General features: G+C 73.6%; 44 protein-coding genes and 1 pseudogene (1 of these 45 running past the window's edge). 20 read left to right on the top strand and 25 right to left on the bottom strand.

Translation table 11 applies throughout. The features are described from left to right. Positions 1 to 445: 445 nt before the first annotated feature. Positions 446 to 1,663 (bottom strand): PucR family transcriptional regulator, encoded by a 1,218-nt coding sequence (locus SCAB_RS38755; RefSeq protein WP_013005503.1) that lies wholly within the window; start codon positions 1,661 to 1,663, stop codon positions 446 to 448. 444 nt (positions 1,664 to 2,107) lie between these two features. Here SCAB_RS38755 and SCAB_RS38750 point away from each other — a divergent pair, with 444 nt between their 5' ends. From SCAB_RS38750 to SCAB_RS38745, 3 genes are all read left to right on the top strand, one after another. Further along, positions 2,108 to 5,131, top strand: coding sequence for an aminotransferase class III-fold pyridoxal phosphate-dependent enzyme (locus SCAB_RS38750; protein WP_013005502.1), 3,024 nt, complete (start codon positions 2,108 to 2,110; stop codon positions 5,129 to 5,131). 119 nt (positions 5,132 to 5,250) lie between these two features. Then, positions 5,251 to 5,388 (top strand): hypothetical protein, encoded by a 138-nt coding sequence (locus SCAB_RS47475; protein ID WP_013005501.1) that lies wholly within the window; start codon positions 5,251 to 5,253, stop codon positions 5,386 to 5,388. A gap of 230 nt (positions 5,389 to 5,618) precedes the next feature. Further along, entirely contained in the window at positions 5,619 to 6,242 is a 624-nt protein-coding gene (locus SCAB_RS38745; RefSeq protein ID WP_037728406.1) for a hypothetical protein, read from the top strand. A gap of 133 nt (positions 6,243 to 6,375) precedes the next feature. Here the strand turns inward: SCAB_RS38745 and SCAB_RS38740 are convergent, their stop codons facing one another. Both SCAB_RS38740 and SCAB_RS38735 read right to left on the bottom strand, forming a co-directional pair. Then, positions 6,376 to 8,454 (bottom strand): SpoIIE family protein phosphatase, encoded by a 2,079-nt coding sequence (locus tag SCAB_RS38740; RefSeq protein WP_013005499.1) that lies wholly within the window; start codon positions 8,452 to 8,454, stop codon positions 6,376 to 6,378. A 128-nt stretch (positions 8,455 to 8,582) separates the two neighbouring features. Continuing rightward, positions 8,583 to 11,264, bottom strand: coding sequence for a LuxR C-terminal-related transcriptional regulator (locus SCAB_RS38735; protein ID WP_041671210.1), 2,682 nt, complete (start codon positions 11,262 to 11,264; stop codon positions 8,583 to 8,585). 337 nt (positions 11,265 to 11,601) lie between these two features. On the opposite strand from SCAB_RS38735, the gene SCAB_RS38730 reads away from it, so the two are divergent. Both SCAB_RS38730 and SCAB_RS38725 read left to right on the top strand, forming a co-directional pair. Next, complete coding sequence (locus tag SCAB_RS38730) at positions 11,602 to 12,735, top strand: PP2C family protein-serine/threonine phosphatase (RefSeq protein ID WP_013005497.1); 1,134 nt, start codon at positions 11,602 to 11,604, stop codon at positions 12,733 to 12,735. A 153-nt stretch (positions 12,736 to 12,888) separates the two neighbouring features. Further along, on the top strand, positions 12,889 to 14,046 hold the full coding sequence (locus tag SCAB_RS38725; protein WP_041670121.1) for a macro domain-containing protein: 1,158 nt from the start codon (positions 12,889 to 12,891) through the stop codon (positions 14,044 to 14,046). A 255-nt stretch (positions 14,047 to 14,301) separates the two neighbouring features. Here SCAB_RS38725 and SCAB_RS38720 read toward each other — a convergent pair whose 3' ends face one another. Together SCAB_RS38720 and SCAB_RS38715 are read right to left on the bottom strand one after the other, a co-directional pair. Then, the gene (locus tag SCAB_RS38720) at positions 14,302 to 14,985 is read right to left on the bottom strand and encodes an RES family NAD+ phosphorylase (RefSeq protein WP_013005495.1); all 684 of its coding nucleotides are present in this window, start codon (positions 14,983 to 14,985) and stop codon (positions 14,302 to 14,304) included. A gap of 1 nt (position 14,986) precedes the next feature. Next, entirely contained in the window at positions 14,987 to 15,718 is a 732-nt protein-coding gene (locus SCAB_RS38715) for a hypothetical protein (RefSeq protein WP_013005494.1), read from the bottom strand. A gap of 165 nt (positions 15,719 to 15,883) precedes the next feature. On the opposite strand from SCAB_RS38715, the gene SCAB_RS38710 reads away from it, so the two are divergent. Further along, positions 15,884 to 21,004 (top strand): CHAT domain-containing protein, encoded by a 5,121-nt coding sequence (locus tag SCAB_RS38710; RefSeq protein ID WP_013005493.1) that lies wholly within the window; start codon positions 15,884 to 15,886, stop codon positions 21,002 to 21,004. 46 nt (positions 21,005 to 21,050) lie between these two features. On the opposite strand, the gene SCAB_RS38705 is transcribed toward SCAB_RS38710, so the two are convergent. The 7 genes from SCAB_RS38705 to SCAB_RS38675 form a co-directional block, all read right to left on the bottom strand. Next, the gene (locus SCAB_RS38705) at positions 21,051 to 21,638 is read right to left on the bottom strand and encodes a hypothetical protein (RefSeq protein ID WP_013005492.1); all 588 of its coding nucleotides are present in this window, start codon (positions 21,636 to 21,638) and stop codon (positions 21,051 to 21,053) included. A gap of 28 nt (positions 21,639 to 21,666) precedes the next feature. After that, a complete protein-coding gene (locus SCAB_RS38700; protein WP_013005491.1) occupies positions 21,667 to 23,235 on the bottom strand; it encodes an AAA family ATPase in 1,569 nt (522 codons plus the stop codon). 20 nt (positions 23,236 to 23,255) lie between these two features. After that, complete coding sequence (locus SCAB_RS38695) at positions 23,256 to 23,810, bottom strand: hypothetical protein (RefSeq protein ID WP_013005490.1); 555 nt, start codon at positions 23,808 to 23,810, stop codon at positions 23,256 to 23,258. Next, positions 23,807 to 24,142: a hypothetical protein gene (locus SCAB_RS38690; protein ID WP_013005489.1), complete on the bottom strand. Its 336-nt coding sequence runs from the start codon at positions 24,140 to 24,142 to the stop codon at positions 23,807 to 23,809. The genes SCAB_RS38695 and SCAB_RS38690 overlap by 4 nt, the downstream gene beginning before the upstream one ends. 21 nt (positions 24,143 to 24,163) lie before the next feature. Next, complete coding sequence (locus SCAB_RS38685; protein ID WP_013005488.1) at positions 24,164 to 25,948, bottom strand: hypothetical protein; 1,785 nt, start codon at positions 25,946 to 25,948, stop codon at positions 24,164 to 24,166. Positions 25,949 to 25,999: 51 nt separating this feature from the next. Further along, positions 26,000 to 26,467, bottom strand: coding sequence for a hypothetical protein (locus SCAB_RS38680; protein ID WP_013005487.1), 468 nt, complete (start codon positions 26,465 to 26,467; stop codon positions 26,000 to 26,002). A gap of 151 nt (positions 26,468 to 26,618) precedes the next feature. Continuing rightward, positions 26,619 to 27,818, bottom strand: a complete 1,200-nt coding sequence (locus SCAB_RS38675; protein WP_013005486.1) for an FUSC family protein — start codon at positions 27,816 to 27,818, stop codon at positions 26,619 to 26,621. A gap of 271 nt (positions 27,819 to 28,089) precedes the next feature. Here SCAB_RS38675 and SCAB_RS38670 point away from each other — a divergent pair, with 271 nt between their 5' ends. Together SCAB_RS38670 and SCAB_RS38665 are read left to right on the top strand one after the other, a co-directional pair. Further along, positions 28,090 to 28,776 carry an ANTAR domain-containing protein gene (locus tag SCAB_RS38670; RefSeq protein WP_106437342.1) on the top strand — a complete coding sequence of 229 codons (687 nt, stop codon included), beginning with the start codon at positions 28,090 to 28,092 and terminating at the stop codon, positions 28,774 to 28,776. A gap of 326 nt (positions 28,777 to 29,102) precedes the next feature. Then, complete coding sequence (locus tag SCAB_RS38665; protein WP_041671207.1) at positions 29,103 to 29,867, top strand: GAF and ANTAR domain-containing protein; 765 nt, start codon at positions 29,103 to 29,105, stop codon at positions 29,865 to 29,867. Between the two features lie 120 nt (positions 29,868 to 29,987). On the opposite strand, the gene SCAB_RS38660 is transcribed toward SCAB_RS38665, so the two are convergent. Further along, on the bottom strand, positions 29,988 to 30,335 hold the full coding sequence (locus tag SCAB_RS38660; RefSeq protein ID WP_013005483.1) for a helix-turn-helix transcriptional regulator: 348 nt from the start codon (positions 30,333 to 30,335) through the stop codon (positions 29,988 to 29,990). A 133-nt stretch (positions 30,336 to 30,468) separates the two neighbouring features. Between SCAB_RS38660 and SCAB_RS38655 the strand changes: the two genes are divergently transcribed. From SCAB_RS38655 to SCAB_RS47905, 3 genes are all read left to right on the top strand, one after another. Further along, the gene (locus tag SCAB_RS38655) at positions 30,469 to 31,275 is read left to right on the top strand and encodes an ANTAR domain-containing protein (protein ID WP_013005482.1); all 807 of its coding nucleotides are present in this window, start codon (positions 30,469 to 30,471) and stop codon (positions 31,273 to 31,275) included. Positions 31,276 to 31,379: 104 nt separating this feature from the next. Further along, positions 31,380 to 32,264 carry an SDR family oxidoreductase gene (locus SCAB_RS38650; protein WP_013005481.1) on the top strand — a complete coding sequence of 295 codons (885 nt, stop codon included), beginning with the start codon at positions 31,380 to 31,382 and terminating at the stop codon, positions 32,262 to 32,264. 155 nt (positions 32,265 to 32,419) lie between these two features. Further along, complete coding sequence (locus SCAB_RS47905; RefSeq protein ID WP_013005480.1) at positions 32,420 to 32,593, top strand: hypothetical protein; 174 nt, start codon at positions 32,420 to 32,422, stop codon at positions 32,591 to 32,593. A 164-nt stretch (positions 32,594 to 32,757) separates the two neighbouring features. On the opposite strand, the gene SCAB_RS38645 is transcribed toward SCAB_RS47905, so the two are convergent. Next, positions 32,758 to 33,321, bottom strand: a complete 564-nt coding sequence (locus SCAB_RS38645; RefSeq protein WP_013005479.1) for a hemerythrin domain-containing protein — start codon at positions 33,319 to 33,321, stop codon at positions 32,758 to 32,760. A 285-nt stretch (positions 33,322 to 33,606) separates the two neighbouring features. Here SCAB_RS38645 and SCAB_RS38640 point away from each other — a divergent pair, with 285 nt between their 5' ends. Further along, positions 33,607 to 35,301, top strand: coding sequence for a dolichyl-phosphate-mannose--protein mannosyltransferase (locus tag SCAB_RS38640; protein WP_013005478.1), 1,695 nt, complete (start codon positions 33,607 to 33,609; stop codon positions 35,299 to 35,301). 79 nt (positions 35,302 to 35,380) lie between these two features. Here SCAB_RS38640 and SCAB_RS38635 read toward each other — a convergent pair whose 3' ends face one another. The 6 genes from SCAB_RS38635 to SCAB_RS38610 form a co-directional block, all read right to left on the bottom strand. Then, on the bottom strand, positions 35,381 to 35,959 hold the full coding sequence (locus SCAB_RS38635) for a hypothetical protein (RefSeq protein ID WP_013005477.1): 579 nt from the start codon (positions 35,957 to 35,959) through the stop codon (positions 35,381 to 35,383). Further along, complete coding sequence (locus tag SCAB_RS38630; protein ID WP_013005476.1) at positions 35,956 to 37,335, bottom strand: hypothetical protein; 1,380 nt, start codon at positions 37,333 to 37,335, stop codon at positions 35,956 to 35,958. The genes SCAB_RS38635 and SCAB_RS38630 overlap by 4 nt, the downstream gene beginning before the upstream one ends. Continuing rightward, positions 37,332 to 38,165: an ABC transporter ATP-binding protein gene (locus tag SCAB_RS38625; RefSeq protein WP_013005475.1), complete on the bottom strand. Its 834-nt coding sequence runs from the start codon at positions 38,163 to 38,165 to the stop codon at positions 37,332 to 37,334. Before SCAB_RS38625 ends, SCAB_RS38630 begins: the two co-directional genes overlap by 4 nt. Continuing rightward, complete coding sequence (locus SCAB_RS38620; RefSeq protein ID WP_013005474.1) at positions 38,162 to 38,986, bottom strand: zf-HC2 domain-containing protein; 825 nt, start codon at positions 38,984 to 38,986, stop codon at positions 38,162 to 38,164. Before SCAB_RS38620 ends, SCAB_RS38625 begins: the two co-directional genes overlap by 4 nt. After that, positions 38,983 to 39,543 carry an RNA polymerase sigma factor gene (locus tag SCAB_RS38615; RefSeq protein WP_013005473.1) on the bottom strand — a complete coding sequence of 187 codons (561 nt, stop codon included), beginning with the start codon at positions 39,541 to 39,543 and terminating at the stop codon, positions 38,983 to 38,985. Before SCAB_RS38615 ends, SCAB_RS38620 begins: the two co-directional genes overlap by 4 nt. A 261-nt stretch (positions 39,544 to 39,804) precedes the next feature. Further along, positions 39,805 to 40,272: a DUF5709 domain-containing protein gene (locus tag SCAB_RS38610; RefSeq protein ID WP_013005472.1), complete on the bottom strand. Its 468-nt coding sequence runs from the start codon at positions 40,270 to 40,272 to the stop codon at positions 39,805 to 39,807. 134 nt (positions 40,273 to 40,406) lie between these two features. Here SCAB_RS38610 and SCAB_RS38605 point away from each other — a divergent pair, with 134 nt between their 5' ends. The 3 genes from SCAB_RS38605 to SCAB_RS38595 all read left to right on the top strand — a co-directional run bounded on the left by SCAB_RS38605 (position 40,407) and on the right by SCAB_RS38595 (position 43,810). Further along, a complete protein-coding gene (locus SCAB_RS38605) occupies positions 40,407 to 41,693 on the top strand; it encodes a cytochrome P450 (protein WP_078580260.1) in 1,287 nt (428 codons plus the stop codon). An 83-nt stretch (positions 41,694 to 41,776) separates the two neighbouring features. Beyond that, positions 41,777 to 42,541, top strand: a complete 765-nt coding sequence (locus SCAB_RS38600; RefSeq protein WP_013005470.1) for an IclR family transcriptional regulator — start codon at positions 41,777 to 41,779, stop codon at positions 42,539 to 42,541. A gap of 141 nt (positions 42,542 to 42,682) precedes the next feature. Beyond that, on the top strand, positions 42,683 to 43,810 hold the full coding sequence (locus SCAB_RS38595) for a PP2C family protein-serine/threonine phosphatase (RefSeq protein WP_013005469.1): 1,128 nt from the start codon (positions 42,683 to 42,685) through the stop codon (positions 43,808 to 43,810). A gap of 31 nt (positions 43,811 to 43,841) precedes the next feature. Here SCAB_RS38595 and SCAB_RS38590 read toward each other — a convergent pair whose 3' ends face one another. Both SCAB_RS38590 and SCAB_RS38585 read right to left on the bottom strand, forming a co-directional pair. After that, positions 43,842 to 47,237, bottom strand: coding sequence for a hypothetical protein (locus tag SCAB_RS38590; RefSeq protein WP_013005468.1), 3,396 nt, complete (start codon positions 47,235 to 47,237; stop codon positions 43,842 to 43,844). 189 nt (positions 47,238 to 47,426) lie between these two features. After that, positions 47,427 to 47,726, bottom strand: a pseudogene (locus tag SCAB_RS38585) (iron chelate uptake ABC transporter family permease subunit); the annotation flags it as partial. Positions 47,727 to 48,080: 354 nt separating this feature from the next. Between SCAB_RS38585 and SCAB_RS38580 the strand changes: the two are divergent. From SCAB_RS38580 to SCAB_RS38570, 3 genes are all read left to right on the top strand, one after another. Beyond that, positions 48,081 to 49,289, top strand: a complete 1,209-nt coding sequence (locus tag SCAB_RS38580; RefSeq protein ID WP_013005466.1) for a serine hydrolase domain-containing protein — start codon at positions 48,081 to 48,083, stop codon at positions 49,287 to 49,289. Next, the gene (locus SCAB_RS38575) at positions 49,286 to 50,935 is read left to right on the top strand and encodes an alpha/beta fold hydrolase (protein WP_013005465.1); all 1,650 of its coding nucleotides are present in this window, start codon (positions 49,286 to 49,288) and stop codon (positions 50,933 to 50,935) included. Before SCAB_RS38580 ends, SCAB_RS38575 begins: the two co-directional genes overlap by 4 nt. A gap of 399 nt (positions 50,936 to 51,334) precedes the next feature. Then, on the top strand, positions 51,335 to 53,104 hold the full coding sequence (locus tag SCAB_RS38570; RefSeq protein ID WP_013005464.1) for a hydroxysqualene dehydroxylase: 1,770 nt from the start codon (positions 51,335 to 51,337) through the stop codon (positions 53,102 to 53,104). 22 nt (positions 53,105 to 53,126) lie between these two features. Here SCAB_RS38570 and SCAB_RS38565 read toward each other — a convergent pair whose 3' ends face one another. Continuing rightward, positions 53,127 to 53,831: a response regulator gene (locus SCAB_RS38565; RefSeq protein ID WP_013005463.1), complete on the bottom strand. Its 705-nt coding sequence runs from the start codon at positions 53,829 to 53,831 to the stop codon at positions 53,127 to 53,129. Then, a complete protein-coding gene (locus tag SCAB_RS38560; RefSeq protein ID WP_037722947.1) occupies positions 53,828 to 55,111 on the bottom strand; it encodes a sensor histidine kinase in 1,284 nt (427 codons plus the stop codon). Before SCAB_RS38560 ends, SCAB_RS38565 begins: the two co-directional genes overlap by 4 nt. 228 nt (positions 55,112 to 55,339) lie before the next feature. Here SCAB_RS38560 and SCAB_RS38555 point away from each other — a divergent pair, with 228 nt between their 5' ends. Both SCAB_RS38555 and SCAB_RS38550 read left to right on the top strand, forming a co-directional pair. Beyond that, positions 55,340 to 56,644: an alpha/beta hydrolase family protein gene (locus SCAB_RS38555; RefSeq protein ID WP_013005461.1), complete on the top strand. Its 1,305-nt coding sequence runs from the start codon at positions 55,340 to 55,342 to the stop codon at positions 56,642 to 56,644. Positions 56,645 to 56,719: 75 nt separating this feature from the next. Beyond that, the gene (locus tag SCAB_RS38550; protein WP_013005460.1) at positions 56,720 to 57,172 is read left to right on the top strand and encodes a DUF1569 domain-containing protein; all 453 of its coding nucleotides are present in this window, start codon (positions 56,720 to 56,722) and stop codon (positions 57,170 to 57,172) included. Positions 57,173 to 57,438: 266 nt separating this feature from the next. Here SCAB_RS38550 and SCAB_RS38545 read toward each other — a convergent pair whose 3' ends face one another. After that, a protein-coding gene (locus SCAB_RS38545) for a S41 family peptidase (RefSeq protein ID WP_013005459.1) crosses the window boundary here: on the bottom strand, positions 57,439 to 57,551 show its end. Its footprint extends 1,834 nt past the window's final position; 113 of the gene's 1,947 nt are visible here — the last part of the coding sequence; the start codon falls outside the window, past its right edge — the gene reads right to left on this strand; its stop codon occupies positions 57,439 to 57,441.

Below are 57,551 nucleotides of genomic sequence, written 5' to 3'. Positions count from 1 at the left end.
CCAGGTCTGCCGCGTCGGGGTTCAGAAGGCTGCTGCGGCGTTGGCGGCGACCTTTTGGGGGCAGGGGGCTCAAGGGGGCGCCGAGCGCGATGAGCCTTTCTCCGACCCGAGGTGATGCGTCAGTGAAACACCGCGGAGAATCCGGCGACAAGGGACGCGAGGCCGCGACATCGGCCCTCTATTTTGTGCCTGTGCACAACTTCCGTCAGGAACCAGGTGAGGCTCCCGCCCGAACCGGCTGCGTCTCGGGAAGGCACCGTCGAGCGGATCCGGCACGGACTGCCGCCGCCGCGCGCCGCCGCCCGGCGGCGTGACCGGGCCGTCGGCCGCCGGAACCGCCGCCCTCTGCAGGGCTGTTGGGCGCTGACCGCCGCGCTCCGGCTCCGGTGCTCCCGGTCGCGGTCGCGGCCGGCCGGTTGCCGCAACCCGTCCGGCGATCGGCGGATCAGGACATCGTCGCGAGGAAGCGGGCTCCGGCATCCGTATCCAGCCAGGCCAGGGCCAGGACCAGCCGGGCGGCGTCGTTCGGCCTGGACAGCTTCAGCCCGGTCGCCTCTTCCGCGGCCTGCAGGCGATTGCCCACCGTGTTCCGGTGACGGTAGGTGCGTGCGGCCACCTCGGCGACCGAGCCCAGGTCGAGGTAACAGCGCAGGGTCTCGACGATGTTGTCGCTGTCGCGCAACGCGAGGAGCGGGCGCAGCACGCGGGTGGCCACCGCACCGGTGAGCTCCTCCTGCGCCGACATGATCGCCCCGACCCAGTGGCCCTCCACATGCCGCACTCCGGGCTGCGCGGAGCTGCGGATCGCGGCACGCGCGAACCGGATACCCCGTGCCGTCAGCGCCAGCCCGGGGACTTCCGCGACGCCGCAGCGCCACGGGGCGAACGGCCGCAGCATGGCAAGCACGGCCTCTTGATCGCTCCGTCCGTGACGGACGATGCCGAGGAGCTCGTCACCCATCCATCCGAAGTGACGCAGCAGACCGCCCCGACGCAGCGCATCGTCGACCTGGGACAGGGCCGGGTCCCCGGTGGGAACGGATTCCACCACGACCACGGTCAACGCGACGTGCTCGGCGAAGCCCAGCAACGTCGAGGCCTCGGCCACCGTCGCGGGATCCTGCTCCCCTTCCAGGACGAGGCGACCGAAGGCACGGTTGCGCACCTCCGTACGACGGCTCGCCAGGTCGCGCTCGGTGCGGCGGTAGGCGTCGACGACCTCGACGCTGTTGCGGTCCGTCGCCTCCCAGACGCGGATCAACCCGTCGAGGAAGTCGGGATCGGCGCTGATGCCCCGTGCCCGCCCCTCCGCGAGCACGGCCTCCCACAGGGTCCTGAGGTCCAGCTGGAAAGAGTGCATCAGCGCGGTCAGGGGGAACGCCTGTTCCGCTCGCTCGCGTCCCACGTCCTCGGTGGCGCGCGAGACCGACCGGGGCACGGGGCCGCCGGCCAGCCGGGTCAGGGCGAGTTCGAGGGTTCGTCGCATGCCCTCCCGTTTCCGGACCGGGTCCCAGTCCGCCGACGCGTAGGCGGACTCCTCGGCTTCCAGCTGTTCGAGAGCACGAGAGGTCAGTTCGTCGAGGCGTTCCTCGAGGAGCCGGCGCGCGATCGCCTGCACGGCGTCGTGGCGGGCCCCGCCCCGGCGGCCTCCCGGGCCGCTCACGAGAGCCGCCCCTCGCGACGACAGCCGTCACAGGACGGACACGGGGCCGTCTGCGGGAGCTGCCGCTGACAGGCCGGTGGGGCTTCCTGCCGAAAATTGTGCACAAGCACAAAATACAGGTCCGATGTCGCGGCCCCGCGTCCCTTGTCGCCGGATTCTCCACGGTGTTTCACTGACGCATCACCTCGGGCTGGAGAGGGGTCACCCGGAGCAGCCGCGGCCGAGAGACACCACGTCCCGCCGACCGGCTCGCCGGGCCGAGCGGGGATCGGGATCGCCCAGGATGCCCCCGGAGACCACGCCGCCCTCAGGGCGAGCGTCGAGGGCGAGGACCAGAACGTCATCGAGACCGCAGCCCGCGGAGGACCGGCCACGACCCGAGCGTCGTGCCGCAGGCCCATGGTGAGCGACGAGCGACCTGACGACGAGAGAGAGAACGCACCGATGACCTCAGCGACCACCACCGGCCAGGACGGAACGGCCGCCCCCGGTCACACCGGCCGACTGCCGGGCTCGCTCCTCGATCTCGTGCTGCGGCAGTCCTTCGGACTGGAGGCCCATGTCCAGCACCCCCTGGGAGGGGAGGTCGACCAGAACGTCCGCATCACCGGCGACGACGGCATGCGCCACTTCGTACGGGTCACCCGCGCGGAGCCGGACTCGGCCGACGTCGTCTGGCAGAACTCGCTCCTCCAGCATCTGGCATCCACCGTTCCCGACCTTCCGGTGCCACGGCTGGTCCCGACACGCGAGGGGACGTTCGCTGCCGGCGTCGTCCACGAGGGCAGAACGTACGTGGTCCGCGTGATGACCTGGCTCGAGGGCCGGGTCCTGGCGGATCTCGACGACCATCCCGCCGCGCTTCTGCGTCAACTGGGAGAAGCCGCCGGGCGGTTGAGCCTCGGACTCTCCGGCGTGGAGCCACCGGTGGGCCTGGAACCGCACGACTGGGACATGCGCCGGGCCGCCGAGATCGTCGAGGCGTCGCTGCACGCCGTACCGGACGCGGAGCGGCTGGAGTCGGTGCGCACGATCATGGGCTGGTACGACGATCTCCTGCCCGCATGGGACCGACTGCCGCGGAGCGTCGTACACCAGGATCTCAACGACGCCAACGTCCTGGCCCACCCCGACGAGGACGGCGTACTGCGGATCTCGGGCATCGTCGACCTGGGCGACTCGCTCCACAGCGTGCGCGTGGCAGAGGTGGCGATCGCGGCGGGCTACGCCATGGTCCGCAAGGCCGACCCGCTGGCTGCCGCGGCCGAGGTCGTGGCCGGCTTCCACTCGGTGCTCCCCCTCACGGCCGAGGAACTGGCGGCCGTCCATCCGTTGGCGGCGGCCCGGCTGTGCATGAACGCCGTGACGTGGACGCGCCGGGTCGCCGAGTGCGACACGCCGTACGGGCGGAGCCGCATGCACCACACCTGGCCCGCGATCGCGCAGGTGGCCGAGATCTGTCCCGACGTCGCCGAGGCGACGTTCCGGGTCGCGTGCGGGCTCCCCCGGACGCGGGAGCAGCGGGGTCTGGAAGAGGTCCTGGCAGAGGCGGCCCCAGAGCGCTCCCCTCACACACCGGCCCCTCGACTGCTCGACCTGCTCCCGGCAAGTGATCTCTACGACGAAGTCGACTGGCACGACGCGAGGGCGGTGCGCGCGAGCATCGACGACGTTCTCGACGGACGACGGCGTCGGGGCTACGTCCCCCACCTCGGCGCATCGCTGCTCCTGGGCGGCCGCCGCCGTCCGGGAGCCGACGAGCCCGCGACGGTTCAGGTCGGCGGTTCGCTGGTCGTGGCCGATGCCGAGGAGGTCGCCGCCCCGCTGGCCGGTGTCGTCGAGGCCCGCGGTGGCGCAGGGATGCCGTTGGTGCTGCGACACGCGGTCGAGGGGCTGGAGTTCTGGACGTGCTGGTGGGGACTCGACGGCACGCCGCCCGTCGCTGCGACGGTTCCGGCCGGGGCACCGTTGGGGCGCGCCGGCGCGAGCGAGGAGACGGACCCGCTCGGGTCCCGCGTCCAGGTGCAGGTCCACCGCACCGCGCGGATGGCCACATGGCCGCCGCCTCGTGTCGTGCCGCCTTCCGCACGTCAGGTGTGGAGCCGTCTGTCACCCGACCCCGCCCGGCTCCTCGGGTTCACCGAGCGCTCCGCCGCGGCCCCCACCGTCGACGACGTCGTCTCGGTGCGCCGTCGCCACATCGCACGCTCCCAGCGCAGCTACTACCGCACCCCGATGAGCCTCGTGCGTGGGCGGGACGTGTGGTTCCACGACGAGGACGGCCTGGCCTATCTGGACTCGCTGAACAACGTCACCCATGTCGGCCATGCCGAGCCGCGCGTGACGGCCGCCGCCACCCGGCAACTGCGCAAGCTCAACACCAACAGCCGTTTCGTCTACCCGCAGATCGCCGGTTACGTGCAGAAGCTGGTGGCCACGCTGCCCGACCCGCTCGAGGTCGTCTTCCTCGTGTGCACCGGCAGCGAGGCGAACGACCTGGCGCTGCGGATCGCCCGTCAGGTGACAGGTCGTCAGCACATCGTCACCATCGACGGCGCGTACCACGGAAACACCGGCGTGGTGACCGGGATCAGCCCGAACCGATACAAGGGTCCCGGCGGCGCCGGTGCGCCGGCGACCACCCACGAGGTCGTCATCCCGGACCGCTACCGCAGCACCTACGGGTACGACGACACGGACGCCGGAGCCAAGTACGCGCGCGACGCCGCGGCTGTCATCGAGCGGATCACGGCCGACGGCCGGCCCCCGGCCGCCTTCATCGCCGAGTCCCTGATGGGATCGGGTGGGAACATCGTCTTCCCCGACGGCTACCTCGACGGCGTGTTCACCGCTGCCAGGCGGGCGGGCGCCCTGTGCATCTCCGACGAGGTCCAGGTCGGCGTCGGACGACTCGGGCCCTGGTGGGGGTTCGAACTCCAGGGAGTGGTGCCGGACATCGTCACGATGGGCAAGCCGCTCGGGAACGGGCATCCCCTCGCGGCGGTGGTCACGACCAGGGAGATCGCCGACGTGTTCGACACGGGCATGAAGTACTTCAACACCTTCGGCGGCAACCCCGTCTCCTGCGCGATCGGCGAGGCCGTGCTCGACATCGTCGAACAGGATGGACTGCGGCAGAACGCCGTGAGTGTGGGCGGGTACTTCGCCCGGTCGCTGCGCGAACTCCAGCAGAGGCAACCGCTCATCGGTGACGTGCGGGCGGAAGGGCTCTACCTCGGCGTCGAACTGGTCCGCAACCGCACCACCAAGATGCCGGCCACCGAGCAGGCCTTCATGGTCACCGAACTCATGAAGGAGCGCGGCGTCATCGTCTTCCCCAATGGCGTGCACGACAACGTACTGAAGATCAAACCGCCCATGACCTTCCGCCGCGAGCACGTGGATCTCTACGTCGACGTGCTGGACGAGGTTCTGTCCCTGCCCGAGCTGCGCTCGGCCGTTCGGTAGTGGACGACGGCGAGGTCCTCCGGTGCCGGTTTCGTCGGTTCGCGCCGGTCGCATACGTGGTGAGTCACCAGGCTGGTGGAGCCGCCCATGATCGACCGACCCCCTGGCGCGATCCCCGCGTGATCGTCGCGCTCGTCGGCCCCGTCCGGACCACCGTCGTGGTCGTCGGCCTCCTGGCCGTCCTGGCCGGCGCCTTCCTCGGCATCCGCCGGCTCAAGCGGCGACGTACCGCACGGACGACCGCAGCTGCCGCCTGATCACCAGCCCGACGCCCGCCCTCGGCCCCACGACGGCATCCCAGGCACCCATGTACGTGCAGGTCAGAAGGGGTGGGATGGTTCCAGGGTGCTCGATGGGCCCCTGGCTGTTGCGGCCGGCCGTTGCGACCGCTGATGCTCTTGGTGTCACGCCGACCGGGGCCGGACCGACCAACCGGGCCTCGTCGGGGGGCATCCTTGTCCACCCACTCGTCCACGGGGGAACACCCATGACCATGCGCATCCGAACCAGCGCTCTCACCGCACTCGCCGTCGCCGCCCTCGCGGCGGGCTCGCTCCTCACGGCGCCGGCCGCGGGCGCCGCGACGAAGGCCGCCGCGCCGAAGTTCCTGTCGGCGTCCGAGCTGCCGCCGCACCCCACGTCGTCCTGGACCGCCGGGCCGGTCACCGAGGGGTTCCCGGAGGCACTCGGCCTCTGCGTGAGCACGGAGGGCGTGCTCGACTACGACTACCGGCACCGCACGTTCCGCACCGACCTGGACACCAACGCCGTGCAGTTGACCGTCGTGACGGGCACCGCCGGACAGGCCAAGGCCCTGGCCAAGCACTACGACGACCTGATCCGCACCTGCGCCGACCGTCTCGAGGAGTCCTCGCCCGACATCGACGCCGAGGGCCGGGACTTCGGCACGCTGCCGGTCGAGGAGGGTGCCCATGTCCGCGGCGTGAACACCGAGACGTCCTCGGGCACCACGGACGTCGCCCTGCTGTCGGTCGGCCGGGACGGCAGGACCGTCACCGTCGTCCAGTGGAGCCAGCTGGGCGACTTCGTGAACGCGCCCGTGACCGCCTTCAAGAAGACCACCACCACGGCCGTCAACAAGCTGTACTGACCGGTCGGCCACCGGCACGGACGGGGGCCGTCCTCCTGCCTTGAGGCGGGAGGTCGGCCCCCGTCCTGACCGACAAGGGCGCCGCCGCACTCGCACAGAGGTGAGAACCGGGAGCGCCGGTGGGTGGCGGGCTTCAGCCCGGTGGGCCGGTGCGTCGGGCGAGGAGGAGGGCCACGTCGTCGTCCGGTTGGCGGTTCAGGGTGTCGAGCACGAGGTCGCAGGTCTCTTCGAGGGGGAGGCGGGTGCCCAGCAGGCCGAGCAGGGCGTTCAGCCCGGTGTCGATGGGCTCCGTGTGGCTCTCGACGAGACCGTCGGTGAACAGGGCGAGGAGTGCCCCTTCCGGCAGCTCCCGCCGGTCCGCGGTGAACGGCACGCCCCCCACTCCGAGGGGCACACCGGCGGCGGTGTCCAGGAAGACTGCCGTCCCGTCCGGTTCCACCAGTACCGGCGGGAGGTGGCCGGCGCGGGAGACCTCGCAGTGGCCGTGCCGGGGGTCGCAGACGACGTACAGGCAGGTGGCCAGCGTGTCGGAGTCACCGAGCGAGGCGGCGATGCCGTCGAGGTGGGACAGCAGCTCCGCCGGAGGCAGGTCGAGCCGGGCGAGGGCGCGGGTGGCGGTGCGCAGCTGCCCCATGACCGCGGCGGCGTGCACACCCTTGCCCATGACGTCGCCGACGACGAGGCCGACCTTGCCGTCCCTGAGCGGCAGCACGTCGAACCAGTCCCCGCCCACCTCGCTGACCGCGGGCAGATAGCGCGAGGCCACCTCCATGCCGTCGGGGCGCGGTGGCTCCTGGGGCAGGATGCTGCGCTGCAGGGTGAGCGCGGTGGCGCGTTCGCGCCCGTACAGCCGGGCGTTGTCGATGCAGATGGCGGCACGGGCGGCCAGTTCGGTGGCAAGGGTGAGGTCCTGGTCGTCGAACGGCCGCTCGTCGACCGTCCGGTACAGGCTGAGCGTGCCCAGCACCTCGCCCCGGGCCACCAGAGGGGCGGCCAGATAGGAGTGGACGCCCGCCCGGCGCAGCCGGTCGGCGGCCGCGTCGTCCCGGGCGATACGCCGCAGCTCCTCGGCGTTCACCCGCCGCAGGAGAATGGGCCGCGCCTCCCGTACGCACTGGGTGATCACCCGTGACGCGGTGTACGACGCCGGCTCGCCGACCGGATCCGCCGCCTCCACGGCATCGCCGGCACGGCTCGCCTTCAGGGCCAGCGCGTGAAAGGCCAGGGGGTCGTCCGGCCGTACCGGGCCCGTGCCACCGATGCCGTGACCGACGACGGAGTCGAGTACGTCGACGGCGGCGAGGTCGGCGAGCTGCGGAACGGTCACGTCCGTGAGTTCCTGTGCCGTCCGGCGCAGGTCCAGCGTGGTGCCGATACGGGCGCCGGCGTCGGCGATCACCGCCAGGCGTTCCCTCGCCTGCGCGACCTCGGCGGCCGCCCGCTGCCGCTCGGAGATGTCGAGGATCGCCATCGCCAGACCCAGCACGCGTCCGTTCGGGTCCTCCAGCCGGTGGTAGGACTCCGAGTAGGCGTGGTCCTCGTCGTCCGCGGCGGTCCGGCCGATCGTCTGCTGGTCCAGCAGGGGCTCACCGGTGTCGAGGACCCGCCGCATCCGCGTCTCGATGGCCTGGACGTCGAGCGCCGGCAGCACCTCGGCGACCCGTCGGCCCCGGACGGCCTCCTCGGGAACGCCGTTGATGCGCTCCAGCGCCGGGTTGACCCGCAGCCACCGCAGGTCGGGGTCGAACACCGCGATGCCCACCGGGGACTGGTTGATCAGGATGTGCGAGAGGGCCAGATCGCGTTCGACGTTCCGTACGGTCTCGACGTCGATGCCGAGGCCCAGGGCGTGGATGTCGCCGCGCGTGTCGCGCAGCTGCATGGTGCGGAACTCCACGCGGCGCGTCCACCCGCCCTTGTGACGCATCGGGAAGACGCCCGCCCAGCGTGCCCCGGTGCGTACGCGCCGGAACAGCTCGCGGGCCCGTGCCCGGTTCTCCGGGGCCACCAGCAGCACGCCCGCGTCGCTGCCCAGGGCCTCGGTCGCGGAGTAGCCGAGCAGCGACTCGGCCTCCGGGCTCCACAGCACGATCCGGCCGTCGCTGCCCAGGACCAGGGCGGCGACCTTGAGCAGATCGAGCAGCCCGCCGGGCGCGGCGGTGACCTCGTCCGCCTGCCGGCCGCTACCGGCCCGGGTCTCTCGCTCAGGCATACCGGACGCTCCTTCCGGCGGCAGCGCAGGAAGGGGCCTTCGCCTGTTCCGCCGGGCCACGTGTCAGTCATACCTCTGCCCGTGGGGCACCGCACGCCATGGTCCGGCGGTGGGCGGTGTCGACGGGGTCACAGCAGGTGGAGTTCGCGGGCGCGGCGTACGGCGTCGTTGCGGCGGTTGACCGCCAGTTTCCGGAAGACGCTCTTGAGGTGCGTCTTGACGGTGTTCACCGACACGCACAGGTCGGCGGCGATCTCCTCGGTGGACATCATCCGGTCCAGCCCCCGCAGCACGTCACGCTCGCGCCCGCTCAGGTCCTCCACGACCGGTGGCCGGTCCTCGGGGCCGGGCGTCCCGGTGTGCGGCGCGGGCCCGGGGGTGAGCCAGCCTGCCGCGAGCCCTCGCAGCGGTGCGGTGTCGAGGACGGGCCGGAGCCATCCGCCGGCCTCGGCGAAGGGACGGCGCAGCCGCTCGCGCCGGGCCTCGTGGAGGGCCTGGGCGACCAGCCGGCGCACCGCGGCCGTGTCCCCGACCGCGTGCGCGGCCTCCGCGCGGACCAGCAGGGCCCGCACGGTCACCGCGGGGCCCGTGCGGGTCTCGGCCGGCACCGCGTCCAGCACGTCGAGAGCGGCGCGGGGCGTGCCCGCGGCCAGCCGGGCGCGCGCCTCTCCCACCGCGCAGACCGGCTGGTGCCCGGGCACGTCGTGCAGCAGTGCGGCGGCCTCCTCGGGCCGGCCCCGGGCGAGGTGGGCGGCGGAGGCGACCAGGGCCGTGTGCCCTCGCGCCCAGGGTGAGGCCACGTCGGCGGTGACGGCCGGTTCGGTCGCCGCCAGGGCGCCCCGGGTGTCGCCGCGCGCGAGCAGCAGGCGGCCGGTGGCGATGGCCCGGCCGGCCTCCGTCACCGGGTCCCGCAGCGGGGAACGGTCGTCCGCGACCGCGTCGAGATGGGCGCGGGCCAGCCGCAGCTCGTCCCGGTCGACGGCGACGGCGGCCAGGACCAGATGGGCGATGCCGAAGGCGGACGGCTGGGGCAGGCTGTACCGCTCGGAGAGGGTCAGCGCCGCGTTGGCCCGGCGTTCGGCCCTGCCGGGCCAGCCGTTCAGGTAGTCGATGAGGGCCAGCAGGCCGAGGCAGTCCTCGCGCGCCAGTGCCGTCGACGCGTCCCCGGAGCCCTCGGTGACCAGGGACAGCGCGGCACGCGCCTCCTCGAAGCGCCCGGCCCACAGACGCGTCGACCCCAGGTGGGTCAGGAGCAGGGCGGTGAGTTCGGGGTGCGCGTCCAGCAGGTGGGCCGGGACCTGCTCCCGCAGCCGCTCGGCCGTCCCGGCCACCAGCTCCGCCCGGCCCGGCGAGCCGGTCAGCCGGGCCGCGAGCGCCTCCAGCAGCAGACAGCTCAGCCGGGCCGCCGCCGGGCCGGGCTCGTCCTCCGCCCGGTCCTCGTCCTCCGCGAGATCCCGCTCCGCGTGCCGCAGATGGCTCAGGCCCCGGTCGAGTTCGCACCGGGACAGCTCACGGGCCGCCCGTACGAGGTGGGCGGCCGGGCTCCGCGCCTCGGGGCCCATACGGGAGAACAGCGCGGTCAGGTCGTCGGAGCGCAGTCCCGTGAACAGCTGACCGAGGGCGAGGTCGTCGACGAGGGCGCCGGCGGTGAAGTCCCAGTCGCCCGCGGCGGCCCCGTGGCCGAGCGCCTCGTCGAGCAGTCCCGAGCGGCGGAGCCAGTCGGCGGCACGCCGGTGGAGCACGGGTTCCAGACCGGGCAGGCGCATCCGCAGATGGGCGCGGAGGATCTCGCCGAAGAGCGGGTGGAGGCGGTACCAGGTGTGCCCGAGATCCTCCACGAACGCGTTGCCGCGGTGCAGCTCCGCCAGGATCCCGGCGGCGTCACCGCGTTCCGTCAGCGCGTCCGCGAGTTCGGGGCGGATGCGTTCCAGGACGCTGACCCGTAGAAGGAGGTCCTGCGTCTCGGGGGGCTGCCGTTCGAGGACCTCGGCGAGCAGGAAGTCCGCGACGGCGGTGCGCTCGACCTCGAACCGCTTCAGATACATCTCCGGGTCGGGGTTCTCCCGGGCGGCCAGCGCGCACAGCCGCAGACCGGCCGCCCACCCCCGGGTGCGTTCCACCAGTGCCTCCGCGACCGGTACGGGCAGCCGCAGGCCGTGCAGGCCCAGCAGGACGGACGCCTCCTCGGGTGTGAAGGCCAGCTCGGCGTTCCTGATCTCGGTGAGGTCACCGGCCGTCCGGTGGCGGTGCAGCGGCAGCAGCGGTTCGGTGCGGGTGACGAGGACCAGGCGCACGCCGCCCGCCGCGTGATGGAGGACGAACTCCAGCTGGTCCGCGATCTCGGGGTCGGCCACCCGGTCGAACTCGTCGAGCACGAGGATCACGGGCCGTTCCCGGGCGCCCAGCTCCGCGGCGAGCCGCGTCAGCAGCGTCCGGTCGGCCCGGCCCGCGTCGGCCGGGCAGCCGATCTCGGGCGACAGGGGGACGCCGGCGGAGCGGAGCGTCTGCAGGACGTACGCCCAGAACATGCCGGGGCCCTGGTCGCCGGCCTCGGTGGTGAGCCAGGCGACCGGCGGCTCCTGCCGTGCGGCCCAGTCGGCGACCAGCAGGGTCTTGCCGGCGCCGGCGGCGCCGTTGACCACGGTCAGCGGTGTGGTCAGGGCCCGGTCGAGGCGGTCGACCAGACGGGCCCGCCTGAGGAAGGTGCCGGGGCGGGCCGGTACGGCGAACCGGGTCCGCAGGTAGGGGTCGCCCCGGGGGTCGGCGCACGGAAGCAGGCGCCCCGAACCGCTCTCCCCGGACCCTGCCATGGTTTCCACCACCACCTGGCCGTCAGAATGTGGGCAGTGCTCCACGTCCAGCAACAGCATCCCAGTGTTCCTCCGCGCCCGCGCGCCGCGTCGTCCGAGGGCGTGGGGGGCCTGCACCGCACGGCATCTCGCCGCACCACGCCGTACGCCGGCTCACCCGCGCCGGCCGCCTCCATGGCGTACGCCCCCGAGTGGGATCCGGGCGGCGCCCCGGCCGCCGGTCCGCCCGGGCGCCCGGCCCGGAGGGCCCTGCCGGGCCGGACCGGCGGGGCGCCTCCCCCGCGCGACCCGGCCCGGCTTACCGTACGGGGAGATCACGATCTGCCCGGGAGTCCCCATGGCCGGTAGCCGCCGGAAGAGGTCCGCCGAGGCCGTCGATGCCTTCGAGGCCATCGAGCCGCCCCGCAACGCCGAACTCGTCCTCGGCGTCCTGGCCGTGACGGCCCTGGTGGAGGCCCTCGGCGTGCTGTCCGGGTCCGAGGTGTGGCTGCTCGGACTGCTGGTGTTCCTGCCGGGGACGGCGTCGGCGCTGTGCACCGTTCGCCAGACGGCGTTCGTCGCCGCGTGGACCACCCTCGTCGTCACCGCCACGGCCGTGGTGCGCAACGTCGACGCGGACCGCTGGCTGGACCGTCTCCTGCTGGTGCTGCTCACCCTGACCCTGGGCGCCGCCTCGGTGTACGCCTGTCACCGCCGGATCGGACGCGAGGCGGAGATGTTCCGGCTGCGCTCCACGGCCGCGGCCATGCAGCGGCACATCCTGCACCCCCTCCCCCTGCTCACCGACGACGTCCTGGTCAACGGCGTGTACGAACCCCTGCAGGAGGACCGTCTCGTCGGCGGCGACATCTACGACGTCGTCGCCTCGCCCTGGGGGACCCGAGTGCTGATCGGTGACGTCCAGGGCAAGGGCCTGGCCGCCGTGGGCGCCGCGTTCGCCGTCATCGGCACCTTCCGTGAGGCGGCCCACCGCGAGCCCACGCTCACCGCGCTCGCCGACGCCCTCGACGCGGCCGTGGTCCGCCACAACTCCTACGCCGAGAACACGGGCGACGACGAGCGCTTCGTGACCGCTCTCGTCATCGGCGTCGACGCGCTGACGGAGGAGGCCCAGGCGGTCAACTGCGGGCACGTCCCCCCGCACGTGATGCACGAAGGGAGGGTGACCACGGCCGAGCTGGACTCCGGTGTCCCGCTCGGGCTGGCCGAGCTGGCGGTCGAACCCACCACCGTGGGCTGGTTCCCGTTCCCGGACGGCGCGACGCTGCTGCTGAGCACCGACGGCCTCACCGAGACCCGCGCCGCCGACGGCACGTTCTACCCGGTCGACGAACGCCTCGCGGAGCACCTCGACCTCTCCCCCACCGACCTGCCCCGGGCCCTGTACGAGGACGCACGGGCGTACGCGGGCAGCGGCGGCCGGCACGACGACGTCGCCGTCCTGACGGTCCGCCGGTCCCCCCGCCACTGAACGCGCACCGACGTGGTTCTCCGCAGGCCACGACGGACGGACGTGGACGTACGACGTCACCCTGACCTCGTCGGCGGGCGAATAGTCGTACCGTTTTCTCCCGATCGTCCCAAACCGCTTGCCGGGTGCGGGCCCTCTGCCCATCCTTGAGCGGTGATTGATGAGCAGGCGCACACCGGACCGGACCTCCCGACGACACTGCACAGGCTGGTCGACGAACTGGGCCGGGTCCGGGCGCTGGGGCTGCTGCGGCTGCACGAGGCACGGCTGGAGACGCTGGCGGCGTACATCGCGGACCGGTCCCCGGGTGCGGAGCCGTCCGCACCCGGCGGCCGCGCGGAGCCGGAGGCGGTGGAGCGCCTGCTGCACGCCGTACTGCTGGGCCTGGAAGGGGAGTTGCTGCGGGACGCGGCCCTGCACTCGTTCGGTTTCGCCCCCGGCACCCGCGATCTGTCGGGCAAGGAGCGCCGGGCGCGGGCGGCCCATGTCTACGGGGTGGGGGCGGAGCGGTTCCGCAAGCACCAGGAGAAGCTGATGCTCCAGCAGGTGGCCCGCGCGGTCCTGAACTTCGAGGGCCACCGGGCCGGGCCCGCCCCGGAGTCCCGGGAGAACGTCCGGGAGAGCGCCGCGGACGGCGACGTCGTCCCCGTCCGCGCGGGACGCCATGTGTTACGGACCGCGTTCCCCCACGGGGACGTCCTGCTCACCCTGCATGTGGCGCCCATCGAGCTGGTGACGGGCGTGGACGTGCTGGTGTCCTCGGAGAACATCTACTTCGAGATGTCGAAGACGTTCCGGCGGACGGTCTCCGGCAGCCTGCGGCGGGCGGGGGCCACGAAGGACGCCGTCGGACGGATCACGGACGATGTGATAGCCCGTCAACTCGCCGACTGGGTGCGGAACTTCGGAGTGCCCGGGCTCCCGGTGACGGCGGGTACGGTCGCCGTGACCTCGCCGGGGGCGCTGGCCGCGCAGGGGGTGCGGCGCATCCTGCACGCGGCGGTCGCCACGCCCTCGGCGGCGGGCGACGGGTACGAGACCGCGCCCGCGGCCGTCGCGACCGCCGTCCGGCGCGTGTTCCAGCTGGCGGCGGCCGAGCGGCGTGCGGGCCGCGCGCCGCTGCGGTCCGTCGCGCTCCCTCTGCTCGGGGCGGGCCGGGGCGGCCTCGACGCACGGACCAGCGCCGAGACCGTCGTCGGAACGCTGGAGCAGGTGCTGCGGGCCGACCCCGACTGGTCGGTGCATCTGGTGACCCGTAATCCGCTCAGTGCGCGCGCGGTGATCGACGTACTGCGCGACCGGCGGCCCTGATATTCCTCAAATGTACGACGGGGCGGGGACGGAAGAGCACGGTATTCGAATTCGCTCGCCCCGTGGAACTCGAATACCGCGCTTTCCTACTGCCGCATTCCCCCGTGCTTTTCCGCGGCCTTTCGACCAGAAGTATGCACGAGTGGCGTCCGGGATCGGAACCCGTTCCACCGATCTCCGGCGAGAATCCGGAAAGCTACCGGTTCCCGCCCGGAAAAAGTCCGGCCGGACCCCCGTGAGTGCGCGGAGGCAGGGTCAGGACCCGATGCCCGGCAACCGGTCCACCGACCCGATCTCGACGTGGTACTCCTCCAGGGTCCCGGCCAGCCAGCGCAGGCCGTCCTCGTCGTCGAGGACCCTCGCAGGCTCCTCGGTCACCGTGAGCAGGTCGCTCTCGGCCGTGGAGCCGAACAGGACCAGGGACTCGTGGGGGCCGTCCAGACGCGAGCGCCAGACGAACCCGTCCGCCCACTCGGCCTCGGCGCGCAGCCAGTGCCCCCAGCGCCGGGTGAACGCGTACTCCGTCGGGTCGGACTCCACGAGCCACCAGTCGCTCTGCTGGACCGCGTTGAGGTGGAGGATGCTGCACAGGGAGACCAGTTCGACGTCGCGGGTGAGCCTGACCTGGGACAGCAGCCTGCCCTCCAGTTCCTTCCGCAGCAGGATCCGGGAGTTGCCGAGGCCGTCGAAGCGCAGGGTGCGGACGAACCTCTCGATGATCGCGGTCTCGGGCCTGGGGGCCGCGTACAGGTACGCGTAGGAATCGTTCGGGGTGCTGTCGAAGCGGCCGCCGCCGAAGTGATGGTCCTGCGGCTCCGGGTTGAAGCGGTCCGCCGCGCGGCGCCGCGAGTGCACCCGGTAGAACACCTCGCCCGCCCTGCGCACCGTCCTGCGGGCGTCGGCCGCGCCCTTCTCGGGAAGTTTCGCTCCACGGGCCATGTCAGTAGTCCTCCCCCACCACGCTCGCGGCGGCGAGCAGTTGATCGTCCAGCCCCGCGCCGAGCAGGGCCGCCGGCACGGCCTCCAGCCACGGATTGGGCCCGAGCCACCAGTCGGCCACCCCCCAGGGGTCGGCCGCCGCGCCCAGCATCGTGTTGATGGCGAGCACCAGGGACCGCGGCCGGCCCTCCCCGTCGAACTGGAACGCGGGCAGCCGCTCGGGACCCTGGGACGCGCGCAGCCGGATCAGTTCGGGATGCTCGGCCGCGGCCCCGAAGATCTCCGTCAGGTCCGTGTCCGTCAGGGCGGGCTCGGCCAGCAGCCGGTCACGGGCCGAGGCCCACCGCACCCCGGGGGCGGGCGCGGGCCCGGCGGGAGAAGCGGTCGCGTACGAGCCGGTCCGGGCGCCTGCGGACGGGCCGCCCGCACCACCTGTACCGCCCGTGCCTCCCGGCGCGAAGCGTTCCAGCAGGACGTCGTGCGGGGGCCGTCGGGTGAGCGACGAGGAGGTGTACCGCCGGCCCACCGCGCTCCCCTCGTCGTCCGGCAGCGCCGCGCGCAGATGGGCGGCGACGGCCCGCGCGATCCCCCGTGACCGCTGCTCGCCGCCGCCCTCGGCGACGAGGTCGAGCAGTACGTCGAGCTGTTCCCGGTCCGCCGGGGAGAGTTTTTCCCGGATCGACTGCGGTTCCGACACGAGCGCCGCGATGAGTTGCTGCTCGTAATCATCCATGCGTTCCCCTCCTCCGATCCGTAATACGGATTACGGCCGTACGCTAGTGAGCTACGATCCCCTTGGCAATTCAGATGCCGGTACGGGGACATTCCCCGGCGCGGGCGGGGGGTTTTCGTGTACACCGGGAATCAGGGTTTCGATGATCAGTCCGATGAATCCGGGATGACAGATCGTTTCGCTCGGATCGACGTGGTCGTACAACTCCTCGAAGCCGCCGAGGACGCCCTCGGTCAGGAGGACGGGGGGTACGTCGTGAACCTCGTCGACGACGTGGAGCGGATGCTGGCGGAGCTGTCCGGCGCCCCCGCCGGGCCGTCCGAACGGCGTCTGCTGCTCGGTCTGTCCGCCGACGCGTCCCGGATCCGCTACGCCCACGGACAGGCACTCCGGCATCTCGACGACACCATCGCACGGCTGGACACCGTCCACGCGTTGACCGTCGAGGCGTTCACGTCCCCCGGGCCGGAGGGTCCGCCCGACCCCCGTGACCTGGTGCTGGTCCGCCGCGAACTCGCCCTCGACCTCGCGGAACGCTGGCGCACGGGCGAGGACGCCCCCCGGCGGTCGGCCGACGCCGACCGGGTCGTCGACCTCCTCGGCCCGATCCTCGACGGACCGGACGCGCGGTGCCTGCCGGATCCCGCCCAGTGCCGCGCGGTGCTGGGCCTGGTCCTCTCGGACCGCTGCCGGTGCGCCGAACACGACAGCCCCGAACGGCTCGCGGACCGCCGCGCGGCCGTGGGACATCTGCGGTCGGCGCACGACAGCGAGGACCTCGACGCGGACCTGCGCCCCGCGGTCGCCTTCGACCTCGCGTTACTGTCCTACCTCGAACTCGGCGACCGCCACCGCACGTCCGGCGGCCCGGCCGAAACCCCGGACCCCGCACCGGAGTTCGTCGCCCTGCTGACGGTCCTGCGGCCCCTGCTGGCCGACCCCGGGCCGGCCGGCGCCGACGCGGCCGAGCTGGGCGCGGACGTGTGCGACGCGCTCACGCAGGCCGGCACCGGCCGGGCGGGCCGGGCGGCGGCCGTGGAGTGGTACCGGACGGCTCTCGCCCATCCCGCACTGCCCGAGGAGGCCGCCCACCGGATCGCGACGAACCTGGGGCTCGCCCTCGCGGAGCGCTCCGAAGTCAACCGTGCGGTGCCTCATCCCGGCGACCCCGCACCGGCCGTCGACCGCGCCGAGGCGCTGGCCCTGTGGGAGAAGGCGCGGACCCGGCTCTCCCGCGCCGCGGACCCCGGCCGTCCCGGGGCGGACCCGGGGGCCGTCGCGGAGGCCCGGGCGGACCTGGTGGCCTGTCTGGCGGGGATCGTCGACCTGCTCTGGATCGAACTGTCGGACCAGCTGCTGGACGAGGACGGCATCGGCCTCCTCACCGTCCGGGCCCGTGAACTCGCCGCCCTCATCGGCCCGGACGACACCGACCGGGCCGAGCTGGTGCTGAAGACCGCGATCGTCCTGACCCGGCGGGTGATCGACCGCGGCACACCCAACGCGTACGACCTCAGCAACAACGCCCTCCTCACGGGCGCGGCCGATCCGTCGCTGGCCCTGGACCGTACGGTGCCGCGCATCGTGACGGACCTCCGCGAGGCCATCGACCTGCTGCGTACCGGCACGGGTCTCTACCACCACCAGGACGAACTCCACCTGGGCGCCCAGTGTCTGCTGGGCGTCGCGCTGCTCCTCGACTTCGCCTGCGCGCTGCCGCAGGTCCGGCACGCGTCCCTGCGCGAGGCCCTGCGCGTGTTGCGCGTGGTGCTGGAACGGGCGCCCGCCGACAGCGAGTTCCGCGACGAGAACCTCAACGGGTCGTTCCTGACGGCCATGCTGTACCGCGTCTGGTACACCGACCCGTTCGCCGTTCCCCAGGGACCGGGCGGGCCGCCCCTTCCGGACGTCAGCGGGTTCCCCACCGTCGAGGACGATCTGCACCTGCTGGCCGGGCTGCTGGACCCGGCCACCCTGGAACGGGAACCGCACTTCGTCTTCGTCTCCGTCATGGTGGACTTCCTGCGGTCACCGGACGGATCGCCCTCCGCGGCCGACTGCCGTGCGTGGACGGGCCAGTTGCTGCGGGCCGCCCCACGGCTGGAACCCGAGGCGTGGGCGCTCCGGGCGACGATGCTGGCGGTCGCCGGCACGCTCGGGCTCGTCCTCGTCACGCGGGGCGAGGCGACCGGCGAGGAACGGACCGCCGCCCTGACGGCGCTGCGGCAGGCCCGGGACGCGCTGCCGCCGGGCTCGGCGATGCGCGAGCGCGTCGAGGAGGCACTGCGGCAAGGAGCGGTGGCCGATTTCCGGGCGCTGCTGGGCACCTTCTTCCCGGCCGCGCACCGTGGCCGGCCGGCCGAGCCGCCGCGGCCCCGGCCGCAGGAGCCCGCCCCCGCCGATCCACCGGACGACGAGAGCACTCTCGCCCCGCCCACGATCGACCCCTCCGCGACGATCCTGCTCGGGGACGGCTCGCCCGACCCGTTCGCCGTACCCCTCGGCAGGGTCGCCGAGATCCTTTCCGGTGCCCCCGAGCCGGCGAGTCCCGTCGAGGCCGCCGCGCGCGCCCTGGCGCACCACCGCCGCTGGCTGCGGGAACGCGACGGGCAGGACCTGACCCGGGCCATCGCCCTCGTCCGGCACGCCCTCGGCGTCCTCGGCCGCACGGCACCGGACGGCGTACGTCCGGCGGACACCGCCTCCCCTGACCTCGCCGACCGGTGCGCCGAGTTCCTGGCCCGTCTTCTCCTCGACCGGCATGTGCTGCTCGGCGACCACGCCGATCTCGACGCCGCCGTCCACGAGTACGACCTGCTGTTGGACCGCACGCCGGACCGGCTCACCCGGCCGCCGCTGCACACCGTGCTGGCACGGGCGGGCGACCCCCGGGTTCCCCCGCACCTGTTCCGCGCCGGGGAACCGGCGGAGCCCGCTCCCTTCCGGGCCGAACTGCTGGCCGGCGCCGGACCGGCGTGGCTGCTGCTCGCGCGGTCCCGGCGGCGGCACTCCACGACGCTCGCCGACGACGCCGTACGGGCCTGGGAGGAGGCCCGGCACGCTCTGCCCCCGGACCATCAGAGCGGGCCGGCCGTCCGGGCCGAACTGGCCGCGCACGGCCTGCGGCAGGCACGGGAGGCGGGCGACACGGCGGCCGTCCGGGCCTGCGTCGACGCCCTCGTCGAGGCCGCGGCCGCCTGCCCGGCGGACAGTCCGCACCGCCCCGCGCTGTGCCTGCGCGCGGCGGCGGCCCTGGCACGGCCGGGTGACACCGACGGCGGACCGGCCGACGGCGCCGCCGCCGGACCGGACCGGGCCGACGCCCTCGGCCGGGGCATCGCCCTGCTGCGGGACGCGGCGGAACGGGGTCCCCACGAGTTCCACGGGTCGCGCGGGCGCTGCCTGTACGGGCTGGGCAGTCTCCTGCTGGCCCGGCATCTGGTCACCGGGCGGCGCGAGGACCTGACGGAGTCGGTCGGCGTGCTGCGGGAGGCGTGGGCTGTGCTCAACGCGAGCCCCGGCGACCCGTTCGCGATCGCGCTGATCCGGACCATCGCCCTCGCCCATCGCGCCTTCGGCCCCGGGGACGCCCGTCATCGGCGGCAGTCACGGGAGACGGCCCGGTCGGCGCTGACCGGCTACGGCCGCTCCGTCCTGCTGCAGTCGGGCGCGGACCACGGGCTGGAGGCCGCGCGGGCGATCGCGCCCGACATGCTGCGACTGGTGCGCTGGAGTCTCGCCGACGGCCTGCCCGAGTCGGCCTTCGAGGCGCTCGAACTCGGCCGCGGGCTGGTGCTCAACGCCGCGACGATGAACGTCACCGTCCCCGATCTGCTCCGGGGAGCCGGCCGGCCCGCGCTGGCCGACGCATGGGTACGAGCGGCCGCCGACGGCGGCGGGCGGCTCGGAGAGGTGCCGGACGACCTGCGGGGCCGGGTGCTGGAGGCACTGGCGGGCAGCGCCGCCGAGAAGCGGCTCCTGTCCGCGCCGAGCCCGGCCGTGCTCGGCCGGACCCTGCGCCGACTGGGGAGCGACGTGCTGGCCTACCTCGTCCCCGGCGAGGACGGGGCGCCCGGCCACGCGGTCCTCGTCACGGCGACCGGGGTGGTCGGCTCCCTGCGGCTGCCGAAGCTGACCTCCGTGTCCGCCGGGCCGGTCGGCGCGTACGCCGCGTCCCTGGAGGCATTCCAGAGGGCGGGCCGGCTGGACCCCCCGGCCCCGCACCACCCGCTGGTCATGCACGAGCTGCACCGCAAGCGTCTGCTGCGGCTGGAGAAGGAGTGGCGGCAGGCGCTGCAGCGGCTGTGCGCGTGGGCGGGCGAGGCCGCGATGGCGCCGCTCCTGGCGGCGGCCGACACCTGGTGGCCGGGCCGGGCCCCACGCGTCGTCCTCGCGCCCGTGGGTCCCCTCGGCATCGTCCCCTGGCACGCGGCGCTCTGTCCGGCGCCCGGTCGCGGCGGGGCCGGCGGACGGGCCGCGGAGGACGGCGGGCACGCGTGCGAGCGGGCCGTCATCTCCTACTGTGCCAGCGCCCGTCAGCTCATCGAGGTGGCCGCCCGCCCCACCGCCGTCCTGGGCGGGGGCGCCGTGGCCGTCGTCGTGGACCCGGACGGTTCGGCGACGATGCACCGGGAGGCGGCGCTCGTCGCCGCCCTCCATCCGGAGGTCACCGTGATCGGCGGCACGGGAGAGGACGCCGGCGCCGTAGGAGCCCCCGGACCCGGCCGGTCGGCGCCGCTGCCGCCCGAACCCCGTTCGCTGGAACGCTTCCTGCCGGGCCGGGGCTCCGCGCCGACGGCCCTCCTGCACGTCAACTGTCACGCGGACACCGGCCCGACCTCGAACGACTCCGTCCTCAAACTGGACGCCACGCACACGGTGTCGGTGCAGGATCTGCTGACCGGCGCCGCCGGCCGTGATCCGGGAATGCCCGGCGGCACGGTCCTGCTCGCCAACTGCACCAGCGACCTGACCCTGAGCGACCACGACGAGGCGCTCACCCTGGCCACGGCCTTCCTGGGCGTGGGCGCCACGGCGGTCGTCGGTTCCCGCTGGGCCGTCGCCGACGACCCCCGGACCACGCTGCTGGTACTGCTCGTCCACCACCACATGAAGCGGGGCGTGCCGCCGAGGGACGCCCTGCGTGCGGCGCAGTTGTGGATGCTGGACCCGGGCCGGGTCCTGCCCGCCGAGCTGGCCGCGTGCGCGCCGCTGGTCGCGGACACCGCGCACGGTCCGCTGGACGAGCTGGAGGTCTGGGCGTCGTTCACCCATCACGGCCAGTGAGCCGCCCGTCGTCACCAGGCCTTGCGTGCCGCACGGTCGGGGTCCGTCACGGGCCGGGTTCGTCGACTCCCAGATCACGGCGCATGGTGTGCCGCATGTCCGAGAGCAGCGTCCACGCCGACCGCAGCTGCGGTTCGAACGCCGCCAGTGCCGTGGCGTCGGCGGCAGGGCCGGCGAGGGCCTTCTTCAGCGTGCCGTAACCGCTGTTGAGCTGTCGGCCGGCGGTGCCCGCGGCGGCGAGCACGGCCGCCGGCACGATCATCTGGGCCTCGGCGTAGCTTTCCCGGTGGGCGTCGCGGCGCTCGTCCAGCTGATGCAGACACTCCTCGACGCCCGTGCCCTCCTTGAGCGCGTGCCACAGGTTGACCTGGGCGGTCTGGTACTGCCGGGCGGCGGTGTTGAGCGCGATGTAGCAGGCGCGTCGCAGGTCGAGCAGTTCGCGTCCGCGGGCCGCCGACAGCTCGGCCCGGCGCACGTGTTCGCCGTGGGCACGTTCTTCGCCCTGCTGCCGGGCCAGGGCCTGGAGTTCCAGGCGCTTGGTGCGGTCGGCCCGGCTCTGCGTCAGCAGCGCCGCGCCCAGTGTGCCCACGACTCCGACGGCGGCGACCGCCAGCGCCGCCCAGGTGTCCCCCACCCCGTGCCCCCTCGGCTGTCCGTGTCGGTCAGGTGTCCCCGAGGACGACCACCCGGCGGGGCGTGCCCGCGCCGGCCGGGGCGGTGGGGGCGGCGGACCGGCCGGCGGGCACGGCGCGTTCCCGGCCCCAGGCCCGGATCTCCTCGATCTGCTCGGGGTTGCTGCGGCTGAGGGGTGCGGTGTTGGCGAAGGTGTCCTCGACGAACGCGGGGTTCAGCCGGTCGGCCCCGCCGCCCAGGAGGACCTCGGCGCCGACGTCGTGGAGGGCCGACTCGATGTCGGAGCCGGCGAAGCCCTCGGAGAGTTCCACCAGGCGGTCGAGCAGGTCCGGGTGGGGTTCGGCCTTGACGTAGCGCCGGTAGTAGAGGGTGATGATCTCCCTGCGGTCCTGGTCGTCGGGCAGGTCCACGAAGAACAGTTCGTCGAAGCGCCCCTTGCGCAGCAGTTCGGGGGGCAGGCCGCGGACGTCGTTGGCGGTGGCCACCACGAAGACGCGGGAGTCCGACTCCTGCAGCCAGAACAGGAACTGTCCGATGATGCGCTGCTGGACGCCGGTGCTGTCGTGGGCGCCGGCCAGTCCCTTCTCGATCTCGTCAATCCACAGGATGCACGGCGCGACCCGGTCGGCGGCGTCGAGCGCCTCCCGCATCCGTCCCTCGGACTCTCCCAGGTAGCGGCCGTGGATGCTGGCCATGTCCAGCCGGTAGAGCGGGAGTTGCCACTGCTGAGCGATGGCCTTGGCCGACAGTGACTTGCCGCAGCCGGGGACGCCGACGAGCAGGACACCGCGCGGCGGGCGCAGTTGGGTGCCTCGCAGGTCGGTGTGGATGAGCCGGTGTTTGCGCTCCAGCCAGCCGCGCAGGCTGGTGAGGCCGCCGACGGAGTAGTCGGCGTCCTTGCGGGCGACGCGTTCCAGTCCGGCGAGGTTGTTGAAGATGCGGTCCTTGGAGCTGGCGAGGGCCAGCACGTCGGCTGCTTCCACCGACCCCTTGGCGATGAGGGTGGCCAGGAGGTTCACCGCCTCGCCCTCGGTGACTCCCTGGAGGAACTCGGCGGCCCTGCGGGCGTCGTGCTCGGTCCAGGCGATGGCGACCACGCCCCGGTGGTCGCCGAGGAAGCCGCTGATGGTCGCGTACATCTCGTCGGCGTTCGGCAGGTCCAGCTGCAGGCTCATGCCCAGGCGTTGCAGACCGCTCCAGATGGGGTTGTCGGTGATGAGGACGACGCATCCGGCGTGGGCGTCGGCGATCCGGGCGAGTTCGGCGACGTTACGGGTGAAGGGAGTGTCGGATTCCAGCTCCCCGGGGTCGACCAGGACGAGCGTGGCCTGCGGGCGGGCGGCGAACTGGGCGGCGGCGAAGTCCATGGCTCCGGTCAGCGACCGGTCCTCCAGGACGGCCGCTCCGGACCGCAGGTCGCGCAGGCCGGTGGCCCTGGTGTGGATCCAGAACTGCTGGGAGGCGCGCCTGGGCTGGCTCGCGACCTCTTTCAGCATGCGCAGGGCGCGGGCCTGTTCGATGGTGCGCAGCCCGACGACGGGCACCCGTGCGGTGAGGTAGTTGTCCAGGTCGCGCTTGCTGTCGGAGTAGTTCGGCATGCTGGTTCTCCGTGGTGGCGTCAGTCGGGCGTGACGATGCGACGTCCGCCGGTCGGCTCGTACCAGCCGACGGGGGGCGGTGCGGACGGCCCGGACAGCACCGCGGTGAGGGGGTTGTCGCGCAGGGTACGGCGCCGGGTCTCGACGGCGTGGGGGTCCGCGCCCTCCGCGAGCAGTGCCTGCACGCCCCGCTCGAGTTCGTCCTGGAGGCGGCGGGTGTGGTCGTCCATGAGTCCGGCCATGCGCCGGCGGAAGTCGGCGGGCAGGCTGGTGTGGGTGATGACGGAGCGGACGGAGCGCAGGACGTCGCGGCCCCGGGTGAGGGCCCGTCCGACGGAGAACTCGTCCGCGGCGTCGTTCACCTCGCGGACCATCAGGTCGAGCCCGTCCTGCAGCCGCCGGTCGACGGCGGCGGCGATGCGGGTCAGCAGCCGTTGCCAGGTGTCGGCCGGGAGGCTGTCGGGGGACAGCGGCGGCAGGTGCAGGGGGTCGGGCTGTTCGCCCTCGGCCCAGCGCTCCAGGGTCCGCGCCCAGATCTGGTAGTCGCTGCCGCCTCCCCACCGGGTGCTGTTCACAGGTCTCCCGACGGCCGGCGTACGAGCTGTTCCCCGGGTGGCAGGGGGTCCCAGGCGGGGAGGTCGGTGACGGTCCGCCGCAGCCGCCGGGTGACGGGGTCCGCCGCGGGCCGGTCCGGCGGGCGCGGCGGGTCCGAGGCCCAGGGGACGGGCGCGGTGGGCGGTGCGGGCGGGACGGGTCCCGAGGGAGCATCGGAGTCGCGCTGATCGGGTACGGCGGGAGGCTGCTGCGGTCTGGGGGGCGCCGCGAACGGCCGCAGGTGTTCCGGGATCTCGGGCCGCAGCCAGGGGGGTGTGGAGTCCGGGGTGAAGGGGAGGTCGTCGTCGCTCATGGTCGTTTCCTCTCGGCCGGCTCAGTCGCCGGCGCCGACGACGCGGCCCTCGAAGGGGGAGGGGGCGCCGGTCGCGGTGTTCAGGGAGGCGATGAACGTGCGGGCCTCGGCCTCCACGAAGTCGGCCGCCCAGTACTGCTGTTGCCAGTCGGTGAGTTCGGCGTGGGCGCCCCTGAGCCGTCCGATGGCCTCCGTCATGTGCCGGCTGAGCAGTTCCCGGGCCTGTTCCTGGGCGGTGCGCGCGGCGTCGGCGCGGTTGTGCAGGACGATGCCCCAGATGCCTCCGACGGCGAGGGCCGCGATGAGCGCGAATCCGACGTGGACGCCGAGGAAGACCACGAGGATCGCGGTGACCGCGGCGCCGAGGAGGGCGAGGGAGGACCGGTAGTCGTAGGCCAGGGACTTGACGTACATGTCCACGTAGCCGCTCCAGTGCCGGGTCAGGGACGCCTCCAGGTCCGGCAGGTCGTCGGTGAGCGGCTTGGTCCAGGTGGTGAGCTTGAAGCGCTGGGTGCCCTGGCCGATGCCGTAGGTGTTGCGCAGCGAGATCTCGATCCTGGGCGGCACGGCGGCCCGGTAGTCGCGGCTGAATCCGGCGTGCGCCTGCGCGAACCACTCCTGGCAGGACGCGACGGCGACCCGCTGCGCCGCGGGTGAGGCGCCCACGGCCTCGGGGTCGAGGGCCGCGACCGACTGCACGCTCAGGTAGTTGCGGGTCTCCTCCAGCGCCTCGGAGCGCATGTCCGCTTCCCTGCGCGCGGCCTCCTCGTCGCCGTCGTGACGCACGATGGCCTGGTTGAGCATCAGTTCGCGCTGGAGGGGGAGTTCCTCCTCGTCCGAGTTGCGAACCAGGTTGTCGAGGATGTCGTCGACGGTGTCCTCCAGGTTGTGGGCCGGGAGGATCTCGCTCTCCATGAGGGTGCGGAAGCGGCTCAGCAGCGCCTCGTGCGCGCGGGCGCGGGCGAGGACGTCGTCGAGCGCAGCCCACTGGGGGCACACCTCGGTCAGACGGGGGAAGTCGGCGGCGGCCGACGGGGCGCGCAGGGAGTCGATCTCCTGCCGCCAGCGTCCCGCCTGGGCCGCGCGTACGGCGTCGTCGTCGAGCAGGCGCTTGCGCCACTCCTCCAGTGTCCGGGTGAGGAGTTGGCGGCCCGGGGGTCCGAAGGCGCCCTGGGAGACACATTCCAGGATGACCTGGAACTCCCGGCCGAGCACACGGGGGTCCTGTCCCTCCAGGTAGTGCCGCAGCCAGCGCAGGGAGGCGTCCTGGCGGCCCTGTCTGCGGAGGATCAGTGCGAAGAAGAGGGAGGTCTTCGACGTGGAGCGCCGGAACGCCTCCTCGACAGCCCGTGCGCACAGCGCCTCGTCGTCACCGGCCCAGGCGGCCAGTCCGACCAGGGCGGGGGCGAGCCAGTAGCGCGGCGTCTGGATCATCAGCTCCTCGCTGACCTGCCGGACCGTCTCCTCCTGGACGAGGCCGGTGTCGAACGCCTGGAGGATGCCGGTCGCGGTCCGGCGGACCACCTTGTGGTGCCCGTACTTGTGCTCGACCTCGTCGTTGATGCGGACGATCCGGGTCTCGGCACGCTGGGCGGCGGCGATGCGCTCGGTTCTCCCGACGAACTCCAGGAACTTGTCGTAGAGGACCTCCAGGCGGTCCTTGGTCTGCGCCTGGACGGCCTTGACGTCGCGGACCTCGCCGTCCACCTGCTCGATCTGGCCGCCGAGCGAGCGGACGGAGCGTTGCAGTTGGCGCTCCAGGTTGTCGATGCTCCTGACGATGGGGCCGAGGTTGATCTCGCTCACGCGGGTCTCCGTTCCGTGCCGTGTCGTTCTCGTGAAGCGCAATCCGTCGGCTCAGGGCCGGACGACACCGCCGTCGGGCAGCACGGGCAGGACCAGCCCGTCCGCGTACACCTCGACGAACGCGTACGCGTCCGAACGGGCCAGCATCCGGGCGGCGTCGAACGGCTGCGGCATGGTGTCGTGTGCCGTGCAGTGGCCCAGGATGCGTCCGTCGAGGCCGAGTCGGTGGTCCACGTAGGGGGAACCGAGCAGGCACCGCGCGACGAAGCCCACCGGGACCGGCGCCCCTCGGCAGGTGTACTGCTCGCACAGCCACGCGGCGATGTCCCGGACGGCGTCGTCGTCCACCGCGGCGTCCAACCGCCGCAGTCCCCCGAGGAGTTCCGGAGTGCGGGCGGCGAACATCTGCCGACTGTCCACGGGGCCGGGCGTCGGCGGCGCGGTGATCCGCGCGGCTCCGGGCACGACGGACGTGCCCGGCGGCACGACGATGCGGCGAGGCCGCTCAACGGATCCCATGGATGCCCCCTGCTGACATGGACCGACCTGCGTCTCTTCGGTGACGCGCTGTATCCGAAGGGTATTGACGCCCCATCCGCAGCGCCTAAGTTGAGCGGTATCAATCGACAATGACCGTTTACTACCCGGATAAGTACCGGATAACGACCGGCTACCGCCCCGGCGCTCGCCCGTCCGTCCGGCCGGTGCCCGGGTGGGGGTCCTGGACGAGCTGGTCGGCCAGGCGATGGGCCTGGGCCAGCAGCGTTCCGTAGGTCACGAGCGCGTCGGGGTCGTCGTCGACGGCGCCCGGCAGCCGTCGGCGGAACTCGTCGAGCGTGCGCCGGAGTTCGTCCGCCGCATCCCGCAACTCCGTTGCGGCGGGCCCGTCGTGATCGCCCGGGCCGAAGCGGGTGCGGCCGTACAGCCGGACGGCGTGTGCGGTGCGGCGCAGGAAGTCCGCGTAGGGGCGGGCGAGCACGTCGTCCAACCGGGCCGCCCTGCCCTCGTCCACGGTCTCCCACACCGTGCGCGTCACGCCCGCGGTGTGGACGGCCACCTGGTCGAGCACGACCAGCGCGTCGGCGTACGCCTCTCCCGGGGCGGCGACACCGTGCCTGCGACGGCCCCGGGGGTTGACGCGCATGCTCTCCCGGCTCCAGTCGATCGCCGACCTCGCCTGCTCGACCAGGCGGCCCAGGCGCAGCGCGCGTTCGTGCCACTCCCCCGCGTGGTGCCCGTTCCACTCGCCTGCGGCCAGCCCGTCCGCGACGGCGTCCAGGATCTCCCCGGCCTCGCGGGCGGCGTCCCGCAGCGCGGCGGCGGTGTCGCGCAGGTACACGGGCGGCCGCACCAGCGCGTTGACCGCGACACCGACCAGTGCGCCGAAGACCGCCTCCGCGACGCGGGCCGCCGAGGCGGCGACGGTGACCTGACCGCCGGTCAGCACGAAGAGGGCGCCGGTGGCGGCGTACACGCCCTGGCTGCCCAGCCGCTGCCACTGGCCCAGCAGCAGCACGGTCGGCAGGACCAGGGCCATCGTGACCAGCGTGGTGTCCAGCACCAGCGCCACCCCCGTGGCCAGCACCGTGCCCACCGCGATCGCCGCGAGTTGCTGCAGTCCGTGCGCGAGCGACCGGTAGACCGTCGACTCCACCAGGACGACCGCCACCCACGGCGCCACGAACGCCATCGGTGCGCCGAGCCACCAGCCCGCCACCGCCCACGCCACCCAGGCGGCCAGTGCCGCCTTCCCGGCCTGCGCCACCAGATCCCGTTCCCGGCCCGGCTCCGTCCAGGCCAGCCGCAGCGTCGTCACGACGGCCGCGCCGCGCCTGCGTGTCTCCCGTACCGTCCTGTCGGTCCACTCCATGCTCCACCAAGTGCCACATCCACGGCGGGACGCACCCCCGAACCGCGACGTCCCGACCTGCGGACACCTCGCGCCGGTGGATGCGGCCCCGCGGCGCGACACCGGACGGTGGCTTGGCCCCGGCCGAAGGGGGCAGACGAAGGCGGGCGGGCAACGACGGTACGCATCCGCCGACGTTCCGGGGAGGGCGCTGTCATGTGCGGCTTCCCGCGGGCGCGCGTGCGAGGCTGGGACCGAGGGTGGTCAGGGCGACGGGGAGACGGAGGACGGCGTGGACTGGGATCGATTCGCCCGGCAGATGGCGTCGATGGCGCGGGATCTGCTGGCACAGCCGTCGGTCGACGCCACGCTGGAGCGGATCACCGCCTCGGCCACCGAACTGGTGGCGGGCTGTGACGCGGCCGGCATCCTCGTGCTGCACGACTCGACCGTGGAGTCGCTGGCCGCCACGGAACAGCTGGTGGTCGACAGCGATCGGCTGCAGGAGCGGCTGCGGGAGGGGCCGTGCTTCGACGCCGCCCACACTTCGACGGGGGAACGCGTCTTCCGCATCCACGACCTCTCCACCGAGCAGCCGCGCTGGCCCGCCTACGCCCCGGCCGCACACCGGCTCGGTGTCGGCAGCATGATGGGGTTTCTGCTGTTCACCGAGGACGAGGACCTGGGCGCCCTCAACCTCTACTCCCGCGCGTCCGGCGCGTTCACCGAGGTCAGCGAACTGGCGGGCTGGCTGCTCGCCTCTCATGCCGCGGTCGCCTTCTCCAGCGCCCGCACACACGCCCAGATGGAGCGGGCCGTGGCCACCCGGCACCTCATCGGCGAGGCCATGGGCATCCTGATGGGCAGTCTCCACGTCAGCGAGGACGAGGCGTTCGACGTGCTGCGCCGCTACTCGCAGGAGAACAACATAAAGCTCCGCGAGGTGGCCCGGCGTATCTGTGAGCGGGGCGCACCCTAGGCGGTCACGGGGGACGGCTCCTCCGGCACGTTGTCTGAACCAGAGAAGCCTGACCGGGCCGGCCCCCAGGGGAACGTCGCCGAATCCGGTCTGCCCACCAAGTCCCCCCGCCCCGCCTCCCCACACCTGCTCGCTTCGACGGATCCGGCCGTGGAAGGGCCCCGCTCGGGCGTTTCCCGTGGCGCGCGGCGGAAACCCAGTGACCATGGTGTCCTCGACCGTCAGGACACCGGGACCGGGAGGCGGCGGGCACTCCGTCGCGTCCGGGCCCGGTCCCGAGATCGGTAGGACCGTTTCCGGGTGACGACGCCAGGGAGGTGATGGTCATGGCCGACGACGAACTGCTGGGCGGCCCGGACGCCGATCAGGGTACGGACCCGGAGCGCGCCCGTATCGCCCATGAACTCGTCGCCGCGGTGCGCGGGCTGTCTCCGCCCGAGATGCCCGCCGCGCTCTGCCGCACCTGCGTCACGCTGCTCCCCATGGCCACGGGACTGTCCGTGTCGGTCCTGGGGGACGGCTCGGAGCTGGGCGTGGTGCTGTGCGCCAGCGACGGCGTCGCCGCACGGCTGGCGGAAGTGCAGTACACCCTCGGCGAGGGCCCCTGCATGGAGGCGGTCCGCCTGCGCGCACCCGTGTGCGCGACCGATCTGACCAGGGTGCCGGACACCCGTCGCTGGCCCCTGTTCTCCGTACAGGCGGCCCGGGCGGGCGCGGAGGCGGTGTTCTCGCTGCCGCTGACCGGGGCCGGAAGCGCCCTGGGCACCCTCGACCTGTACCGGGACGCGCCCGGCAGGCCGAGCCGCGGCGAGGTCCGTACGGCGCTGCTGGTCGCCGACGCCGTCACCCTGGCGGTGATCGCGCTGGACCACGCTTCTCCCGCCCCCGAAGGGGTCGTGACGTGGCTGGCAGGAGCGGAGTCGGACAGAGAGGAAGTGCACCAGGCCACCGGAATGATCATGGTGCGGCTCGGGGTGAGCGCCGAGGAGGCGCTGCTGCGGGTACGGGCGCGGGCCTTCGCCGAGGGCCGTACCTCCGTCGAGATCGCCCGGGCGATCATCGACCGGACCCTGGACCTCCGGGATGACTGAGCGGCCGAGCCACCACCACAGCGCCGGGGACGCGAGCATGAACCGCGAGCCGCAGCCGGCGCAGGCCCCTTCGTCGCCCTGTCGGACACCTGCGCCGACGGCCCCCGCCCCGTGGCGTACTCACGCCTCTTTCGGTGGACGGCCGTCGCCGAGCGGCCCCGTCCGGTGCGCCTCGACCCGGGCGAGCAGCGCCAGCAGCGAGGCCACCGTGAGGCCGGCCTCGGCGGGATGGCGCAGTTCGGTGTCCGACCGGATCTGGTAGGTGTTGCCGCGCCCCTGACGGGTGTGCGACAGGAAGCCGCTCTGTTCGAGATCGGCGATGATCTTCTGGACGGCACGCTCGGTGAGCCGGCAGCGGGCGGCGATGTCACGTACACGTACGGTCCGGTCCTCGGCGATGGCGGCCAGCACCCGTGCGTGGTTCGTGATGAACGTCCATCCCGCGTGCGCTTCCGGTACTCCTGCCATGCACGTCATCATACGCCTGCCAGTTCGCGCACCTGAATACCTGAATCCGAGTTCCTGTATCTCTTGACGTGTGTTCCCGCGAGAGTGACGCTGGTAGCTGAGAACCCGCGGAAGCGTCCGGAGGAGAGGAACCATGTCGGAGCCCGCGCCCCTCGCGGAGTCGGCAAGCACCGGGACTCCCGGCTGCGCGCCGACGGACGGGCCGGCCGACGGGCGGCCGTCACCGACGCTCAGCCTGCGCAGCCGTCCTCACGGCCACCGGGTCCTCGTCACGGTCCGCGGTGACCTGGAGCTCGGCACGGACGACCAGTTGCGGCGCGGTCTGCGTGACTCGCTCGCCCGCTCGGCCGAGGGCATCGACCTGGACCTCGCCGGCGTCGGCTTCTGCGACTGCTCCGGACTCAACGCTCTGCTCAGCATCCGCCAGGAGGCCATGGAGCACGCGAAGACCGCCACCATCCGCAGCATCAGCCCCGCGGCCCAGCGGGTGTTCTCGCTCACCGACACCCTGTCCCTGTTCAGCCCTCCGGGCCCTCCGGAGGGCCCGGACACGGACGGCGTGGACGCGTACGGCGTGGACGCGGCGGACTTGCATCCCGCGGCGGACGGCCGTCGTGGTACGGGCGTGACGACCTCCCCCCATCGGGGGCCGGACCCCAGGGTGGAGGTCGTGCAGTTGCGGCGGGCGCTGGAGACCCGCGACACCATCGACCTGGCCCGGGGCATCCTCATGGCCGCCTTCGCCCTGAGTCCGGTGGAGGCCTGGAACGCCCTGGTCAGGACCTCCCAGAACACCAACACCAAGCTGCACCGGACGGCCCGCCAGCTCGTGGAATCGTGCACGGGCGCCCCCGTTCCCCCGTGCACGCGCGAACAGCTGTCCGCCGCCGTCACCGAGGTCGTCGCCGAGCGCACCGAGCGGGCCCCCTCCGCGGACTGACCCCGGCGCCCCCTCGTTACGCCCGGCGACGTCGGGTACCCGGACGACGCAGACATCGCGCACCCCCGTCCGGAGACCCCGGGAACCGAGGAAGGACCGTCCTCATGAGCGACGACCAGCGGCAGAACCCGGTCGAACGGCACCCCCGGCCGGACTTCCCGCAGCAGGATCAGCCGCATCCCGGATGGACCGGCGCCATGGACCCGCCCCCGGACCACGGGGAGGAGTCCTACCAGGGCAGCGGACTGCTGGAGGACCGCAAGGCGGTTTTGACGGGCGGTGATTCCGGGATCGGCCGCGCGGTGGCGCTGGCATACGCCCGGGAGGGCGCGGACGTCCTGTTCACCCATCTGCCGGAGGAGGCCGAGGACGCCCGGGAGACGTCCCGGCTCGTCGAGGAAGCCGGGCGGAAGGCGATCGCCGTCCCCTGCGACATCCGCGACGAGGAGCAGTGCCGTGCCCTGGTCGACCGGGCGGTTGCCGAGTTCGGCAGGATCGACGTGCTGATCAACAACGCCGCCTACCAGATGTCACAGCCGGACGGCATCGGGGCCATCTCCACCGAGCAGTTCGACCGGGTCGTACGGACGAACCTCTACGGCATGTTCTGGCTGTGCAGGGCGGCCCTGCCGCACATCCCGCCGGGCGGGTCGATCATCAACACCACGTCCGTGCAGGCGTACAAGCCGAGCCCGCACCTCCTCGACTACGCCATGACCAAGGGCGCGATCGTCACGTTCACGCAGGGGCTGGCGCAGATGGTGGCCACGGACGGCGTCCGGGTGAACGCGGTGGCACCGGGACCCGTGTGGACCCCGCTGATCCCGGCGACGCTTCCCGACGCACAGGAGTTCGGCAAGCAGGCACCGCTGGGGCGGCCGGCCCAGCCCGCCGAGATGGCGCCCGCCTATGTGTTCCTGGCCTCCGAGCGGGCGAGTTTCATCACGGCGGAGATCCTCAACGCCACCGGCGGAACACCCCTGCCCTGAACACCCGTCACGGCCTCCCCCGCACGCCGGTACCCGGCCACGAGGAGCGGTCCTGCCGAGCGCGCGGCGGCGCCGTTTACGCACTCGGCCGACGGGAACCCGTGCCGCACGAAGCGAGAAGAAACGATTCGGGTTCCGAAAGAAGATGAGGCGTCGTGAGTACGCACACCGTCGAAAAGCTCGTCGTCCGCGAGAGCGGCTGGGCCAAGTCCCGGCGTCGGCGTGGGAAGGGTGTGCGCCTGTGCCTTCCCGCGGTCGCCGACAGGAGGGACGGGGCCGAGGTGACGAGGGCCGGGGCCGATACGCACATCGTCAGGGGTGACGACTGACGCTGATGGCTGATGGCTGATGGCTGATGGCTGATGGCTGACCGGACGGCTGACGGCTGACCGGCGAGGGGCCGGTGGAGAAACAGTCGGAACTGTTTCTCCACCGGCCCCTCGCCTTACATCCGGTACCGCCTTCCCCAAACGGTACGCAGACGGTACGGGTGTCAGTCGTCCTTCCCCCGCCCGCTCAGCGCGTCGCGCATGCGGTCCACGAGGCCCATGCCGGGGGCGAGCAGCTTGTTGGCCGGAGGCGTGTCGGGGGCCGCCGGGTGGGGCCGGGTCGGCGCCGTCTTCTTGGCGGTGCGGACCTTGTCACCGAGGCTGTTCAGCGCCTCGGCCGAGCAGGACGCGCGCAGCCGGGGGAAGAGGTTCTCCTCCTCGTCCCGGATGTGCGCCCTGATCTCGGTCATCAGCTGGGTGATCAGCAGATCGAAGTCCGGGTCGTCGGCCTCGCACCGCTCCAGGGCCTTCAGGGTGCGCTCGGCCTCGGCGTGGTCCTCCAGTTCCCGGTCGGCGATCGCGTCGCCGTCCGGGACGTGCTCCCGGACGGCCGGGTAGAGGTACGCCTCCTCGGCGACCGAGTGACGCACCAGTTCGATGGTGACCTTGTCCACGCACTCCTTGCGCCGGGGATCCCCGGACGGCAGTGCCTCGATCTCGCCGAACATCTCCTCCACCTCGCCGTGGTCCGTGGTCAGTTCGGCGATGACGTCTCCACCGTGTCCCATGTCCCTCGCTCCTCTCCAGGGCGCAATCCGTGCGCGTCCGTCTGCGCATGGGTACCCGTCGGCCCGACAGGTCTTTCGATGCGACGCCGAGTACCCGCGAACGGCCCAGCCACGCAGGCCCGGACCGCGGGATGATCTCGACCACGGCAGGAAGGGCGCCCCGGCGCCGGCGGCCACTCGTACCGCGCCGGATCGGTCCTGCTAGCCTCCGGGCGCACCCCCGGCCCCGGCCGGAGGGCCACCGGCACGGCCCCGCCCGCACTCCCGAAGGACTACTTCACCGCGATGCTCCACGGCACCCGTTCGACGACGGCGCCCCTCGGCCGGAACGACCGTCTGCGCCTGTTCGGGTACCCCGGACGCCCGCGCGGCGACACCCGTGAGCGCCTGGTGCCGCCCTTCCCGGAGCCGTCGACCTGGCTCTGGGAGAGGGTGGGGCTCGGTCCGGAGCCCGCGTACCGCGTCGCGAGGGCGATGGCGTGGCTGGGGCCGCTGCTCGTCGCCCTGCTGGCAGGAACGGTTCGCTTCTGGCGTCTCGGCCGGCCCCACGAACTCGCCTTCGACGAGACCTATTACGCCAAGGACGCCTGGTCCCTGCTGCGGCTCGGCTACGAGGGCACCTGGCCGGACCGCAAGGTCGCCGACCCGCAGATCCTGGCCGACCCCCAGGTGATCTCCCTCTCGGACACCGGGAGTTTCGTCGCGCACCCGCCGACGGGCAAGTGGGTCATCGCCGTGGGCGAGGGGATGTTCGGTCTCGACCCGTTCGGCTGGCGCTTCATGACGGCCCTGCTGGGCACGCTGTCGGTCCTGATGCTGTGCCGGGTGGGGCGCCGGCTGTTCCGTTCGACGTTCCTGGGCTGTCTGGCGGGCCTGCTGATGGCCGTGGACGGGCTGCACTACGTGATGAGCCGGACCGCCCTGCTGGACCTGGTCGTCATGTTCTTCGTGCTGGCGGCCTTCGCCTGCCTACTGATCGACCGGGACCGCTCCCGGGCCCGGCTCGCGGCGGCCCTGCCGGTCGACGGCGACGGGCACGCCGGTCCGGACGCGGAGACCGGTGACCGTGCGGGGACCGGATGGCGGCCTTGGCGGCTCGCGGCCGGTGTCTGTCTCGGTCTGGCCGCCTCGACCAAGTGGAACGGCCTGTACTTCCTGGCCTTCTTCATGGTCCTGACCGTGCTGTGGGACGTCGGCGCCCGCCGGATCGCGGGGGCCCGCCACCCCTACCGGGCGGTGCTGCGCAAGGATCTCGGCCGGTCGGCGCTGTCCCTCGCCCCGGTGGCCGTGGTGACCTATGTGACGACGTGGACCGGCTGGTTCCTGACGGACGGCGGTTACGGACGGCAGTGGGCGGACGGCCGCGGCGGCGTGTGGTCGTGGATACCGGCCCCGCTGCGCAGTCTGTGGCACTACGAGGCGGCCGTGTACCGGTTCAACGTGAACCTCGACGCGTTCCACAAGTACGAGTCGAATCCCTGGAGTTGGCTGGTCCTCGGCCGCCCCGTGCTGTTCTCGTACCACTCCCCCGAACCCGGGGAGGCGGGCTGCCACGCGCTCACCGGTTGCTCACAGGCCGTCGTCGCGCTCGGTACGCCGCTGCTGTGGTGGTCGGCGTGCTGCGCGCTGGTGTATCTGCTCTTCCGGTGGGCCCTGCGCCGTGACTGGCGCGCGGGCGCCGTCCTGTGCGCCGTGGGCGCGGGCTATCTGCCGTGGTTCCTGTACCAGGACCGTACGACGTTCTCGTTCTACGCCGTCGTGTTCGTGCCGTACCTGTGTCTGGCCGTGGCGATGACGCTGGGCGCCCTGCTCGGTCCGCCGGGCGCGAGCGCGGAACGCCGCCACCGGGGAGCGGTGGCGGCGGGCACGCTCGTGCTGCTCATCGTGTGGAACTTCATCTACTTCTTCCCCGTCTACACGGGGACCACGATCCCGTATCCCGACTGGCAGACCCGGATGTGGCTCGACACCTGGATCTGACCGGTCCGGACAGGCGGACGGGGCCGGCCGTCGTGGCGGCCCCGCCGCACCCCGTCGTGGCGGCCCCGCCGTCGCACCGCTACCGCCTCGGGCCCGCGAGAGCGTACGCCGCCGTGCCGGTGAGCGCGAGGGCCAGGGCCGTCCAGGTGGCCGCCGGGGTGCCGGGGGCGAGGAGCATCCAGCTCGCCGCCCGTGTGGGCAGGCCGGTCGGGGGCGGGGCGAGGACGGTGTAGGACAGCCAGGCGATCGGCGGGGTCCACGCGTACCGCGCCCCGAACAGCACCGCCCCGAGGGCGGCCAGGCCCGTCAGACCGGCGCTGTCGCGGACGACGAACGCGGTGGTGACCCAGGAGTCCCCGCCGACCGTCCGCGCCGTGAGGAGCGCGGTGCCCGCGACCACCCCGATGAGCAGGACGTGTGCCGTCCGGCGGCGCCGCCAGGGGATCGCGGCCGTGCGGTCCAGCGCGAGATCCTGCCCGCCGAGCCCGATCGAGGCGGCCACCACCCCGGTGACCAGGACGAACACGGGCACCTTCGGATCACCCGGCCCTCCGCCGCCGTCCCGGGCGAAGGTCCACACCAGCGCCGTGCCGATCGCCAGCGCGGCGAGGGAGACCGGCACCTGCCGGGAGCGGGCGTACAGCGTCAGCCATCTCACCGGGACCCACCGCCGTCCAGTACGTCGAGCGGGTCGCCCTTGCAGGAGACGGCGGCGGAGTGCGCCGCCTTGACCCGTGCGACCTGTTCCGACCACGGCAGCGCCTTGAGTTCCCGCAGCACCGGGCCCGCCTCCCGCAGCTGCCTCTTCGGCTCGTGCAGGGCTCCGTCGAGCGGCTTCAGTTCACCGAGGACCCAGCCGGCCGCGACGCTCTGGGCCGCGATCTCGCCGAGCGTGCCGCTCTCGTTGGCGCTGCGGGCGAAGCAGACCGGCAGCATGCCCTGGCCGAGCAGGGCCCGGGTCATCGCCTCCCCCTTCGCCTCCGCGAACACGCTGTCGTCGAAGTCGATGAGCACGGCCGTGCGGGACCGCTCCGGCGGGTCGAAGAGCTCCCGGGGAGCGGTGCTCTCCCGTACGGACGTCGGTGCCTGGCTGCCGAGGGTGTCCCGCAGCAGCCTGAGCGCCTTCTTCCCGGGCTTCGCGAGGTCGGCGAGGTGGTCCTGGTGCACCCTCGCCACGCACACCCGGCCGTCGCACACGGGGGCCGCGGCGGACTCATCGACGACGTACGCCTGGCGCGCGTTCGCGGGAAAGAGCAACAGGGCGATCACCGCTCCCGCCAGGACGGGTGTCAGGGCGAGCAGGCGGGTGCGCTGGTTCGCGGCGAGCAGCAGCGCGAAGCCGGTCGCCGCCATGCCGAGCAGCCAGACGGTCTGGCCCAGGTGGACGGGGGCGGAAAGGGTGAGGAAGACGTCGCCCACGTACTCCACCGCCGGCGACAGCAGCGTGGCCCGGCCGGGTGGCGCGGCGCCCGGCGTCGTCGTGTCCGTCGAGATCCGCAGGAGGTTGAGGAACACGAACGCGGCCACGGCCAGGGCGGGCGGGACCAGCGGGGAGGGCAGGCTGCGCCCGACCCCCATGCCGAGGAAGAACCCCGCGACGAGGGAGAGTCCGGCCACGAGGGAGATCGGCAGCCAGCCCGGATGCGTGTACGAGGTGTTGCCGGCCACCTGCACCGCGCCCTGGAGGATGAGGAGCGTGAAGGCCGAGACCAGCGTGATCGCCGACGCGCCCGCGGTCGTCGCCGCCCGGTGCCGGGCGGGGCGTGGTGTGCTGGTCAGCAGCTCCGTCATCTTCGAACGGTGGTCGCGCAGCCCTTGGAGGGCGCCGAGTGCCATGGCGAGCGGCCACAGCAGAATCAGCAGGGAGCGGGTCCACAGGGCCATGGACGTCCACTGGGCCGTCCACATGGCCGTGCCCTTCCACCAGGGGCCGCTCAGCAGGTAGAGGAACGCCAGGGAGGAGAGCAGGGTCACGGCTCCGGCCCAGGGGGCGACGGAACGTCTCAACTCGGTGCGCAGGACGCGGGTGTTCACCAGGAGCCCCTTTCCTGCCGGGGGTCGAGCAGGAGCGCCGAGTAGCCGCGCTCCAGCGGGCTGTCGCCCACGTGGTCGGGTCCGCCCGCCGCGGCCAGCTCGTCCGGGGTGCCCTGGAAGACCAGCCGGCCCTCGGCGAAGAGCACCACGTCGGTGCAGGCGGCGGCGACGTCCTCCACCAGATGGGTCGAGACGACCACACAGGTGTCCGAGCCCAATTCCTGCAACAGCCGGCGGAACCGCAGCCGTTGGGCCGGGTCCAGGCCGGCCGTCGGCTCGTCGAGGAGCAGGATCACCGGGTCGTTGACGATGGCCTGGGCGATCCCGACGCGCCGCACCATGCCGCCCGACAGGGACTTCATCCGGTCGTCGGCGCGGTCCGCGAGGCCCACCCGTTCGACCGCCCGTTGCACCGCCGCGGGGATGTCCGCCTCGGGGACCTCCTTCAGCCAGGCCATGTACTCGACGAACTCGCGCACCGTGAAGCGCTTGTAGTAGCCGAACTCCTGCGGCAGGTAGCCGATGCGGCGGCGCAGGGCCCTGTGTTCGCCGAGGCCGCTCGCGGACTCGCCGAGCAGTTCGAGGGTTCCCCCGGCGGGGCGCAGCACGGTGGCCAGCGCCCGGATGAGGGTGGTCTTGCCGGCCCCGTTGGGTCCGAGCAGGCCGTGCACGCCGGTGCCGAGCGACAGGTCGAGTCCGTCGACCGCCATGCGTTTCCTGCCGGCCCGCACCTTCAGCCCCGTGGCCCGGATCTCCCAGGCGTAGGATGTCGGTGCGAGGTCGGCCGCGCTCACCGCGGACATCACGTGGTGTTCCTTCCGGTCGTTCATCGATGGGCTCCCAGCACGGTGTACGCGCCCCTGCGGGCGATCACGACACCGATGCCGAGGGTGAGGATCAGCCCCCACACGGGCAGACCGTCGGTCTGCAGGGTCACGGGGGTACGGCTGGTGGCCAGGGCCGGTGCCACGACCACGGCCGCCCACACCGCGACCAGCGCGACGGCGGCCCGGGTCACCCCGACGACTCCGCCGAGCGCCAGGGCGGCCGAGGTGAACGCCAGGGAGGGCAGCAGCCACTGGGCGGCCGTCACCCCTGTCGCCCAGCCGCCCGCCAGCAGGGCGGGGATGACGACGGCGAGCACGGACGCGGTGCGCCGCAGCACCAGCGGGAGTCCGGCCCTGGGCGCGGAGGCGGTCAGCTCGTACGCCGGGTCCAGGCCCCGTGACCACGAGGCCGCGACGCCCAGCACGGGCAGGACGGGAGCCAGCAGCAGCACCAGGGACACCTGGCCGGATCCGGATCCGGTGTCGACGGCGTCGAGCAGCAGCGCGAGCAGCGTCACGCTCGCGATCATGGCCAGCCACGGCGCGGTCGTGGGCGTCAGCCATCTCGCCGGCCGCGCCGACCGGCGACGGCGCCGGGGCATGGTGGCGGTGGTGGCCAGCCGGGGTTCGAGGGCGGACCAGACGGTCCCGACCACGGCCGTCACCTCGGGCGCGGTCGCCGTCACGGCGGCCGAGAGCCGGTAACGGCACTCCCGGCACCGCTCCAGATGGGCCTCCAGGGCCCACACGTCGTCGGCACCGAGCGCGGTGTCGCCGCGCGTGTAACCGTCGATGATCCGTGTCGAGGCGTGTTCGACGCTCATGCCAGGGCCCTCCGCATCTCGGTCCGGGCCCGGCGGGCGCGGGTCTTGACCGTGCCCTCGGGCACGCCGAGCAGGACCGAGGTCTCCCGGACGGACAGCCCGTCGAGCACCATGGCCTGCAGTACCTGTCTGAGTTCGGGCGCGAGGCGCCGCAGCGCGTCCCCGACGTCACCGCCGACGGTCGCGGCGAGCGCCTCCTCCTCGGCCGCGGGAGCCAGGGGCCGCCCGGCGGCCGCGGGAGGCGGTTCGGCGTGGTGGGCCCGGCGGCGGAACGCGTCGACGAGACGGCGCGCCGCGATGGTCCACAGCCAGCCGACGGCGCTCCCGCCGACCGCGGCCCCGGCGAACGCGCCCGCCGCGCGCCACACCGCCAGATACGTCTCCTGCATGACCTCGGCGACGATCTGCTCGTCGGCGCAGCGGCGCCGCAGCCGCACCGCGAGCCATGGCGCGGTGCGCCGGTACAGCTCCTCGAACGCCGCGCGGTCCCCCTTGGCCACCAGCCGGACGAGGCGCTCCTCGTCCGGCTCCTGCGGTGCCTTCCTGACTGATCTCACACCCCCTAGACGCGGGGCCCGTGCGACGGGTTTTCGATCGGACGTGATCCGCGTCACGTCCTGACGCCCACCGGTGGCGGCGGGGTGCTCACCCCGCGGAGCGGTACGTCAGGGGGCGGCGAGGGGGTGTGCCGACCGGCTCCGGCTGGTCCGGCCCTCTCTCCTTCCGTCCCGCCCACCCGGCCGACCGGCCTTCGTGATCTCCCGTTCTCCGGTGCCGCGTTCCCCTGTTCCCCGTTCCCCCCTTCCCCCGTTCCCCGGTCAGGGCAGCCGGTCGTCCGGGACGACGTGCATCGCCGCCTCCTCGGCGCCGGCCGCGCCACCGTCGATGCCCTCGTCCTCGGCGACGAGTTCCTTGGTGGTGTCCGTCCGCACGCCCTCGTCGGGAGCGACCAGGCGGCCCGCGCGGTCCGTACCGGCCTCCGGGTCCACCGGCTCGCCCTCACCGCCCGGCAGGTCGCCGATCCCGTCACCGGGCGGCACCTCCACGTCGGGGACCTCCTGCCGCAGCCGGTCGTCCAGGGACTCCCCCTCGTGCTGCTCGGCCGCCGTGGTGCCGCTGCGGGTGACACCCAGCGGCTTCTCGGGCGGCGAGTAGCCCTCGTCCAGGATGTCGTCGTAGGTGCGCTCGTCGAGCGCGTCCTGGAGGTCCAGCGGCGAGGCGTCCTCCTGCTCCTCGTTGCCGCCGGTGGGCTGGTAGGCGTCGTCCGCCATGTTCTCGTCGGTCATGATCGCCTCCGGGGACGTCGGCTGGTTGCTGTTGTCTGCGGAGTACCGGGTTCCCCCGGTGTGACACCTGCGGGTCCGGTCGGGGCGCCGCGTCGCCGGGTTACCGGGGAGGCCGGGCGGGCACCCGGGTGGGCATGATGCACAGTCGCCGCACCCCGCTCGTCGACAGTTCGCTCTCGTTGCTGGTCAGGGGATACACCTGGCTGCCCGACCGCCGGCGCCGCACCACGGGTCCGCTGGTCCGGGCCCGGCTGACGGGCCGGCCCGCCGTGGCGCTGCGGGGCCCCGAGGCCGTGCGGTTCTTCTACGACGAACGGCATGTGGAACGGGCGTCGGCGCTGCCCGGCCCGGTGCTCGGCACGCTCTTCGGCCACGGCGCCGTGCACACGCTGGACGGGCCGCCCCATCGCGTGCGCAAGGACCTGTTCCTCTCCCTGCTCACCGGTCCGAAGGCCGTCGCCGGCCTGGTGGACCATGTCACCAGGGCCTGGGACGCGGCCGAGGCGTCCTGGCCGCACCGGCCCTCCGTCGTCCTGTTCGACGAGGCGAGCCGGGTGCTCACCCTGGGCGTCTGCCGGTGGGCCGGGATCCCCCTGCACGACCGTGACGCCGACGGCGCGGCCCCGGCCGCCGACCTGGTCGCCATGGTCGACGGCTTCGCCACGCCGGGACCCCGGCACTGGCGGGCCCGCCGCGCCCGCGGTCGCCGTGAGGCGTGGCTGGCCCGTCTGGTGTCGGACGTCCGCGAGGGGGCCGCCACGGCACCCGCCGGATCGGCGCTGGACGTCGTGGCCCGGCACGAGGACGCCGACGGCCTGCCCCTGGACCCGCACACCGCAGCGGTCGAACTGCTCAACGTCATCCGTCCCACCGTCGCCGTGTGCTGGTTCGTCGCCTACGCCGGGCACGCGCTGCACCTCAGGCCCGACGTACGGGAACGGCTGGCCGAGGCCGATCCCGAGTACGCGGTGGCGTTCGCCCACGAGCTGCGGCGCTTCTACCCGTTCGCCCCGTTCGTCGGCGGGCGGGCCGTCACCGACCTGGAATGGAGGGGCGAGCCGATCCCGGCGGGCGCCCTGGTCCTGCTCGACCTGTACGGGCAGAACCACGACCCCGGCCAGTGGGACCTTCCGTACACCTTCGAACCCCAGCGGTTCCTGGAGCGCCCGCCCGGCCGCGACGACCTCGTACCGCAGGGCGGCGGCGACCGCGCGACCGGTCATCGCTGCCCCGGCGAGGACGTCACCGTCGCGCTGCTGCGGACCCTGGGGCCGCGGCTCGCCCGGCTGGAGTACGCCGTGCCCCCTCAGGACCTGCGGATCCCGCTGACGCGGATGCCGGCGCGGGTGCGCAGCGGCTTCGTCATGGAGTCCGTGCGCGTACCGGAACGGGTCCGGGTGGCCGGGCGAGCGGCGGGGTGACGGCCCGGGGCCCAGCGCCGACGCCGCGCAGAAGGCGGGGGGCGGCGCTTGCCCGGTCCGCGCGACCGGCGCACGCTGGTCCTATGGCTGAGCACGACGGCCCCGGCCCCACGCTCATCACCTCCGTCCAGCGCGCCTTCCGCCTGCTGGAGGCGGTGAGCGCGCACGAGAACGGCGCGCCGGCGAAGCAGCTGGCCCGCGAGACCGGGCTGCCCCTGGCCACCGCCTATCACCTGCTGCGGACCCTGGTCCACGACGGCTACCTGCGCAAACTGGCCGACGGCGGCTTCGTCCTGGGGGACAAGGTGCAGGCGCTGCACACCACCGGACGGGGTCAGGCGCTGCTCAGCCGGGTCCGTCCGACGCTCGCCGCCCTGCGGGACGAGCTGGCCGGCGCCGCCTACCTCACCTTCTACGAGGACGGCGAGATCCGGGTCGCCGAGATCGTGGACAGCCCCCGGGCACCCCGGGTCGATCTCTGGGTGGGTTTCGAGGACGCCGGGCACGCCACGGCGCTCGGCAAGTCGGTGCTGCGCGAGCTGGACGCGGACGCCCGCAAGGACTACCTCTCCCGGCACCACCTGGCCGACCTCACCCCCAGGACCATCACCGACGCCCCGGAGCTGCTCCGGCGGCTGGACTCCTCCCCCGTGGCCCCGGCCGTCACGGACCTGGAGGAGTACGCCCTCGGCACGGTCTGCATCGCGGTGCCCGTCTACAGCGGGGACACGCTCGGCTCGCTCGGCGTGTCGCTGCGTGCGGACCGGCTCTCCCGGCTGCCGGAGGTACGGGCGCGGCTTCTTCCGATCGCGAGCCGGGTGACCAGGGGCCTGTCGCTCACTATCTGAAATCCATGTCCTTGTGACGCCCGCACAGATCCCCTTTCCTGTTTAAAACGGACAATTCCGGAGCCGAGGGCTCCACGCACAGGTGAGGATCGCGGGCGATACATGAGTCACACCCGAGAGCTTTGCGGCGACCACAGGCCGATGCCGAACCGCCCGTCCCGGACGCCCGCGTCCGGGACGGGCAGGGCGGCCCGCCAGCGGGTCGCCACACAGCTGGCCTCCGGTACGCCCGCTCTGCCCGTGCTGATCGTCTCCGTGATCGTGTTCGTCGGCCTGGTCGGCGGACCCGGGCTGACCTGGCTGCCACTGCTCGCCGCGGGGCCCGCGCTGGCCGCCACCACCAGCGGGCCGCGCGGCGTGCTCTGCGTCGGCCTCCTCGCCGGGGTGCTGGGCACGATGCTCGGCGTGCGGGACGGCGCCCCGGCCAGGGAGCTGGCCGCCGTGCTGTCCGCGCTCGTCGCCGTCTCCCTGGCGAGCGCCCTGGCCGGGGCCCTGCGCGGAGAGCGCGAGCGGGTGCTCGCGGCGGTCCGCTCGGTCGCCGAGGCCGCCCAGCACGCGCTGCTCCAGCCGGTACCGGCGACCGTCGGCCCGTTCCAGGTGGCCGTCCGCTACAGCGCCGCGGCGGCCGAGGCCCGCATCGGCGGCGACCTGTACGCCCTCATCCCCACCCCGTACGGGGTACGGCTGATCGTCGGCGACGTGCGCGGCAAAGGGCTGCCCGCCGTCGGGATCGCCGCCCTGGTGCTCGGCGTCTTCCGCGAGGCGGCGTACGAGGAGCCCGATCTCCTCGCCGTCGTCGACCGGATCGAGCGGAGCCTGGCGCGCAACCTCCGCAGCGACGACTTCGTGACGGCCGTCGTCGCCGGGCACCCCCGGCCGGGCCGCCTGGAGCTGGTCAACTGCGGGCACGCGCCCCCGCTACTGGTGCGCGGCTCGGACGTCGTACCCGTGGAGCCCGACTGCCCGGCCCCGCCCCTGGGACTGCGCGCGCTCACGGGTGAGACACCCGGACTGCGGACCCTGCCCTTCGGCGACGAGGATCAGCTGCTGCTCTACACCGACGGTGTCACCGAGGCACGCGACCGCGACCGCGCGTTCTATCCGCTCGCCGAGCGTCTGGCCCGCCATGTGTCCGACGAGCCGGCCCACACCCTCTCGGCACTCCACGACGAACTGCTCACCCACGTGGGGGGCCGGCTCCACGACGACGCGGCACTGCTCCTGCTCCGTAAGCCGGGCGCGGCGGACGGGGCGGGTGCCACCGGCTAGCCGGAGGCGGCGCAGGCATCGGCTCGGGCGGTCATTCGCGATCCGTCAGGGTCGTGTACGCCTCGCGCCGTACGTCGGCGTGGGGGTGGCGGCGCAGCAGGCGCAGCAGCGCGCGCCACTCCTCGGGCCACCCGAGAGCGCTGCCCGTGTTCCGCACGAGACCGGTCGCCAGCAGCCCCTGCGCCGCCCCGCCGTCGTGGGCGAACCGGTCGGCGGCGGTCAGCAGGGCCTCGGCGGCGCGCGGATGCGCGTGGTGCGGGGAGAACCTCCGCAGGTGGCCGGCCGTGTGGACCGCGGTGGTGACCCCCGCGCCCTCCAGGGACGCCGCCAGGTGCCCCAGCCGTTTCAGCAGCACGTCCGGCTCCAGGGTGTGATCGGCCGACTGGGCCAGCAGTTGGGCGCGTTCGGTCACGAGCAGGGGTTCCGGCGCCAGCTGGTCCGCGACCGCCTCCAGCAGCTCGGGCCGTACTCCCTCGACGTAGGCGAACGACACCAGGCTCCGCAGTCGCTGCAGTGCCGGGAGGTCCCGGTCCGGGAGCGCGTCGGCGCCGCCCTCCGGCGTGTGCAGCGCGGCCAGCAGCGCGGCCACCGTGTCGTGCAGGACGCTGCCCGGCGCGGCACCGCCGACGGGGTGCGGCAGTTCGGAGGCGGCCAGCTCACGCAGCACCCCTTCCGCGGACCGCCAGTGCGTCCGGTCCGGGAGATCACGGACGATGCCGGCGATCCGCACGGCCAGTCCGGGTGCGTGGCGGCACCACACTCCCATGGCGCGCAGCACGGCGTAGCCGCCCTCGAAACCCTCGCTGCGCGCGAGGGCCGCGCCGTAGGTGCCGAGGACCACGGTGGCGTACGCGCGGCGGTGCGTGTCGGCCAACTCCCAGGGGCTGACGGCCAGGAGGGCGTCGTGGACGGTCCTGGTGTCGTCGTCGGCGACCTCGTCGAGCAGTCGCCATGCCTCCGGATCGCCGAGCAGCGGCGGCAGGACACGGACGACGGCGGCCCGTACGTCCGGGTGCCGGTCGGGGGCGTGGAAGGTGCTCGCCAGCAGGGAGACCGCCTTCCGGGGCGGCAGGAAGCGGGCGGCGAGGCGTACGGCCTCCTTACGGGCGGTGACCTTCGCGGGGCGCTCACCGGTGAGCAACGCGCCCAGGGCAAGGGCGAGTTCGGAGGGCGCGGTGAAGCGGGCGGCGCGTGCCGCCGCGTACACGGCGACCCTGGCCCGGTCGTCGCCCGCGTGTTCCAGCAGTGTCGCGAGGGTGTCCTGGGGGCGGTCGGCCCGGGGCAGCGCACCGAGCGCGGCCTCGGCGACGACCACCTCCGGATCGTCCGTGTGCGCGAGCGCCAGGGCCCGCCCGAACTCGGGGACCGCGGCCGCGCCCCGGATCAGGGCGGCCCGCTCGTCGAGCGGGAGCGAGTCGTCCGCGACAGCCCGGCCGGCCTGCCGGACCGCCGCCCGCTGCTGACGGGGCAGCCAGCGGTCGCTGTCGTCGAGGTCGGGCAGGGGGCACCGGGCCCCGTCCGGCAGGAAGCGCCCGTACGGCGGGGACGCGTCGAGGAGGGTGTCCAGCAGATCGGTGCGCCGCCGGGCCAGCACGCGTCGCACGGGCGGGAGCACGACCGACGACGGTTCCAGGCCGACGATCCTGGCGACCCGTTCGTCGCGGGTCCCCGGTGCGGCCAGCCACAGCTCGGCGGCCGCCCGGAAGGTGTCGTCGTCGCCGCGCTCCAGAGCCGTGGCCAGGTATTCCTGCAGTTCGGGCAGCCGCCGGGCGCGTGGTCCGAGGGCGGCGGCCAGGGCCAGGAGCAGCCGGAAGTCGGCCCGGTCCGCCCCGGCGTCGAGCCAGGAGCGCAGGGCGTCGAACACCTGCAGCTCCTGGCCGCGCCGCAGGACGCGGTGGAGCGGGCCGAGGTCGGGGACGCCGACGCGGCGGGTGAGGCGTTCCAGGACGCGCAGGGCGCAGTCCCGCAACTCCGCCTCGCCGTCGGTGGCGTGCTCGACGAACAGGCGTACGGCGAGGGTACGCAGTGCCGTCGTCGTGTCCGCCGAGGCGTCCCGCGCCTCCAGGGCGTCGGCGGCGAGCGCGTCCAGCAGCGGGACGTGCTCGGGCCCGAAGACGCGCGGAGGCGTCTCGGCGAGCGCGCCGAGCGCGGCGGCGCGGACCGGGTCCCGGTCGTTGCGCAGTCGGCGTCCGGCGACGGTCAGCAGGTCGGAGATCGCCTCCCGGCTCCCGTCGAGGGCGGCGCAGGTCACGAACAGCGGCCAGGCCGTGGCCCGGTCGTCCGCGTCGGGCCGCCCGAGGGCGGCGACCAGCTCGGCGCGCGCCGCGTCGAAGGGACCGTGGGCGAGGGTGTCCAGGTCCTCCCACCAGTAGCCGGTGCCGTCGGACTCGGCCAGGATGCGCCGGACCTCCGCCCAGCGGCGCTCCCGGGGCAGCAGAGCGAGGGCGCCGAGGGCCACGTCCCAGTTCCGCACCCCCACGGCGACCGCGTCCATGAACGCGGCACGCCGGCCGGGTGCCATGGCGTTCATCAGCGTGGCGAAGTGGGGACCGCGGTGGAGCCAGTGGCGGCCCAGCGCGATCAGCGACGAGGGCTCGGCCCGCACCAGCCGGCGCACCACCCCGGGCGGGGGCAGCGGCTCGTGGCGCTGTCCCCGCCGGACGGGGGCGGCGATCCAGGCGATCACGCGTTCGGCGTCGGCGGCGGCCAGGGGGCCGAGCGCCCTGACGAGCACGCGCGGCGGACTGCTGGGGCCGTGCCGCTCCAGCAGGGCCAGCACCCGCTCGGGGCGCCGTGGCGCGAGGGCCGCGACCGTGGTGGCGTGCACGCGCCACCACTCCTCCCGCCGCTGCACGCCGGCCCGGTCGGCCAGGGTCCGCTCGGCGTGGTCCAGGACCGGGTCGGGGTGCCGGACGGCGAGCCGCGTCCAGCCGTCGACGGCGTGGGCCAGCGCGGGCAACTCCCGTGCCACGAACGGGGTGGAGCAGGCCGGCAGCAGCCGCGCGGCCTCGGCGTCACCCCATTCCGCGCGCAGGCGCGCCACCAGCCGTTCGGCGAGCGCGCTGCGGCCTCCGGAGGCGAGCAGCCGGGCCAGCCGCTGCCGCAGCACGGCCGGCGCGTCGTCGTAGGCCGCCTCCACCGCCTCGTCCGGGACGGGCAGATCGCGCACGGCGCGACGGGCGTATCCGGCGACCACCGGGTCCGTGTCGGCCAGCCGGGCCGCGAGAAACTCGGCGTCGCGTCCGACGAGCGCCGCCAGCGCCGCGAGCCGCCGCTCGTAGGCTCCGTGTCCGTCGAGTTCGGTCAGGAGCGGGGCGAGCGTCCCGGCGTCCGCGAGCCGGCGTGCGGTCCGCGCCGTCAGGGTCAGCCGGGCGGGGAACGGCAGGGGTTCGAGGGCGGCGAGCAGTTCCTCGGCGGCGGTCGGCATGCGCCGATTGTGCCGGGCAAGATCCGTTCGCGCGATCGAATATGCACGCGTCGCACCGGCGGTGAACCAGTGGGTCCCGACGAACGGGTGCTGACGAACGGTGCTGACGGGGGGTGCTGACGGGACGAGAACCGACAGGTGATGGGTCGACGGGACGGACGCTTGGTGCCGGGCCTGCGGTCGCCCGCTCTAGCGTCGCGTCCGTAGCAGCAGGCGGAGGAAGTACGGCGTACCGATCACCGCCGCCATCGGGCCGGCGCCCAGCTGGGCCGGGGCGATCACCGTGCGGCCGAGGAGATCGGCCGCACGGACGAGGCAGGCGCAGAGCAGGACGGCCACCGGGAAGACCCTCATGTGCCGCCGGCCCACGAGAGCGCGCGCGGCGTGCGGCGCGACGAGCCCCACGAAACCGACGGTGCCGGCCGAGGCGACGGCGGTCGGGCTGAGCAGCACACCCACCACGAGGGACCCGAGTCCGGCCCGGGACAGCCGCCACTCACGCCGCCCGCTCCGCACCTCCGGCTCCGGCTCCGGCTCCGGCTCCGGCCAGACCGAACCGCTCGGCGTGCGCCTGTCCCCGGACCCGCCGTACGCCCGGTGCGACGGCAGCCCCGACCGTCGAGACCGCGCGCACCGACACCTGGCCGCAACCGACACCCGGCGGCCCCGGTGCAAGCGCCGCACGGGCTACCCCAGGAACCACCGCTTCACGCTCGCCCTTACCAGCCGCCGCCCCGCCCGTCCATGAGGTCCGCTCCCGCTTTCGGCTCGGGCCGGCGTCACCTCGCACGCACCTGCCTGCCGGAGTGATCAACGGCCGTACGGTCCCTACCGTGAGGGAGCATGCTCACCTTCCCGACCACCTCCCGGACCGGCAGACGCCTGGGTCTGGCGGCCCTGATGACGGCCGTCGTCCTGGCCACCGGCCCGACGGCGACCGCACAGACACCCGCCCCGCGCCCCGCCGTGGACTGCGGCACGCACGACCGGACCAGCCGATTACTGCACGAGCTCACCGACCACCGCGGCATCACCGGTGCCGCGGTCCTGGTGACCGACCCCACCGCGGGCCGTCGCTGCGGGCGTTGGGCCGAGACCGCCGGCACGGCCGACCGGCGCACCGGACGCCCGATGAACACCACCGACCGGCTGCGCGCCGGCAGCGTGACCAAGACGTTCACCGCGACGCTCGTCCTGCGACTGGCCGCCGAGCACCGCCTCTCGCTGGACGCCCCCGTCGACCGCTATCTCCCCGGTCTGCTCGGCGGGGGCGGCCACGACCGCCGTCCGGTCACCGTACGAGACCTCCTGCGGCACACCAGCGGACTGCCCGACTACCTCGACGCTCCGGAATGGGAGCATCTGCAGCGGCAGCGGTTCCGGCACTTCGAGCCCCGCGACCTCGTCGAGCGCGCGCTCGAACTGCCGCGCCCGCAGGGCAGTTGGCACTACGCCACCACCAACTACCTCGTCCTCGGCATGATCGTCCGTGAGGTCACCGGCCGCACCCCCGAGGCGGAGATCACCCGCCGCATCATCAGGCCCCTCGGGCTGCACGACACCTACTGGCCCGGCGACGGAACACGCGTCCGAGGCGCGCACTCCCGCAGCTACTTCACCGACGAAGGCGGCCGACAAGTCGACGGCACCGCCTGGAACATGACCTTCGGCGGGGTCGGCGGCGCCCTGGTCTCCTCACCGGGCGACCTGACCCGGTTCGCCACCGCCCTGTTCGACGGGCGTCTGCTGCCCGCCGCCCAACTCGCCGAGATGCGGCGGACGGTGGAGGTCGACACCGACCGGCTCTGGCCCGGCGCCCGCTACGGGCTGGGCCTGATCTCGACACCGCTGTCCTGCGGCGGGACGTGGTGGGGACACGCGGGGACGGTGCCCGGCGGCCATCGGGCCCTGGTCGCCGTCGGTCCCCGCGGGCGGAGCGTCGCCGTCGCCCTCAACGAGATTCCCGCCTCTCTCCCGGCCGAGTCCGCGTTCCTGGACCTCGTCGACGCCTCCCTCTGCGAGAACCTGCCTTCCGAAAGGACCACCGCATGACCGCCCCGGCTTCCTCCGGCGCCACGACCACGGCCTCCACGACCGCGACCGCCAGAGCGACGGCCGCCACAACGACGGCCTCCACGAGCACCGCAGGCCCGCGCCGACGGGTGCCCCGCATCGCGGCAGGGGCCGCGCTGTGCCTGGCCGCCACCCTCGCCGTCCCCCCGGCACCCGCGGCGGCGGAACCCGCACCCGCGACGGCCACGCCCCTGTCCCGCTACCACGACCAGCAACTCGACTGGAAGAGCTGTGTGCTGGGACCCGACGACGAGACGGGCACGGAACTCCAGCGGGCGGGCGCCCGGTGCGCCGACGTCACCGTCCCCCTCGACCACACCCGTCCGGAAGGCCGTACGATCACCGTCGCGATCTCGCGGATCCGGGCCACCGACACGGCCCATCGCGTGGGCGCCCTGCTGCTCAACGGCGGCGGCCCCGGCGGACAGACCATCGGCGACCCGCCGTGGATACGCTCCACGATGAAGGAGGTCGGTGAACGGTACGACGTGGTCGGCGTCGATCCCCGATTCGTCGGCCGCAGCACGCCGCTGGACTGCCACTGGCCCACCGGTTCCTTCATCCGCGGCGCGGGGGCGGACCGGGCGGGATTCGACCGCGCGGTGGGGTTCGCGAAAGAACTCGCCGACCGTTGCGCGAGGACCCAGGGCGACGTCCTGCCGTACGTCACCACCCGGAACACCGCGCGCGACATGGACATCGTCCGCGCGGCGCTCGGCGAGCGCCGGATCTCCTACCTCGGCTACTCGTACGGCACCTACCTCGGCCAGGTGTACGCCACGATGTTCCCCGGCCGCACCGACCGCGTCGTTCTGGACGGCCTGGTCGACCCGGGCCGCTACCACCCACGGCTGCTGCGCGGCACGGCGCCGGCCAACCGGCACGCCCTCGAAGGCTGGGCCACGTGGGCGGCGGCCCGCGACACCACCTACGGCCTGGGCCGGACCAGAAGCGCGGTGCTGGCGACGGTGGACGGGATCCTGGCCGCCTCCGCACGCACACCCCTGGCGATCGGCGGCCACCGGGTGGACGAGCACCTGGTCCCCGTCATCGCCCTCTCCGGCCTCTCGCAGGACAACGACGCCGCCTATGCCGATCTCGCGCGGGCGATGAGGGACATGCGCGGCGCCGCCGGCGGCCGTACGGTCACTCCCTCGCCCTGGCTGGCGGAGACCCTCGACTTCCTGCTGACCGGATCCGGCTCCGCCTACGGTAGCGTCCAGACGGCGATCCTGTGCGGGGACGCGTCCGCGCCGCGTTCCCCCGAGACGTACTGGCGCGACCTCCGACGCGCCCGTGAGCGGGACCCGTTGTTCGGTCCCGTCACCGACACCATCGGCCCGTGCGCGTTCTGGGCCCCGCCGCGCGAGCACCCGACGACGATCCGCCGCGACCTGTCGGCGCTCCTCGTCAACGCGACCGGCGACCCACGCACCGTCTACCGGAACGCGCTGACGGTACGTCACATGTGGCCCTCGTCCCGCCTGCTGACCCTGCGCGGCGCGGACCAGCACGCCGTGTACGGCGTGTTCGGCAACTCCTGCGTCGACACCACGGTCAACACCTACCTGGCCACGGGCCGTCTGCCCGACACGGACGTCACCTGCGCCCGGTCGACCGGCTGACAGAGCCCTCCGGCGCCGCGCCCCGGGACCCCCTGGGGCGCGGCGCCCCTCCGGCATGCGTCGGCTGCGCGCTGCGTACGACGCTGAACGATCTGGCCGGTCCGGCGACGGCTGGTGTTCCGCCGTCGACGGCGACGCCGACCACTTCGACCGGCAGCGGTTCGTCTCCCCGGGCGCCGGACCCCGGTCCGTTCTTCGGCGCCGAGGCGGAACGGCCGCTCCTGGCAGCCCTGAGCCGGGAGTCGGCGCCCGTCCGGTGTGGCGGGCGCACCCCGGCGGTTGTGGGCCACGTGATGCCGCATCAAGCCAAAGTGACTCCGGCCGCGTCGGTCGCCTTCCGGGATCGGTGTGTCGCTCCTATCCTCGTGCGCCGGTACTTACCGACGGTAAGGGGTAGCGATGGGCGGCACCACGCGCAGAGGGTTCCTGGGCACGGCGGCGGCAGCGGGCGCGGGCGGCGGGATCGGCCTCGGCGTGCCCGGGCGGGCCTCCGCCCGGGACGGCTCGGCCGCGGGGACCGTGGCCGTCCTGGGCGGAGGCGTCGCCGGGCTCACCGCCGCGCACGAACTCGCCGAACGGGGCTTCCGGGTCACGGTCTACGAACGCAAGGCGCTCGGCGGCAAGGCCCGCAGCATGGACGTGCCCGACAGCGGCAAGGGCGGCCGCGCGCCCCTGCCCGGGGAGCACGGGTTCCGCTTCATCCCCGGCATCTACCACAACCTCCCCGACACCATGCGGCGCATCCCCTTCCCCGGCAACGCCCACGGCGTCCACGACAACCTCGTCGCCCCCAAGGAGATGCTGTTCGCGCGGTCCGGCGGCCGTGAGGACATCCGGGTCCCGCTCCCGTGGCCCGGCAGCACCCCGGCCGAACTCACCCCCGACGAGATCCGCCGCGCCCTCACCTCGTTCCTGGACACCGCCCTCCGCCTGCCCCTCCACGAGGCCCTCTACTTCGCCAACCGCCTGCTGGTCTTCCTCACCAGCTGCGACGAGCGGCGCGACACCACCTGGGAGCGGATGCCCTGGTGGGAGTTCGTGCGCGCCGGACGCATGTCGTACGACTACCAGCGGATCCTCGCCGTCGGCATCACCCGGAACATCGTGGCCACCAAGGCGGAGGAGGCCAGCACCCGCACGGTCGGCACCCTGTTGGAGGCCTTCGCCTTCAACCTCCTCGGCCGGGGCGCGGACGGCCCCCTGGACCGGATCCTCAACGCGCCCACCAACGAGGCGTGGATCGACCCCTGGGCGACGTATCTGCGGTCGCTCGGTGTCGAGTTCCGCGTCGGCTGGACCGTACAGGACCTGACCATGGACACGGGCCAGGTGGCCGGCGCCGTAGTGAAGGACCCGGGCGGCGTCCGCCGGACCGTCACCGCCGACCACTACATCTCGGCCATGCCGGTGGAGCACGCCCGCCGCACCTGGAACGCCGCGGTACGCGCCGCCGATCCCCAACTGGCCGCGTGCGACCGGCTGGAGACGGACTGGATGACGGGCATCCAGTTCTATCTGACGGAACGCACGCCGATCCTGCACGGCCACCTCGACCTCATCGACTCCCCCTGGTCGCTGACCGCGATCGCACAGGCCCAGCACTGGCCGGGCCACGACTTCCCCTCGGACTTCGGCGACGGGACGGTGGCGGACTGCCTGTCCGTGGACGTCTCCGAATGGGACCGGCCGGGCATCCTGTACGGGAAGACGGCCAAGCAGTGCACGCGTGCCGAGGTCGCCCGCGAGGTGTGGGCCCAGCTGAAGGCGGCACTCAACGACAGCGGCCGTACGGTCCTGAAGGACTCCGTGCTGCACTCCTGGTTCCTGGACCCGGCCGTGGACGGGCTCGGCACCCCGGCCCCGGTCAACGAGGAACAGCTGCTCATCCACCCGGTGGGAACCTTCCACCTGCGCCCGCGGTCCGCCACGAGGATCCCCAACCTCTTCCTGTCCGGCGACTACGTGTCCGTGCCCATCGACCTGGCCACCATGGAGGGCGCCAACACCTCGGCCCGCCAGGCCGTCAACGCCCTTCTGGACAGCGTCGGTTCGGCAGCCGAGCGATGCACGGTCACCCCGCTGTACCGGGCACCGGAGTTCGAGCCGCTCAAGCGCCACGACCGCACCCGGCACCTCCTCGGGCTGCCGAACCTCTTCGACGTCGGCTGACGACCGCACCCCCGCGGCCCGTTCAGGGCAGTGCGCCGCCGACCGGCGAGGCGTCGCCGTCGTCCCCGGTGGGGCTGACGAGTCCGGTCCGGTAGGCGACGATGACGGCCTGGACGCGGTCACGGAGTCCGAGTTTGGCGAGGATGCGGGCGACGTGGGTCTTGACGGTGGCCTCCGACAGGCCCAGGTGATCGGCGAGTTCGGCGTTGTTCAGCCCCCCGGCGAGCAGTCGCAGGACATCGCGTTCCCGGGGAGTCAGTGCGGCGAGGTCGCGGTGGCGCGGGGTGGCGGGGGCGTCCTGCCGGGCGAACCGCTCGACGAGACGGCGGGTGATGGCCGGGGCCAGCAGCGCGTCGCCGGAGCGGACCAGACGGACGGCGGCGACGAGGTGTTCGGGTGTCGTGTCCTTGAGGAGGAACCCGGCGGCCCCCGCGGACAGGGCGGCGTAGACGTACCGGTCGAGGTCGAACGTGGTCAGGATGACCACACGTGGTGCGTGGCCGGTGTCGGCCAGGATGCGGCGGGTGGCCTCCAGGCCGTCCAGTTCCGGCATGCGGATGTCCATCAGGACCACGTCGGGACGGGTGCGCCGGACCGCGTCGACGGCTTCCACGCCGTCGGCCGCCTCGGCGACCACGTCCATGCCGTCGGCGGCGAGGATCATCCGGAAGCCGGTGCGGACGAGTGCCATGTCGTCGGCGATCACCACCCGCGGCGAGCCGGTCACGAGGCATCCAGGGGGATGAGCGCGGTGACGCGGTACCCGTCGGCGCCGTGGGGTCCGGACCGCAGGGTGCCCCCGTAGACGGCGAGCCGCTCGCGCAGACCGATCAGCCCGCGTCCGGATCCGGTGGCGCCGCCGGCGGTCCTGGACGCGCCCGGTGTGCCGCCGGTGTCGGTGACCTCCACGCGGAGTCGGCCGGCCGCGTAGTCGACGGTGACCGCGGCGCTCGCGCCCACCGCGTGCCTGACCGTGTTGGTCAGCGCCTCCTGCACCACCCGGTAGGCGGCCAGCTCGATCCCGGACGGCAACGGGCGCCTGTGCCCGGTCACCGTCAGCCCGACCGGCGTCCCGGTCCTGCCCACCCGGGCGACCAGCGCCTCCAGTTGGCCGAGCCCCGGCTGCGGCGCCAGTTCCTCCGTACCGCCCGGGTCCGGGCTGTCGGGGTCACCAGGGGTCCGCGGGGTGAGCAGCCCCATGACGTGGCGCAGTTCGGTCATCGCCGCCCGGCCGCCGGCCTCGACCGCGAGGAGTGCCTCGCGGGCCCGGTCGGGGTGGGCGTCCATGACGGTACGGGCGGCGCCGGCCTGGATGACCATCACGCTGACGTTGTGGGTCACCACGTCGTGCAGTTCGCGGGCGATCCTGGCGCGTTCGTCGGCGACCGCGCGGCGCAGCGCCTCGTCCTGCTCCCGTTCCAGCGCGGACAGACGCCTGCGGCCCTCGGCCGTTCTGAGCTTCCAGGTGCGCAGGCCGTCGGCCGCCACGACGATCGGGACCATGATCAGGTACGGGGCGTACCGGTCGGGAACGGTGGGCAACGCCGCGTCCGTGCCGACCAGGAGCACCGCCACCCCCAGACTCACCAGGGTGGGAAGCCGGTACGGGCTGTAGGCGGCGGCGCCGTACGCGGCGACGACGCAGGCGTAGAAGGTGAGCCGGGGTGCCTCATGGGGCGTCACCAGGACCGCGGCCAGCACGATCCACAGCACGGCGAGCGGGTACCGGCGACGCAGCGTCAGCGGCGCCGAGGCGAGGAGGGCCACGATCACGGGACCGATCCACGCGCCGGGGACGGGCGCGGGACGGTCTCCTCGGTCGAGGATGCCGGTCATGTTGTCGAGCACGTAGAGGACGGCGGCGACGCCGAGGGACGACGCCAGCGCCGCGTCGAAGGCCAGGCCGCGCCGGGTGGGCCGCGGCGGCGGACCCGTCGGGCGCGTCAGCCGTGCGCACCACTCCCCCAGTCGCTCGGGTCCGACCCGCTCCAGCAGGCGGTCAACCATGGGCACGGTCGTCACCGGCTCATTCTCGCCGACGCTCCCGGCGGCGACATCCGTCGTGGTGAGCAGCGTCGTCGTGCGGCATACACCGCTCGACTACATCGCGAGGACGACGCCGTACGGCCTCCTCCCTGCGAGGTACCGGAGACCGCCCCGGCGGCCGACGTGCCCGGCCCGGCCCCGCTCCTAGCCTCCAGGGAACCGAAAGTCGGCGACCGAGGAGAGACGACCATGACCGTGCCCCTGACCCCACCGCCCCCCACGGGCCACGACGACGGAACGCGCACCGCGGCCACGGGCAGCCCACCGCCCCCGCCCCGCAACCGGATCCCGCGCCGCGGCGTGGCCGCCCTCGCCGGGCTCCTCGTCCTGGGCACGTGCGTGCCCGCCTCCGCCACCGACGTGCCCACCGCCGCCGGTCCCGGCCGCGCGCCGGCGTTGGCGAGCGGCACGCCCCGTCTGCCCGAGCCCACCGGCCCGCACCCGGTCGGCCGGAGCCCCCTGCATCTGCGGGACGCCTCCCGCCCCGACCCGTGGGTTCCCGGCGTGAACGCGAGGGACCTCATGGTCTCGCTGTGGTATCCGGCGCGGCCCTCGGACGGACCGCGCGCCCCGTACATGACGCCGACGGAGTCGCGGCTCCTCCTGGCGGACGGAGGCATCACCGATGTGCCGCCCGACGTGCTGAGCACGACGCGCACCCATGCGGTCGCCGACGCCGAACCGGTGGGGCGCCGGCACGGTCTGCCCCTGATCGTGCTCTCGCCCGGCTTCACCAAACCCCGCGCCACGCTGACCTCGCTGGCCGAGGAGCTGGCGAGCCGGGGCTATGTGGTGGCAGGCGTCGATCACACCTACGAGAACATCGCGACCGCCTTCCCCGACGGGCGAGTTGCCACCTGCGCCGCCTGCGAGGTCGACCACGACCAGGCGTTCTGGGAGAAGCTGGTGACGGGCCGGGCGGCCGACGTCTCCTTCGTGCTCGACGAACTGACCGGGCCACGGCCGACGTGGGAAGGCGCCCGGCTGATCGACCCGCACCGGATCGCGATGGCGGGCCACTCCGTCGGAGGCGCGAGCACCACCGCCGCCATGCTCGCCGACCCCCGGATACGCGCCGGGATCGACATCGACGGCACCACCCAGATCCCGATCCCCGACAGCGGCCTGGCGCGGCCGTTCCTGTTCCTGGGCCGGCAGTCCACGTACACCCCGGGAGGCGGAGGCCCGGTCGGCACCTGGGAGCGCGACTGGACCCATCTGACGGGGTGGAAGCGATGGCTCGTGGTCGCCGGCGCGGAGCACGCCTCCTTCACCGACGTCGGGCTCCTCGCGGAACAGCTCGGCCTCGACATCGGCGCCGACCTGCCCGCCGCCCGCGCCGCCCAGCTCACGCGCCGCTACACACGGGCGTTCTTCGACCTCCACCTCCGCCACACACCACAGCCCCTGCTGGACCGGCCGTCGCCCCGGTACCCCGAGATCGGGTTCTGCTCCGTGGCCGCCGAGCCCACCACGGCTCCCCGGCCTCGCTGACCGAGGAAGGTGCAGCGGTGTCCCCGTCAGCGCCTCCGGCATCGCGGGTTCACCGTCGCCGCATAGGATCCTGCAATGTCCTCCCCCGACCTTGAGCAGTTCGTTCAGCGGCTTCACCTGAACATCGCCCGCCCCGAGCACGACCTGCTGGCGCCGGGCAGCACCTGGAACCTCTCCCAGACCGTGCAGCACTGCGCTCAGACCGTCCGCTACTCCGTGACCGGATATCCGGTGCTGAAGCCCGCCTGGTACCGGGCCACGATCGGGCGGCTGGCCAAACTGGTCTTTCTGCGCCGAGGGGCGATGAAGCATCCGCTCGGCGCGGAGATCGAGGGAGCACCGGCGTTGGACCCGGGCCTGCCGGTGTCCGACGCCGCGGCCGATCTCGCGGACGCCGTGGCCCTGTTCACCGGGCACACCGCCGGGCACGCCACCCATCCCGCCTACGGACACTGCACGCACGACGAGTTCGCACAACTCCACGCCATGCACCTCGCCGACCACCTGCCCGGCGTGGCCACGAACTGACGCGGAGTCCTCGTCCTCCCCTACGTCGGGTACGTCGGGACCCTGCCGCGCGGGCACCGGCCGACCGTCACACAGAACGCTTCGTGATCAGCCGGCCAGCCTGCCGAGGCTGATCGGCAGATCGCGCACGTGCCTCCCGGTGGCGTTGTCTCACGCGCGGTGGCACACCACCACCGCGCGTGAGGTGCGGCTTCGCCGGCGTCGACACGGACTTCCTCCCTCACGTCCGCCGTGGCTGCCGCCTTCGCTCCGGTCGGTCCGGCCGGCTAGTGGAGCTGTTCGGTCTTGCTGGCGACCAGCAGACCGGCCTCGAAGCCGTCGATGCGGGCCGAGTGAGCGGCTGCCGCGACGGGCACCGTCACATCGGCCTGACCATCGG

It is taken from the genome of Streptomyces scabiei 87.22, from assembly GCF_000091305.1.
In the GTDB taxonomy this organism is placed as follows: domain Bacteria; phylum Actinomycetota; class Actinomycetes; order Streptomycetales; family Streptomycetaceae; genus Streptomyces; species Streptomyces scabiei.
This window is presented reverse-complemented; position numbering and strand designations above follow the sequence as displayed.

Bases quoted from the DNA above. Each gene is read 5' to 3' on its own strand.
- SCAB_RS38750 (WP_013005502.1), top strand. From the start codon at position 2,108: ATGACCTCAGCGACCACCACCGGCCAGGACGGAACGGCCGCCCCCGGT.
- SCAB_RS38745 (WP_037728406.1), top strand. From the start codon at position 5,619: ATGACCATGCGCATCCGAACCAGCGCTCTCACCGCACTCGCCGTCGCC.
- SCAB_RS38740 (WP_013005499.1), bottom strand. From the start codon at position 8,454: ATGCCTGAGCGAGAGACCCGGGCCGGTAGCGGCCGGCAGGCGGACGAG.
- SCAB_RS38735 (WP_041671210.1), bottom strand. From the start codon at position 11,264: ATGGCAGGGTCCGGGGAGAGCGGTTCGGGGCGCCTGCTTCCGTGCGCC.
- SCAB_RS38730 (WP_013005497.1), top strand. From the start codon at position 11,602: ATGGCCGGTAGCCGCCGGAAGAGGTCCGCCGAGGCCGTCGATGCCTTC.
- SCAB_RS38720 (WP_013005495.1), bottom strand. From the start codon at position 14,985: ATGGCCCGTGGAGCGAAACTTCCCGAGAAGGGCGCGGCCGACGCCCGC.
- SCAB_RS38715 (WP_013005494.1), bottom strand. From the start codon at position 15,718: ATGGATGATTACGAGCAGCAACTCATCGCGGCGCTCGTGTCGGAACCG.
- SCAB_RS38710 (WP_013005493.1), top strand. From the start codon at position 15,884: ATGACAGATCGTTTCGCTCGGATCGACGTGGTCGTACAACTCCTCGAA.
- SCAB_RS38700 (WP_013005491.1), bottom strand. From the start codon at position 23,235: ATGCCGAACTACTCCGACAGCAAGCGCGACCTGGACAACTACCTCACC.
- SCAB_RS38690 (WP_013005489.1), bottom strand. From the start codon at position 24,142: ATGAGCGACGACGACCTCCCCTTCACCCCGGACTCCACACCCCCCTGG.
- SCAB_RS38680 (WP_013005487.1), bottom strand. From the start codon at position 26,467: ATGGGATCCGTTGAGCGGCCTCGCCGCATCGTCGTGCCGCCGGGCACG.
- SCAB_RS38675 (WP_013005486.1), bottom strand. From the start codon at position 27,818: ATGGAGTGGACCGACAGGACGGTACGGGAGACACGCAGGCGCGGCGCG.
- SCAB_RS38665 (WP_041671207.1), top strand. From the start codon at position 29,103: ATGGCCGACGACGAACTGCTGGGCGGCCCGGACGCCGATCAGGGTACG.
- SCAB_RS38660 (WP_013005483.1), bottom strand. From the start codon at position 30,335: ATGGCAGGAGTACCGGAAGCGCACGCGGGATGGACGTTCATCACGAAC.
- SCAB_RS38655 (WP_013005482.1), top strand. From the start codon at position 30,469: ATGTCGGAGCCCGCGCCCCTCGCGGAGTCGGCAAGCACCGGGACTCCC.
- SCAB_RS38650 (WP_013005481.1), top strand. From the start codon at position 31,380: ATGAGCGACGACCAGCGGCAGAACCCGGTCGAACGGCACCCCCGGCCG.
- SCAB_RS38645 (WP_013005479.1), bottom strand. From the start codon at position 33,321: ATGGGACACGGTGGAGACGTCATCGCCGAACTGACCACGGACCACGGC.
- SCAB_RS38640 (WP_013005478.1), top strand. From the start codon at position 33,607: ATGCTCCACGGCACCCGTTCGACGACGGCGCCCCTCGGCCGGAACGAC.
- SCAB_RS38625 (WP_013005475.1), bottom strand. From the start codon at position 38,165: ATGAACGACCGGAAGGAACACCACGTGATGTCCGCGGTGAGCGCGGCC.
- SCAB_RS38620 (WP_013005474.1), bottom strand. From the start codon at position 38,986: ATGAGCGTCGAACACGCCTCGACACGGATCATCGACGGTTACACGCGC.
- SCAB_RS38610 (WP_013005472.1), bottom strand. From the start codon at position 40,272: ATGACCGACGAGAACATGGCGGACGACGCCTACCAGCCCACCGGCGGC.
- SCAB_RS38605 (WP_078580260.1), top strand. From the start codon at position 40,407: ATGATGCACAGTCGCCGCACCCCGCTCGTCGACAGTTCGCTCTCGTTG.
- SCAB_RS38600 (WP_013005470.1), top strand. From the start codon at position 41,777: ATGGCTGAGCACGACGGCCCCGGCCCCACGCTCATCACCTCCGTCCAG.
- SCAB_RS38595 (WP_013005469.1), top strand. From the start codon at position 42,683: ATGCCGAACCGCCCGTCCCGGACGCCCGCGTCCGGGACGGGCAGGGCG.
- SCAB_RS38590 (WP_013005468.1), bottom strand. From the start codon at position 47,237: ATGCCGACCGCCGCCGAGGAACTGCTCGCCGCCCTCGAACCCCTGCCG.
- SCAB_RS38580 (WP_013005466.1), top strand. From the start codon at position 48,081: ATGCTCACCTTCCCGACCACCTCCCGGACCGGCAGACGCCTGGGTCTG.
- SCAB_RS38575 (WP_013005465.1), top strand. From the start codon at position 49,286: ATGACCGCCCCGGCTTCCTCCGGCGCCACGACCACGGCCTCCACGACC.
- SCAB_RS38570 (WP_013005464.1), top strand. From the start codon at position 51,335: ATGGGCGGCACCACGCGCAGAGGGTTCCTGGGCACGGCGGCGGCAGCG.
- SCAB_RS38560 (WP_037722947.1), bottom strand. From the start codon at position 55,111: ATGGTTGACCGCCTGCTGGAGCGGGTCGGACCCGAGCGACTGGGGGAG.
- SCAB_RS38555 (WP_013005461.1), top strand. From the start codon at position 55,340: ATGACCGTGCCCCTGACCCCACCGCCCCCCACGGGCCACGACGACGGA.
- SCAB_RS38550 (WP_013005460.1), top strand. From the start codon at position 56,720: ATGTCCTCCCCCGACCTTGAGCAGTTCGTTCAGCGGCTTCACCTGAAC.